At 60.7% G+C, this 54873-nt stretch carries 56 protein-coding genes, 1 tRNA gene and 1 riboswitch (1 of these 58 only partly in view); of the genes, 32 read left to right on the top strand and 25 right to left on the bottom strand.

The features are described 5' to 3' along the window. From ACP7AP_RS15860 to ACP7AP_RS15845, 4 genes are all read right to left on the bottom strand, one after another. A protein-coding gene (locus ACP7AP_RS15860; RefSeq protein WP_426035488.1) for a xanthine dehydrogenase family protein molybdopterin-binding subunit crosses the window boundary here: on the bottom strand, nucleotides 1-278 show its beginning. 1975 nt of this gene lie to the left of the window's left edge; the window shows 278 of its 2253 coding nt (coding positions 1-278); the start codon lies at nucleotides 276-278; the stop codon falls past the left edge of the window. Beyond that, nucleotides 278-757 carry a (2Fe-2S)-binding protein gene (locus tag ACP7AP_RS15855; RefSeq protein WP_426035486.1) on the bottom strand — a complete coding sequence of 160 codons (480 nt, stop codon included), beginning with the start codon at nucleotides 755-757 and terminating at the stop codon, nucleotides 278-280. Before ACP7AP_RS15855 ends, ACP7AP_RS15860 begins: the two co-directional genes overlap by 1 nt. Continuing rightward, a complete protein-coding gene (locus ACP7AP_RS15850; protein ID WP_426035484.1) occupies nucleotides 754-1620 on the bottom strand; it encodes an FAD binding domain-containing protein in 867 nt (288 codons plus the stop codon). The genes ACP7AP_RS15855 and ACP7AP_RS15850 overlap by 4 nt, the downstream gene beginning before the upstream one ends. Nucleotides 1621-2022: 402 nt before the next feature. Continuing rightward, nucleotides 2023-2108: transfer RNA gene (locus ACP7AP_RS15845), tRNA-Leu, on the bottom strand. A 158-nt stretch (nucleotides 2109-2266) separates the two neighbouring features. Here ACP7AP_RS15845 and ACP7AP_RS15840 point away from each other — a divergent pair. From ACP7AP_RS15840 to ACP7AP_RS15830, 3 genes are read left to right on the top strand one after another with little or no spacing between them, the layout of a single operon-like run. Then, nucleotides 2267-2968: a CoA transferase subunit A gene (locus tag ACP7AP_RS15840; RefSeq protein ID WP_426035482.1), complete on the top strand. Its 702-nt coding sequence runs from the start codon at nucleotides 2267-2269 to the stop codon at nucleotides 2966-2968. A gap of 1 nt (nucleotide 2969) precedes the next feature. Beyond that, the gene (locus ACP7AP_RS15835) at nucleotides 2970-3596 is read left to right on the top strand and encodes a 3-oxoacid CoA-transferase subunit B (RefSeq protein ID WP_426035480.1); all 627 of its coding nucleotides are present in this window, start codon (nucleotides 2970-2972) and stop codon (nucleotides 3594-3596) included. Continuing rightward, the gene (locus ACP7AP_RS15830; protein WP_426035478.1) at nucleotides 3589-3873 is read left to right on the top strand and encodes a GNAT family N-acetyltransferase; all 285 of its coding nucleotides are present in this window, start codon (nucleotides 3589-3591) and stop codon (nucleotides 3871-3873) included. Before ACP7AP_RS15835 ends, ACP7AP_RS15830 begins: the two co-directional genes overlap by 8 nt. A 104-nt stretch (nucleotides 3874-3977) precedes the next feature. On the opposite strand, the gene ACP7AP_RS15825 is transcribed toward ACP7AP_RS15830, so the two are convergent. Then, nucleotides 3978-4823 carry a lytic transglycosylase domain-containing protein gene (locus tag ACP7AP_RS15825; protein ID WP_426035476.1) on the bottom strand — a complete coding sequence of 282 codons (846 nt, stop codon included), beginning with the start codon at nucleotides 4821-4823 and terminating at the stop codon, nucleotides 3978-3980. A 381-nt stretch (nucleotides 4824-5204) separates the two neighbouring features. On the opposite strand from ACP7AP_RS15825, the gene ACP7AP_RS15820 reads away from it, so the two are divergent. The 14 genes from ACP7AP_RS15820 to ACP7AP_RS15755 all read left to right on the top strand — a co-directional run bounded on the left by ACP7AP_RS15820 (nucleotide 5205) and on the right by ACP7AP_RS15755 (nucleotide 18111). Then, the gene (locus tag ACP7AP_RS15820) at nucleotides 5205-5408 is read left to right on the top strand and encodes a Flp family type IVb pilin (protein WP_426035474.1); all 204 of its coding nucleotides are present in this window, start codon (nucleotides 5205-5207) and stop codon (nucleotides 5406-5408) included. A gap of 552 nt (nucleotides 5409-5960) precedes the next feature. Continuing rightward, complete coding sequence (locus tag ACP7AP_RS15815) at nucleotides 5961-6167, top strand: Flp family type IVb pilin (protein ID WP_426035472.1); 207 nt, start codon at nucleotides 5961-5963, stop codon at nucleotides 6165-6167. 203 nt (nucleotides 6168-6370) lie between these two features. Next, complete coding sequence (locus tag ACP7AP_RS15810; protein ID WP_426035470.1) at nucleotides 6371-6559, top strand: hypothetical protein; 189 nt, start codon at nucleotides 6371-6373, stop codon at nucleotides 6557-6559. A gap of 57 nt (nucleotides 6560-6616) precedes the next feature. Then, nucleotides 6617-7459, top strand: a complete 843-nt coding sequence (gene cpaB / locus ACP7AP_RS15805; protein ID WP_426035468.1) for a Flp pilus assembly protein CpaB — start codon at nucleotides 6617-6619, stop codon at nucleotides 7457-7459. Nucleotides 7460-7665: 206 nt separating this feature from the next. Further along, nucleotides 7666-9060: a type II and III secretion system protein family protein gene (locus ACP7AP_RS15800; RefSeq protein WP_426035466.1), complete on the top strand. Its 1395-nt coding sequence runs from the start codon at nucleotides 7666-7668 to the stop codon at nucleotides 9058-9060. Nucleotides 9061-9062: 2 nt separating this feature from the next. Further along, a complete protein-coding gene (locus ACP7AP_RS15795) occupies nucleotides 9063-9719 on the top strand; it encodes an OmpA family protein (RefSeq protein ID WP_426035464.1) in 657 nt (218 codons plus the stop codon). 273 nt (nucleotides 9720-9992) lie between these two features. Beyond that, on the top strand, nucleotides 9993-11291 hold the full coding sequence (locus ACP7AP_RS15790) for an AAA family ATPase (protein ID WP_426035462.1): 1299 nt from the start codon (nucleotides 9993-9995) through the stop codon (nucleotides 11289-11291). Nucleotides 11292-11315: 24 nt separating this feature from the next. Then, the gene (locus ACP7AP_RS15785) at nucleotides 11316-12746 is read left to right on the top strand and encodes a CpaF family protein (RefSeq protein WP_426035460.1); all 1431 of its coding nucleotides are present in this window, start codon (nucleotides 11316-11318) and stop codon (nucleotides 12744-12746) included. 7 nt (nucleotides 12747-12753) lie between these two features. Beyond that, the gene (locus tag ACP7AP_RS15780; RefSeq protein ID WP_426035458.1) at nucleotides 12754-13722 is read left to right on the top strand and encodes a type II secretion system F family protein; all 969 of its coding nucleotides are present in this window, start codon (nucleotides 12754-12756) and stop codon (nucleotides 13720-13722) included. A 5-nt stretch (nucleotides 13723-13727) separates the two neighbouring features. Next, entirely contained in the window at nucleotides 13728-14711 is a 984-nt protein-coding gene (locus ACP7AP_RS15775; protein WP_426035456.1) for a type II secretion system F family protein, read from the top strand. A gap of 35 nt (nucleotides 14712-14746) precedes the next feature. After that, on the top strand, nucleotides 14747-15316 hold the full coding sequence (locus tag ACP7AP_RS15770; protein WP_426035454.1) for a tetratricopeptide repeat protein: 570 nt from the start codon (nucleotides 14747-14749) through the stop codon (nucleotides 15314-15316). Nucleotides 15317-15392: 76 nt separating this feature from the next. Continuing rightward, on the top strand, nucleotides 15393-16238 hold the full coding sequence (locus ACP7AP_RS15765; protein ID WP_426035452.1) for a tetratricopeptide repeat protein: 846 nt from the start codon (nucleotides 15393-15395) through the stop codon (nucleotides 16236-16238). Nucleotide 16239: 1 nt separating this feature from the next. Beyond that, entirely contained in the window at nucleotides 16240-16731 is a 492-nt protein-coding gene (locus tag ACP7AP_RS15760) for a prepilin peptidase (RefSeq protein WP_426035450.1), read from the top strand. Nucleotides 16732-16794: 63 nt separating this feature from the next. Then, nucleotides 16795-18111 (top strand): ATPase, encoded by a 1317-nt coding sequence (locus ACP7AP_RS15755; RefSeq protein WP_426035448.1) that lies wholly within the window; start codon nucleotides 16795-16797, stop codon nucleotides 18109-18111. Nucleotides 18112-18338: 227 nt separating this feature from the next. On the opposite strand, the gene ACP7AP_RS15750 is transcribed toward ACP7AP_RS15755, so the two are convergent. Beyond that, a complete protein-coding gene (locus ACP7AP_RS15750) occupies nucleotides 18339-18875 on the bottom strand; it encodes a 5-formyltetrahydrofolate cyclo-ligase (protein ID WP_426035446.1) in 537 nt (178 codons plus the stop codon). Further along, nucleotides 18875-20245: a magnesium transporter gene (gene mgtE / locus ACP7AP_RS15745; protein WP_426035444.1), complete on the bottom strand. Its 1371-nt coding sequence runs from the start codon at nucleotides 20243-20245 to the stop codon at nucleotides 18875-18877. The genes ACP7AP_RS15750 and mgtE overlap by 1 nt, the downstream gene beginning before the upstream one ends. Before the next feature lie 119 nt (nucleotides 20246-20364). Between mgtE and guaD the strand changes: the two genes are divergently transcribed. The 3 genes from guaD (at nucleotide 20365) to ACP7AP_RS15730 (ending at nucleotide 22138) form a co-directional block, all read left to right on the top strand. Then, nucleotides 20365-21639: a guanine deaminase gene (gene guaD / locus ACP7AP_RS15740; RefSeq protein ID WP_426035442.1), complete on the top strand. Its 1275-nt coding sequence runs from the start codon at nucleotides 20365-20367 to the stop codon at nucleotides 21637-21639. Between the two features lie 62 nt (nucleotides 21640-21701). Beyond that, a complete protein-coding gene (locus ACP7AP_RS15735; RefSeq protein ID WP_426035440.1) occupies nucleotides 21702-22001 on the top strand; it encodes a hypothetical protein in 300 nt (99 codons plus the stop codon). Beyond that, nucleotides 21998-22138 carry a hypothetical protein gene (locus ACP7AP_RS15730; RefSeq protein WP_426035438.1) on the top strand — a complete coding sequence of 47 codons (141 nt, stop codon included), beginning with the start codon at nucleotides 21998-22000 and terminating at the stop codon, nucleotides 22136-22138. Before ACP7AP_RS15735 ends, ACP7AP_RS15730 begins: the two co-directional genes overlap by 4 nt. A gap of 169 nt (nucleotides 22139-22307) precedes the next feature. Here the strand turns inward: ACP7AP_RS15730 and ACP7AP_RS15725 are convergent, their stop codons facing one another. Then, the gene (locus ACP7AP_RS15725; protein ID WP_426035436.1) at nucleotides 22308-22622 is read right to left on the bottom strand and encodes a hypothetical protein; all 315 of its coding nucleotides are present in this window, start codon (nucleotides 22620-22622) and stop codon (nucleotides 22308-22310) included. A gap of 157 nt (nucleotides 22623-22779) precedes the next feature. On the opposite strand from ACP7AP_RS15725, the gene ACP7AP_RS15720 reads away from it, so the two are divergent. Beyond that, complete coding sequence (locus tag ACP7AP_RS15720; RefSeq protein ID WP_426035434.1) at nucleotides 22780-23400, top strand: GcrA family cell cycle regulator; 621 nt, start codon at nucleotides 22780-22782, stop codon at nucleotides 23398-23400. 151 nt (nucleotides 23401-23551) lie between these two features. Here the strand turns inward: ACP7AP_RS15720 and ACP7AP_RS15715 are convergent, their stop codons facing one another. Further along, nucleotides 23552-25546, bottom strand: a complete 1995-nt coding sequence (locus ACP7AP_RS15715) for an AsmA family protein (RefSeq protein WP_426035432.1) — start codon at nucleotides 25544-25546, stop codon at nucleotides 23552-23554. Nucleotides 25547-25698: 152 nt separating this feature from the next. On the opposite strand from ACP7AP_RS15715, the gene ppk2 reads away from it, so the two are divergent. The 3 genes from ppk2 to rimO all read left to right on the top strand — a co-directional run bounded on the left by ppk2 (nucleotide 25699) and on the right by rimO (nucleotide 29583). Continuing rightward, nucleotides 25699-26631: a polyphosphate kinase 2 gene (ppk2, locus tag ACP7AP_RS15710; RefSeq protein ID WP_426035430.1), complete on the top strand. Its 933-nt coding sequence runs from the start codon at nucleotides 25699-25701 to the stop codon at nucleotides 26629-26631. Between the two features lie 268 nt (nucleotides 26632-26899). Beyond that, nucleotides 26900-27901 carry a sensor histidine kinase gene (locus ACP7AP_RS15705; RefSeq protein ID WP_426035428.1) on the top strand — a complete coding sequence of 334 codons (1002 nt, stop codon included), beginning with the start codon at nucleotides 26900-26902 and terminating at the stop codon, nucleotides 27899-27901. A 275-nt stretch (nucleotides 27902-28176) separates the two neighbouring features. After that, nucleotides 28177-29583, top strand: a complete 1407-nt coding sequence (gene rimO / locus ACP7AP_RS15700) for a 30S ribosomal protein S12 methylthiotransferase RimO (RefSeq protein WP_426035522.1) — start codon at nucleotides 28177-28179, stop codon at nucleotides 29581-29583. Between the two features lie 391 nt (nucleotides 29584-29974). Here the strand turns inward: rimO and ACP7AP_RS15695 are convergent, their stop codons facing one another. The 11 genes from ACP7AP_RS15695 to ACP7AP_RS15645 all read right to left on the bottom strand — a co-directional run bounded on the left by ACP7AP_RS15695 (nucleotide 29975) and on the right by ACP7AP_RS15645 (nucleotide 42205). Beyond that, nucleotides 29975-30403, bottom strand: coding sequence for a hypothetical protein (locus ACP7AP_RS15695; protein WP_426035426.1), 429 nt, complete (start codon nucleotides 30401-30403; stop codon nucleotides 29975-29977). A 124-nt stretch (nucleotides 30404-30527) separates the two neighbouring features. Continuing rightward, nucleotides 30528-31169, bottom strand: a complete 642-nt coding sequence (locus ACP7AP_RS15690) for a response regulator (protein ID WP_426035424.1) — start codon at nucleotides 31167-31169, stop codon at nucleotides 30528-30530. Next, nucleotides 31166-32551: a sensor histidine kinase gene (locus tag ACP7AP_RS15685; RefSeq protein ID WP_426035422.1), complete on the bottom strand. Its 1386-nt coding sequence runs from the start codon at nucleotides 32549-32551 to the stop codon at nucleotides 31166-31168. Before ACP7AP_RS15685 ends, ACP7AP_RS15690 begins: the two co-directional genes overlap by 4 nt. Nucleotides 32552-32610: 59 nt before the next feature. Continuing rightward, nucleotides 32611-32931, bottom strand: a complete 321-nt coding sequence (locus ACP7AP_RS15680) for a DUF3775 domain-containing protein (RefSeq protein WP_426035420.1) — start codon at nucleotides 32929-32931, stop codon at nucleotides 32611-32613. Nucleotides 32932-33025: 94 nt separating this feature from the next. Then, nucleotides 33026-33340, bottom strand: coding sequence for an AzlD domain-containing protein (locus tag ACP7AP_RS15675; RefSeq protein ID WP_426035418.1), 315 nt, complete (start codon nucleotides 33338-33340; stop codon nucleotides 33026-33028). Then, nucleotides 33330-34040, bottom strand: a complete 711-nt coding sequence (locus tag ACP7AP_RS15670) for an AzlC family ABC transporter permease (RefSeq protein ID WP_426035416.1) — start codon at nucleotides 34038-34040, stop codon at nucleotides 33330-33332. Before ACP7AP_RS15670 ends, ACP7AP_RS15675 begins: the two co-directional genes overlap by 11 nt. A gap of 444 nt (nucleotides 34041-34484) precedes the next feature. Next, entirely contained in the window at nucleotides 34485-37322 is a 2838-nt protein-coding gene (gcvP, locus tag ACP7AP_RS15665) for an aminomethyl-transferring glycine dehydrogenase (RefSeq protein WP_426035414.1), read from the bottom strand. Between the two features lie 85 nt (nucleotides 37323-37407). Then, on the bottom strand, nucleotides 37408-37767 hold the full coding sequence (gene gcvH, locus ACP7AP_RS15660; RefSeq protein ID WP_054007582.1) for a glycine cleavage system protein GcvH: 360 nt from the start codon (nucleotides 37765-37767) through the stop codon (nucleotides 37408-37410). A gap of 9 nt (nucleotides 37768-37776) precedes the next feature. Further along, the gene (gene gcvT / locus ACP7AP_RS15655) at nucleotides 37777-38913 is read right to left on the bottom strand and encodes a glycine cleavage system aminomethyltransferase GcvT (RefSeq protein ID WP_426035520.1); all 1137 of its coding nucleotides are present in this window, start codon (nucleotides 38911-38913) and stop codon (nucleotides 37777-37779) included. Nucleotides 38914-39064: 151 nt separating this feature from the next. Beyond that, nucleotides 39065-39157: riboswitch (glycine riboswitch) on the bottom strand. Nucleotides 39158-39229: 72 nt separating this feature from the next. Next, a complete protein-coding gene (locus ACP7AP_RS15650) occupies nucleotides 39230-40579 on the bottom strand; it encodes an MATE family efflux transporter (protein ID WP_426035411.1) in 1350 nt (449 codons plus the stop codon). Between the two features lie 264 nt (nucleotides 40580-40843). Next, the gene (locus ACP7AP_RS15645) at nucleotides 40844-42205 is read right to left on the bottom strand and encodes a dicarboxylate/amino acid:cation symporter (protein WP_426035409.1); all 1362 of its coding nucleotides are present in this window, start codon (nucleotides 42203-42205) and stop codon (nucleotides 40844-40846) included. A 200-nt stretch (nucleotides 42206-42405) separates the two neighbouring features. Between ACP7AP_RS15645 and ACP7AP_RS15640 the strand changes: the two genes are divergently transcribed. Together ACP7AP_RS15640 and ACP7AP_RS15635 are read left to right on the top strand one after the other, a co-directional pair. After that, nucleotides 42406-44052 (top strand): ATP-binding protein, encoded by a 1647-nt coding sequence (locus tag ACP7AP_RS15640; RefSeq protein ID WP_426035407.1) that lies wholly within the window; start codon nucleotides 42406-42408, stop codon nucleotides 44050-44052. Beyond that, on the top strand, nucleotides 44049-45392 hold the full coding sequence (locus ACP7AP_RS15635) for a sigma-54-dependent transcriptional regulator (protein WP_426035405.1): 1344 nt from the start codon (nucleotides 44049-44051) through the stop codon (nucleotides 45390-45392). Before ACP7AP_RS15640 ends, ACP7AP_RS15635 begins: the two co-directional genes overlap by 4 nt. A gap of 174 nt (nucleotides 45393-45566) precedes the next feature. Here ACP7AP_RS15635 and ACP7AP_RS15630 read toward each other — a convergent pair whose 3' ends face one another. From ACP7AP_RS15630 to ACP7AP_RS15610, 5 genes are read right to left on the bottom strand one after another with little or no spacing between them, the layout of a single operon-like run. Further along, nucleotides 45567-46862 (bottom strand): NAD(P)/FAD-dependent oxidoreductase, encoded by a 1296-nt coding sequence (locus tag ACP7AP_RS15630; protein WP_426035403.1) that lies wholly within the window; start codon nucleotides 46860-46862, stop codon nucleotides 45567-45569. Then, nucleotides 46862-47806 carry a branched-chain amino acid ABC transporter permease gene (locus ACP7AP_RS15625; RefSeq protein WP_426035401.1) on the bottom strand — a complete coding sequence of 315 codons (945 nt, stop codon included), beginning with the start codon at nucleotides 47804-47806 and terminating at the stop codon, nucleotides 46862-46864. Before ACP7AP_RS15625 ends, ACP7AP_RS15630 begins: the two co-directional genes overlap by 1 nt. Then, entirely contained in the window at nucleotides 47803-48711 is a 909-nt protein-coding gene (locus ACP7AP_RS15620; RefSeq protein WP_426035399.1) for a branched-chain amino acid ABC transporter permease, read from the bottom strand. The genes ACP7AP_RS15625 and ACP7AP_RS15620 overlap by 4 nt, the downstream gene beginning before the upstream one ends. Further along, nucleotides 48708-49445, bottom strand: coding sequence for an ABC transporter ATP-binding protein (locus ACP7AP_RS15615; protein ID WP_426035397.1), 738 nt, complete (start codon nucleotides 49443-49445; stop codon nucleotides 48708-48710). The genes ACP7AP_RS15620 and ACP7AP_RS15615 overlap by 4 nt, the downstream gene beginning before the upstream one ends. Beyond that, complete coding sequence (locus ACP7AP_RS15610; RefSeq protein ID WP_426035395.1) at nucleotides 49442-50206, bottom strand: ABC transporter ATP-binding protein; 765 nt, start codon at nucleotides 50204-50206, stop codon at nucleotides 49442-49444. Before ACP7AP_RS15610 ends, ACP7AP_RS15615 begins: the two co-directional genes overlap by 4 nt. A 91-nt stretch (nucleotides 50207-50297) precedes the next feature. Here ACP7AP_RS15610 and ACP7AP_RS15605 point away from each other — a divergent pair, with 91 nt between their 5' ends. The 6 genes from ACP7AP_RS15605 to ACP7AP_RS15580 all read left to right on the top strand — a co-directional run bounded on the left by ACP7AP_RS15605 (nucleotide 50298) and on the right by ACP7AP_RS15580 (nucleotide 54625). Continuing rightward, nucleotides 50298-51005, top strand: a complete 708-nt coding sequence (locus ACP7AP_RS15605) for a GntR family transcriptional regulator (protein ID WP_426035393.1) — start codon at nucleotides 50298-50300, stop codon at nucleotides 51003-51005. Next, nucleotides 51002-51469 carry a DUF3830 family protein gene (locus tag ACP7AP_RS15600; protein ID WP_426035391.1) on the top strand — a complete coding sequence of 156 codons (468 nt, stop codon included), beginning with the start codon at nucleotides 51002-51004 and terminating at the stop codon, nucleotides 51467-51469. The genes ACP7AP_RS15605 and ACP7AP_RS15600 overlap by 4 nt, the downstream gene beginning before the upstream one ends. Further along, nucleotides 51469-51810, top strand: coding sequence for a TIGR04076 family protein (locus ACP7AP_RS15595; protein ID WP_426035389.1), 342 nt, complete (start codon nucleotides 51469-51471; stop codon nucleotides 51808-51810). Before ACP7AP_RS15600 ends, ACP7AP_RS15595 begins: the two co-directional genes overlap by 1 nt. Beyond that, the gene (locus ACP7AP_RS15590; RefSeq protein WP_426035387.1) at nucleotides 51807-52859 is read left to right on the top strand and encodes an aldo/keto reductase; all 1053 of its coding nucleotides are present in this window, start codon (nucleotides 51807-51809) and stop codon (nucleotides 52857-52859) included. Before ACP7AP_RS15595 ends, ACP7AP_RS15590 begins: the two co-directional genes overlap by 4 nt. 72 nt (nucleotides 52860-52931) lie before the next feature. Further along, on the top strand, nucleotides 52932-54173 hold the full coding sequence (locus tag ACP7AP_RS15585; RefSeq protein WP_426035385.1) for an ABC transporter substrate-binding protein: 1242 nt from the start codon (nucleotides 52932-52934) through the stop codon (nucleotides 54171-54173). A 59-nt stretch (nucleotides 54174-54232) separates the two neighbouring features. Further along, the gene (locus ACP7AP_RS15580) at nucleotides 54233-54625 is read left to right on the top strand and encodes a hypothetical protein (RefSeq protein WP_426035383.1); all 393 of its coding nucleotides are present in this window, start codon (nucleotides 54233-54235) and stop codon (nucleotides 54623-54625) included. Nucleotides 54626-54873 lie beyond the last annotated feature (248 nt).

Raw genomic sequence — 54873 nt, 5'->3', positions numbered from 1 at the left:
TTTTCCTGCAGGTTCCAATCTTCTCCGGTCAGCCCGGTGGGAAAATCGGCGCGCGTGATCACCGCCTTCACACCCTCCAGCGCCAGCGCTTTCGAGGCATCAATGCGGATGATCCGGGCATGCGCATGCGGGGATCGCACCACGGCGGCATGCAGCATGCCGGGGGCGGAAATGTCAGCCCCATAGCGCGCGCGCCCAGTCACTTTGTCCAAGCCATCGGGGCGATTGGGGCGGGTGCCAACCAGACGATAGGCGGTTTTCAAATCATCCTTCGGCATCAGTTTACCCCCCGCATTTCAGCGCCCGCATCCATCACGGCGCGGATGATTTTATCATAGCCGGTGCAGCGGCACAGATTGCCCGCCAACCAATAGCGCACTTCGACCTCAGTCGGATCGGGGTTCTGCGCCAACAAAGCGTTGGCAGCAACCAAAATCCCCGGCGTGCAAAACCCGCATTGCAACGCAGCATGTTCGATGAACTTGCGCTGCAACGGATGCAGATCGGGGCCGTTCGACAGACCCTCCACCGTGGCCACCGTTTTGCCTTCAGCTTCCGCCCCGAGCACCAGACAGGAACACACCAGAACCCCATCCAGTTGCACCGAACAGGCGCCGCAATCGCCGGTGCCGCAGCCCTCTTTCGTGCCCGTCAGGCCCAACTGATCGCGCAGGCAATCCAGCAATGTGTCGCGCGGATCGGCCAGAAATTCGACCGCATCGCCGTTCACGGTGGTGGTAACATGGATTTTGCTCATGCTGAGGCTCCTTCTGCGCGGGCGTAGGCAATGCGCGCGGCGCGTTGCACCAGCACGCCGACGATGTCTTTGCGGAAGGTGGCGGTGCCGCGTTTGTCGGAAATCGGGGTGCTGGCGGCAATCGAAGCGGCAGAAAGGGCGGCCAAAGCCGCGTCGTCCAGCGAGCTGCCGATGATTGCCTGTGCTGCCGCTGGCACCAGCAGGATCTTCGGCGCCACCGCCCCCAAGGCAATCCGCGCCTCGGTGATCCGCGTGCCATCGCGGCGCAGATTCACCGCCACGCCGACCACGGCAATATCCATCTCGGTGCGTGGGATGAAGCGCAGATAGGCGTCGCCGCCCTGCGCCCCGCGCGCAGGCAGCGTGATCGCGGTGATCACCTCGCCCGGTTGCAGGGTGGTGCGGCTGGGGCCTGCGGGAATATCCTCGACCGCCACCTCGCGGCTGCCCTGCGGCCCGATGACCGACACCATAGCGCCCGCAGCCATCATCCCCGGCACACTATCAGCAGCGGGCGAGCCGTTGCAAAGATTGCCCGCGAGCGTGGCGCGGCCCTGCACTTGCGTCGAGCCGACCAGTTGCATCCCCTCCACCACGCCCGGCCAGTCAGCGCAGACCCCAGCGTGTCGCCCCAGTTCCGCCCCCGACACCGCGATGCCGATCCGCCAGCCACCTTCGGCGGTGCGGGTTATGTCCTTAACGCCGGGAATATGTTTGAGATCAATCAGATCATCCGGCGTGACGATTGCCGCGCGCAACTGGACCAGAACATCCGTCCCGCCCGCAAGAAACCGTGTCCGCCCCGTCGTGCCTGCCGCAATCGCGACCGCCTGTTCAAAGCTCTTTGGCGTGTGAAATCGCATCCTGCCTCTCCTAAACTGATGGTCATCGTCCAGACAGAATCTAAGCAGATCCGACTACTGCCCGAGTATGGCGGGTATTCTGCGGGAAGTCAGCCTCATCGGCAACAGTCCGAACCCCGGTGCTCAACCGCAATATCGCTTTATTCAAGTTGGCAACTCAGGTTCGGACCCTGTCCCCGGGCGCGGTGTAGCTGGCCGTGAAGGTCACCGCCATGTCGGGCGGGGCCTGCTTGATCAGCTATACCACGCCACGGGACTTGATCGCGACAACGAACAAACTGTCCCCTCACGTTTCATATTCCTGCGAGTCTTCAAGTATGTGAAACCTGCTTCACTGGAAGCCATCTGGTCGCCTGTCCAAATCCAACACATGGCATGAAAACCACAACCACTTTTCTTTATTGGTGCCCGCGGCCGGAGTTGAACCGGCACGGCCGTTCGGCCTAGAGATTTTAAGTCTCCTGTGTCTACCATTTCACCACGCGGGCAGATTTGCGGGTTTGGCAATCTGCCGCACCATAGCCATCTGCGCGGCGGGGTAAAGCCGCTGAACGCTGCTTTCGCCATAACAAACTGCTGCGCTGCAGCGATTGACTTCACTTGAAACCCTGCCTTTTATACGCGCGAGAGTTTGCGGAGGACCCCGATGAAGAAAATCTACCCCAACGCGGCGGTGGCGCTGGATGGCTTGCTGTTTGACGGCATGTTGATCGCGAGCGGCGGTTTCGGCCTCTGCGGTATTCCAGAACTGCTGATCGCGGCGATCCGCGATGCGGGCACCAAAGGCTTGACCATCGCGTCAAACAACGCGGGTGTCGACGGTTTCGGGCTTGGCCAGCTTTTGGAAACCCGGCAGGTCAAGAAAATGATCTCGTCTTACGTCGGCGAGAATGCCGAATTCATGCGGCAATATCTTTCGGGCGAACTCGAATTGGAATTCAACCCGCAAGGCACGCTTGCCGAACGCCTGCGCGCAGGTGGTGCGGGTATCCCCGGCTTTTACACCGCCACCGGCGTTGGCACCGTGATCGCCGATGGCAAAGAACATCACGACTTCAACGGCAAGACCTATATCTTGGAAACCGGCATCATCGCCGACCTATCCATCGTCAAGGCGTGGAAGGCTGACCCCTCGGGCAATCTTGTGTTCCGCAAAACCGCGCGCAACTTCAACCCACCAGCGGCGACATCGGGCAAGATTTGCGTGGTCGAGGTCGAAGAAATCGTGCCGTTGGGCGCGCTGGACCCCGACACAATCCACCTGCCGGGCATCTATGTGCACCGCATTGTGCAAGGCCAGCACGAAAAACGCATCGAGAATCGCACGACTCGCAAGAAGGAAGCTTAAGATGTGGGATCGCAACCAAATGGCCGAACGCGCAGGGCGCGAGTTGCAAGACGGCTGGTATGTCAATCTTGGCATCGGCATCCCTACTCTGGTGGCCAACTATATCCCTGAAGGTGTTAACGTCACCTTACAGTCGGAAAATGGCATGTTGGGCATGGGCCCGTTCCCTTACGAGGGCGAGGAAGACCCCGATCTGATTAACGCCGGCAAGCAGACCATTACTGAGTTGCCGCAGACCGCCTATTTCGATAGCGCCCAAAGTTTCGCGATGATCCGGGGCGGCAAGATTGCCATGGCGATTTTGGGCGCAATGGAGGTCGCCGAAAACGGCGATCTGGCGAATTGGATGATCCCCGGCAAGCTGGTCAAAGGCATGGGCGGGGCGATGGATCTGGTCGCGGGCGTTGGCCGCGTTGTGGTTGTGATGGATCACACCTCAAAACATGGCGAATCCAAAGTGTTGAAAGCCTGCACTTTGCCTTTGACCGGCAAGGCCGTGGTCGATCGCATCATCTCGAACCTTGGCGTGCTAGATGTGGTCCCCGGCGGCCTCAAGATCGTCGAAGTCGCCGATGGCGTCACCGAGGCCGAGTTGCGCGCCGCAACCGAGGGCACCATCGTTGACTGAAGTTATCCGCGAGCACGGCGCGCATAAGGGCCGCTACTACATCCGTCAGAACGGCGAAGAAGCCGAGATGACCTATTCGATCACCACGCCGACGCTGGTGATCGCCGACCACACCGCGGTGCCGGAAAGCTTTCGCGGCACTGGCGCGGGGGTGGCGATGCTGACGCAGTTCGTGGCGGATGCACGGGCCGAGGGTTTCAAGATCATGCCGCTCTGCCCGTTTGTGAATGCAACGCGGAAAAAGCATCCCGAATGGGCGGATGTGTTCACGGTTTGAGTGGTCCCGACTCGGGACCATTTTGAATCTGTGCGAAATCAAGGACTTAATCTGAGGCGTTCAGGAAATCTTAACGTTTTCGCTGCGTTTCCTGAGTTTGGCGATCAGTTCGTCGCCGAAATCACCTTGAACACACAAGGATCGGTGACCAATTCCGGCGGGCTCAGGCACAACCCCTGCGCCACCTGCCACGCTGCCAAAACCTTGGGTACATAATCGCGGGTCTCGGCATAGGGCGGCACACCGGAATTGGCATCAATCGCGCCCTCGCCCGCATTATAAGCCGCGATCACCATCAAAGGATCATGATCGAACCGCTTCATCAGCCAGTCCAGATAGGCCACACCGCCCTTGATATTTTGCACCGGATTGGTGGAATCGCTGACACCAAACCGCGCCGCTGTCGCCGGAATCAACTGCATCAAGCCCTGCGCCCCCGCCGAGCTGATCGCATTGGGTTTGCCGGCGCTTTCAATCCCGATCACCGCCAACACCAAAGCGGGCGAGACATCGGTGCCAATCGTCGCTTTCAAAATCTCGGTGCCATAGTTTGAGGCGATCTCTTGCATATGCTGCATCCGGGGTGCTGCCACCCGCGCCCCGCCCGGACCTTGGCTGAGCGTCGCCAGCGCCAAGGGGAACCGCCCCGAGACCTGATCGCGCTGCACCGGCACCGCATCCCAGAACCAGCCATATTGCGCCGAGGCCGGGGTTGGCAGGGCGGGGGTCTGTGGCGCAGCGGGACCCTCGGGCACTTCGGGCGCGCGGGCCTCAACCTCGGGCAAAGCCGCCAACAGCCGGGCCTGCTCGACCGGATCAATCTGCACGGTGATGCGCTTACCGGGCAGGTTGTCGCTGACCTTGATGCGCTTGAAGCCGTCACCACTCGCGGAATTCATGATGATTTCCGCCGCTGCCGGTATCGGCAGCAGAACAATCAACCCTGCCATAACTGCGCCTTTTGCCCGTCGCATCACGTTGGATGCCGCCTGCCTTGTTTTCATTGCCTGAACTGTTGCAGAATCACTCCGCGATTTCCACGTTTGCCTGTGTCAATCATGGCAATTTTGCCCAAATCGGCGCGAAAGCAACGGTTGCACGGCACAGGGTTAAGCGGTAGTTAAAATATAAATCCATATAAATCAATGCACTGTAAGATTTTCATGCCTAAATTGCGCCGCTTCAAAAACGCCTCACCCTGACCAAACTGCCGCCACGTTCACAGGGCCATATAGGGTCATACCGAACGGCAAGCGGCGAAACAGAGATCGCAGCTGACAGAGCCGGAGCGGTTAGAAACCTGAGCATCCCCAGAAAGGGACCACATTATGATGACCTTGAAACTCCGCAAACTGTTCAAATCCTTCCGCGCTGACGAATCCGGCGCTGTGACCGTTGACTGGGTCGTGCTGACCGCTGCCATCGTTGGTCTCGGCATGGTCGTGATGAAAACCGTTGGTGGTGGCATCGAAGGTCTGGGCAACTCGATTGTGTCCGACCTGCAGGGCCGCGCTTCGGGCTACGAAAACCAGTAATCGATTAATCCGATCACCTGATAAGGGTGAAGGCCGCATCCGGGACGGGATGCGGCCTTTTCCATATGCGACAGCTGCCCTGGGTGTTTCTGCACAAATTCTCGATCAAAAACATGGTTGTTCCCGATCAGACGGATGCCCCCTAAGCCACCTGAAAGTCGAGGCTGAGCACCGCCAGTTAGACTGTATTCAGAACCTCAAAGTTACTCATCGGGCGACCAAGATCATACATCGCGAAATTCGATCACACTGATCGCATCCGCCTAAGGGCCGCGTCTGATCCAGATGCGGCCGTTTGCATAAGCCAGAGGCATCGGGATCAATCGCGCCACAGCGTTGCTTCTAAATCAGAAACGCCACGTTTCCACAGATTCGCAATGCAATCGGGTGAACGCAGCAATCACCCAGAAAAGACCAAACCCCCGCCGCAATCGCGCCACGATCAGACGGCTATATCAACCCAAGCCGAAGCGGTGAACGCACTGGAACAGAGGCCAGGACGTGACGATCCAAAGCGGTGACATGAGCAACTCCTAGATAGGGAAATCCAAAATGATGACTTTGAAACTCCGCAAACTGTTCAAATCCTTCCGCGCTGACGAATCCGGCGCTGTGACCGTTGACTGGGTCGTGCTGACCGCTGCCATCGTTGGCCTCGGCATGGTCGTGATGAAAACCGTTGGTGGTGGCATCGAAGGTCTGGGCAACTCGATTGTGTCCGACCTGCAGGGCCGCGCTTCGGGCTACGAAAACCAGTAATCGGTTTCTTCGATCACCTGAAAAGGGTGAGGGCCGCATCCGGGACGGGATGCGGCCTTTTCCATGTGCGAAATCCGGGCCAAAATCCGACAACAGACCACATTGCCGCCACGGGCCCATCCCGATTCCGGCCACAATCCCGCGCTATAGCGGTGATCGTGGGTGTTCTGAGTAGCCGGAGTAAAAGCCGCGAAGGAGGTAAGATGCAACGTTGGTTGAAGAAATTCATCCGAAAAACCGACGGCGCGGTCACTGTGGAATGGGTGACCTTGTCTGCGGCGGTGATCGGGCTCGGGATGCTGGTGCTATGGCCAGTGGCCTTCAGCACGGAAAGCTCGACGCGGGGCGTGGCGGATTACATCGAAAGCATAGACGTGGGTTACGACAGATGAGTTGGGGTGTTCCGCAAGGCTTGCAACGCGGCGGAAACAAGTGGGAAAGGGATTAACATGCGAATGATCTTTGGATTGGTGCTGGTGGTCGGCATGATGCTGGCAGGTGCCGCCGTGTTCATGGCAAAGAATTTCATCGGCCAACAGCAATCGGCGGTGACGCGCGAAAAGCAGTTGATGGCCGATACCGGCGGTCTGACCATGGTGTTCGTGGTCAACAAAGCGAAGAACTACGGCGATCCGCTGACCAAAGAAGATGTGCAACGCATCTACTGGCCGAAAAACGCTTTGCCGGAAGGCGCGTTTGAGGATGGCGAGGTGCTGTTTCCGAAAGACGCTAAGGACCCGCGCTATGTGGTGCGGCAGATGGAAAAGTTTGAACCGATCCTGGCCGTCAAAGTCACCGCTCCGGGCGAGCAGGCGGGCCTGAACGGCGCGATTGAAAAGGGCATGCGGGCGTTTGCGATCAAGGTTGATGCCGCAGACTTCCTGCAACCCGGCGACCGGGTGGATATCTACTGGACAGGCTCGTCGGATGCTTCGGGCTCGGAAATCACCCAGCGCATCGAAAACGCGGTCAAGATCATCGCGGTGGATCGCAACGCTAAGGAAACCGTGGCGGCAGGCGAAATTCAAAGCCGCACCATGACCGTGGCGGCCACGCCGGAACAAGTGGGCCGTCTGGCGCAAGCGCAGGCCACCGGGCGTCTGGTGATGTCGCTGGTCGGCAATGACAGCAGCGCTGCCACCGATCCGACCGAGATCAAAGTGACGACGAAAGACATCAACGGCGACACGACAGCCGCCCCTGAAGCCGCAGTCGTGGCACCTCAAGCCTGCTTTATCACGGTGCGTCAGGGCGGTGTTCCGACCCAAGTGCCAATCGCCTGCACCAACTAAGTTGGAAAAACTGAACTTGCCGCCACTTCCTATAGTGGCGGCAAGTTTCATCTTCCGCATTTGGTAGCCTGCTGTTGCAAGTTATCCACATAAGGAACCGCCTTTAACCATTTGATTCTTGCAAAAAAACGACACTTACGTCATCTTGCGAATTGGATTGGGCACAACAAGACCCGACCAGAGGCGTGATCGAAAGGGCAGGTCACATGAATATGCGCAAATTCCTGACCGCCGGTTGCTTGGGGCTTGCCCTTGCATCTACGGCGCTCAGCCCGCTGTCTGCACAGACGCTGCGGGTGATGGAGGGGTCGGCTTCGGCCCCGCTGAACGTGCCGATGAACCGCGCCGTGGTTGTGGAAAGCGACGTCTCCTTCTCCGAGCTGTCGATCGCCAACCCCGGTATCGCCGATATCTCGACGCTGTCGGACAAGTCGATCTACGTTCTGGGCAAGACCCCCGGCCGCACCACGCTGACCCTGCTGGGGCCGGATGGCAAGTTGATCTCGAACGTTGATGTCCATGTCACACCGGACATTGCCGAATTCAAAGAACGCCTGCAACAAATCCTGCCCGGCGAGAAAATCGAAGTGCGTACCGCAAATGACGGCATCGTCATGTCCGGCACCGTATCTTCTACCGCCAAGCTGGATCGCGCCCTGGATCTCGCCGAACGCTATGCGCCAAAACGGGTGTCGAACCTGATGGGCGTCGGCGGCACCCAGCAAGTCATGCTGAAAGTGCGCTTTGCCGAGATGCAGCGTTCGGTGTCGAAAAACCTGTCCTCGTCGCTGGCGGTGTCAGGTGGCAAGAAATTCGGCGTTTCGGGTGAAACAGGCACTTGGCTGAACGGTGACAACGGTATCGACAACGGCACCATCACCGCGCGCGACAATGCCAACTCTGCGGTGGCCTTTGGCTTCTCGGCAGGTTCGCTGGAATTCGCGGTGCTGCTGGAGGCCCTTGAATCCAAAGGCGTCGTGCGCACCCTGGCCGAGCCGAACCTGACCGCTTTGTCGGGACAAGAGGCGAAATTCCTTGCCGGTGGCGAATATCCGATTCCGGTGACCGACAATGATGGCATCAAAATCGAATACAAACCGTTCGGGGTCGAGCTTAACTTCACCCCCACTGTGGTCGATGGCGATATCATCAATCTGGTGATCAACGCGGCGGTGTCTTCGATTGACACCACCACCGCAGTCACCGCCTCGGGCTTTTCGGTCAACGCCTTCAAGCGCCGCGAAACCTCCACCACGGTAGAGATGCGCGACGGCGAAAGCTTTGCCATCGCGGGCCTGTTGCAAGATGATTTCCGCGATCTGAACGGTCAGGTGCCGTGGCTGGGCGACATTCCGATCCTCGGCGCTTTGTTCCGCTCGGCAGAATATCAACGCGCGCAGTCGGAACTGGTGATCATTGTGACGCCGCATCTGGTCACGCCCACCCGTGGCGAAGCCTTGGCGCTGCCGACCGACCGGGTTAAGCTGCCGTCCGAGAAGGATTTGTTCCTGTTCGGCAATGTGGCAGGCAAACAAAAAGGCGCGGCTGGCGATGTTGCCCGACAAGATTTCAGCGGCTCTTACGGTTATGTGATGGAGTGATCATGAACATGCGCTCCCTCCCCCTGATTGCCGCAGCCTTTCTCAGCCTCGCAGCATGCGATCCGACCAGTTTCACCTCCGAGGCCGGTGCCGAAGTGGATGAAGGCGGTTTCGGCAACTCGACGATGAACAACACCTTGGTGATGTCGGGCGAACGCGACTACACCATCGCGCTGGCAGAACGCTTTGCCCGCGAAGTGCCCAGCACGATCACCTTCGCCTTCAACAGCTCAGAACTGACCCCGGAAGCCCGCGCCACGCTGGCGCAGCAGGCCGATTGGATTCGCCAATTCCCCGAGGTGCGCTTCCGCGTCTATGGCCACACCGATCTGGTCGGCTCTGACGCTTACAACAAAGCCTTGGGGCTGCGTCGTGCCAAAGCCGCCGTGCGCTATCTCTCCAGCCTTGGTATTGGAGGCTCGCGCCTTGAGGCCGTGGCTTCGTTCGGCAAAACCCGCCCGGTCATCCAGACCGCCGGCCCAGAACAGCGCAACCGCCGCACGGTGACCGAGGTATCTGGCTTTGTGAAGGGTAACCCAATGGTACTTAATGGCAAATATGCCGCGATCATCTGGCGCAGCTATATCGAGGGGGCAATCCCTCCGCATCCCAACAATGAGATCATCACGACGCAAGTTGCCCCCAGCGGGGCGAATTGACGGGCCAGTGTCGCGCACGCAAGTAAAATGGCCCCTGCGCGCAATCGCAGGGGCTTTTGTTTCTGAATTCGTTTCCGAAATAGCCGCTTAGATCGCGAAATACCCCAGATTGACGCTGTTTTAGCCCCAATCTCGCCACCATCCTCCAGCATCTTGCACCCAATGGGAACAATGCCGCGCCGAAGGCTTGGTATGCTCCCCCGATTGGCCCCAATCGCGCCTTAATTTTGGCCGGGGTCCGTGGTGGGATGTCTTGAGAAGGACGATGAAACGATGACGAGCGTGGCCAACTTACAACCCGATCCCGCACCCATTCTGGCGTGTACGATTTCGCGCGATGTGCAGAACTTTGATCTGCTGATCGACGATATGGAAAACGAACTTGGCGAGGCTTGGGGCGATCTTGGCTTTGACGATGCGCTGATTTTCCTTGGTCAGCCCGAATCTGCCACGCTGGAATTTGTTGCCATCGCCGTCGATGCCGAAGATGAGGTCGATCTGTCGCGGATCACCGAGATCATCCGCACCGCCAAGGCAAAGTCGATCAAAGTGATCCTGATCGCCGATCAGGTTGGCCCCGCGGCGCTGCATCAACTGCTGCGCTTGGGTGCCGAAGATTTTGTGCCCTACCCTTTGCCCGATGGCGCGCTGCACGAAGCCATTGAGCGCATCCGCAAAGTCAAACCTGCTGAAGCTGCTGCTCCTGGGCCAACCCCCGCCCCTACGCCCGCGCCAATCATCTCGGATGAACCCCATGCCGAAAAGGCCCCGGCGTTCAAAGCCAAAGGCGACCGTGATGCGGTGGTGCTTCCGGTGCATGGGCTGGCTGGCGGTTGCGGCGCGTCAACCTTCGCCGCCAATCTGGCTTGGGAGCTGGCAACTTTGTCGAAAACCGACGCCCCGCGCGTCTGCCTGATCGACCTTGATTTCCAATATGGTTCCGCCGCCACCTATCTCGACCTGCCGCGTAAAGAGGCGGTGTTCGATCTTTTGACCGACACCGGCCATGCCGATTCAGATACCATGTTGGCCGCCATGCTGACCTTCAACGACAAGCTGCATGTGCTGACAGCCCCATCCGACATGCTGCCGCTGGATATTGTCTCACCCGAGGATATCGGTCGCATCATCGACATGGCGCGGGCGAATTTCGACTTTGTCGTCATCGACATGCCGCGCACCATCGTCGCCTGGACCGAAACCGTGCTCAGCCGCGCTCATGTCTACTTCGCGCTGATGGAGTTGGACCTGCGCTCGGCCCAGAACGTGCTGCGTCTGGTGCGGGCGCTGAAGGCCGAAGGTCTGCCGCATGAAAAGCTGCGCTATGTGTTGAACCGCGCGCCGAAATTCACCGATCTTTCGGCGAAAAGCCGGGTGAAGCGGATGGCCGAAAGCCTTGATATCACGATCGAAGTGCAGCTTCCCGATGGCGGCGCGCAGATCACCCAAGCCAATGACCATGGCCTGCCACTGTCTGAAAATGCGGGCAAAAACCCGTTGCGCAAAGAAATCCAAAAGCTGGCGAAATCGCTGTTTGATCTGAACAAAGCCGTGGAAACCGGCAGGGGCTAAGGCCTAGACTATTGGGGGTTAACGATGTTCTCACGTTTCAAAAAACCGGAGGCCGGGCCAAGCGCCAGCCCAGCCGCCGCACGTCCGGCGGCTCCGGCCCCCGCGCCAAAGCCCGGCATCAGCCGCCCCACGGTTGCCCCCGCCCGCCCGCCTGCGGAAGCGGTCGCAGCGGATAAGGAAAAGAAGCGCAAAGACCGTCTGGGCGAGTTGAAGCAGGAACTGCACAAGCGCTTGCTTGATAACCTCAACCTCGCGGCCATCGAACAAGCCTCGGAAGCCAATCTCAAAGCCGAAATCGCCGCTATCTCCGCCGAGGCTTTGGAAGAGATGCAGGTGGCGTTGTCGAAAGAAGACCGCACCACGCTGAACCAGGAACTTTACGACGAGGTGATGGGCCTCGGCCCGCTGGAACCGTTGCTGAAAGACGAGTCCGTTAACGATATTCTGGTCAACGGCCCGAACCGCATCTTTGTTGAACGTAACGGCAAGCTGACCCTGACCGACATCACCTTCAAAGATGAGCGTCACCTTTTGCGCATCATCGACAAGATCGTCTCTGCCGTGGGTCGCCGGGTTGACGAATCCAACCCCTATTGCGACGCCCGTTTGGCCGATGGCAGCCGTTTCAACTGCATGGTGCCGCCAGTTGCGGTTGACGGATCGCTTGTTTCGATCAGGAAATTCAAGAAAGAGAAACTGGGCATCCCCGATCTGGTGCGCTTCGGGGCCTTCACCGAGGAAATGGGGCTTTACCTGCAAGCCGCCGTGTCGTGTCGGTTGAACATCATCGTCTCGGGCGGCACCGGTTCGGGCAAAACCACCACCCTTAACGCTTTGTCCAGCTTTATCGACAACACCGAACGCGTGCTGACGATTGAGGACACCGCCGAACTTCAACTGCAACAGGTGCATGTTGGCCGGATGGAAAGCCGACCCGCCAACGTCGAAGGCAAGGGCGCTGTCACCCAACGCGATTGCTTGCGCAACGCGCTTCGGATGCGTCCTGACCGGATCATCGTCGGCGAAACCCGTGGTGAGGAAGTCATCGACATGCTGCAGGCGATGAACACTGGCCACGATGGCTCGATGACCACCATCCACGCCAACTCGGCCCGCGATGGCATCAGCCGTCTGGAGAATATGGTGGCAATGGCCGGGATTGAAATGCCGCTAAAGGCCGTGCGCAGCCAGATCGCATCGGCTGTGAACCTGATCGTGCAAGCAAGCCGCCTGCAAGACGGCTCGCGCCGCATGGTCTCGATCACCGAAATCACCGGCATGGAAGGCGAAGTGATCTCGATGCAGGAAGTCTTCCGCTACGAACGCTTAGGGGTTGAACCCAACGGTAAGATCATCGGTCGCTTCAACGCAACCGGCGTGCGCAGCCACTATTCTGACCGCTTCAAGCAATGGGGCTACGATCTGCCTGCCTCGATCTACGAACCGATCAACTGAGGGTATCATGACCATTTCAGCCGCCCCGCTTATCTATGTTTTGATCTTCGTTGCCGTCGTGGTGATGGTGAACGGCCTTTATCTGGTGGTGTTCGGCAAGTCGATCAGCCTGAACAACCGGATGAGCCGCCGTCTTGCCCTGCTGGAGAAAAACAACAACCGCGAACAGGTGCTAGAACAGCTGCGCAAGGAAACCGAGCAGCACGTCAACTCGCGCGGCATCCCGCTCTATTCGATCCTCGCCAAAAAGGCGCAGAAGGCCAACATCGCTTTCAGCCCGCAGCAATTGGTGATGATCATGATCGGCATGGTTGGCGTGGCCTTCACCGGTCTGACATTTGGCACACAGGTCGCTTTGCCGATCCGCGTGGTGGTCGCCGTCGGCATGGGCGTAGGCGGCGTGTATTTCTGGGTCAACGGCAAAGCCAAAAAGCGCACCTCATTGATGGATGAACAACTGCCCGATGCAGTGGAACTTATGGTGCGGTCTTTGCGCGTCGGCCACCCGTTTGCCTCCGCCATTGGCATCGTCGCAAAGGAAGTCCCCGATCCGTTGGGCACCGAATTCGGCATGATCTCGGACGAAGCCGCCTACGGTCGCAACGTCGCCGACAGCCTGAAAGCCTTTGCCGAGCGGATGGACAGTCAGGATTTGCGCTTTCTCGCCGTCGCCGTCACCATCCAGCAAACCTCGGGCGGCAACCTCGCCGAAATCCTCGAAGGTCTATCGAAAGTCATCCGCGCCCGCTTCAAACTGTTCCGCCGCGTCAAGGCGATCACCGGTGAGGCGAAATGGTCGGGCATGTTCCTGTCGATGTTCCCAATCGGCGCGATCGTGATGATCAACATCATCAAACCGGACTACTACGATGATGTCGCGAAATCGGCGGTGTTCATTCCGGCCTGCCTTGCCGTCGCGGTGTTCCTTGTCATCAACATCATCTTCATGCGTATCATGGTCAACATTAAGGTCTAAGCGTCATGGATTTCCTAAACAATATCAACACGCAACTGACTGACAACTTCGGTCCTCTGGGGCCGTTGCTGGCGCTTGGCCTGCTGGGTCTGACGCTGATCGTCGCCGTGCTGCCGATGCTTTTGCAAAAAAAGCCCGAGCCGTTCGATAAACTGAAGGCCCTGCGCAAAGACATCGAAAACGCCAGTGCCGGCAAGAAAAGTGCCAACCTGCGCCACAGCGAAAAAGCCGACAGGCTAGAGAAATTCGCCTCGTTCCTGGAACCGCAAGACGAGCAGACCATGACCGCCTCGCGCCTCAAAATGGTGCGCGCGGGCTACAAACAGAAAAACGCCGTCCGCACCTTTCACTTCGCGCAACTCGCCTTGGGCGTCGGTCTGCTGGGTTTGGGGATGCTCTATACCTTCACCGGCAATGACGGGGCCGAGGTGTCCACCCAAGTCATGATCATCTCTACCCTGTTGCCGGGCGGTTTGGGCTATTACTTCCCGATGTATTGGGTCAACAGCCGGGTGCAAAAGCGCCAATCCGAAATCGTCTCGGGCTTCCCCGATGCACTCGATTTGATGCTGGTCTGTGTCGAGGCGGGCCAGTCGCTGGATCAATCCATTAACCGCATCGCCAAAGAAAGCCGCAACTCTTGCCCTGCCTTGGCAGAAGAATTTGAAACCGTGGCACAAGAGGTCAAGGCCGGCAAAGAGCGCGTCAAGGTGCTGAAAGACATGTCCGAACGCGTCGGCATCGCCGATATCTCCTCGTTCTGCACCACCCTCGTACAATCGGCGACCTTCGGCACCTCGATGTCAGACGCCCTGCGGGTGTATTCTGCCGAGATGCGCGACAAACGCATCATGCGGGCGGAAGAATTGGCCAACAAATTGCCGACAAAACTCACCCTCGGCACTATGCTGTTCACGCTGCCCCCGCTATTGATTATCTTGATCGGACCATCGGTTTACGGGATCTCGAAAACCCTCGGTGGCGGCTGAACCACGGGCGCTAGGCCCAAGCATATGGGGCCAGAGTGACGCGCGCGGTGATTGCCTTCCTGATCTGCATCCCTTTGGCCGCCTGTCAGCACACGGGCGGCCTGTCCGCATCCGGCAAACCCCGCAACGTGCCTTACGGTGTCGATGGCCGCGAACAGGGCGTTGATGGCCTGCTGGTCGGCCACCGCCTGATGGAAGCGGGCGAGTATGAACTGGCGATGAAAGCCTATCTGCGTGCCGCAGCCGAGCAGGGGATGAACGCCGATGTGCTCTCGGCCATCGGTTCTGCCGATCTGAAAATGGGCCGCTTGGGCCAAGCCGAACAAGTGCTGCGCCGCGCCATTGAAGCCGATGAGCGCAACGTCCCCGCCCTGAACAACCTCGGCTGCGTGCTGATGGAGCAAGGCAAATCCGGCGAAGCCCGCCGGGTGTTTCAGCAAGCTTTTGCCTTGGACAGTGGCCAATCGGACTCCATTCGCGAAAATCTAAAGCTCGCGATAGCGCGCAGCGAAGCCTCTGTATATGATCCGGTTCAGGACGAAAAACCCGTGATGAAACTGGTGCGACGCGGCCAAGGCTCTTACGTCTTGCTGTCGCAACTTTGAAGACCCAGAACTTGAAGACCCAGAATTTGAAGCCCGCATCGTTGAAGACCGAGCAGTAGACCAAAAAGGACGCAAAATGCGCCAACCTGTGTTGCTTACGCTGTGCCTGATTGGCGCCACTGCTTTGGCGGGCTGCCAAGGCACCCGAGACGCCGCCTCGAAACGCGCGCTGAAATCGGTGAATGTGGTCGATGAGAGCAACCTCAGCGACATCATGCTGACGGTGGGCGACCCGGATGAGGCCGTCGCCTATTTTCAGAAAACCAGCGCCGAAAACCCCGACCGCATTGATCTTAAACGCGGTTTGGCCAAATCGCTGATCCGCGCCAACAAACCCGCGCAGGCGATTTCCGTCTACACCGCGATTGTTGCCTCTCCCGAAGGCACCAATGATGATCGTGTCGGTCTGGCTGACGCGCAAATGCGCACCTCGGACTGGGCCGCCACCGCCGCCACCCTGAACACCATCCCGCCGACTTTTGAGACCTTTGAGCGCTATCGGCTTGAAGCCATGGTCGCCGACAGCCAGAAAAACTGGAAGAAAGCCGACAGCTTTTACGACATCGCCGCGGGCCTCACCAACAAACCCTCGGGCGTCTACAACAACTGGGGCTTCTCTAAGCTGACGCGCGGCGACAATGCCGGGGCCGAGAAGCTGTTCCTCGAAGCCCTTACCTACGATCCCAGCCTGTTCACCGCCAAGAACAACCTGATCCTCGCCCGCGCCGGTCAGCGCAAATATGACATGCCGGTGATCGAGATGACCCAGACCGAGCGCGCCCAGCTTTACTACACCCTCGGCCTCGCTGCGGTGAAGCAAGGCGACACCTCGGTAGGTCGCGAACTTTTGCAACAAGCCGTAGACACCTCCCCAACCTATTTCGAGGCCGCCGAGCGCAGTCTCAAAGCGCTGAGCACCTGATATGATCTCTCCCTACACCGCCCTGATCTTCCTGCCGTTCTGCTTCGCCGTAGTCATTTGGGTGTCGTGGAGCGATATGAAATTCATGAAAATCCCCAACAAAGCCGGATTGGCGCTGCTGATCCTCTGGCTGGTGCTGGGCCTGATCCTGGTGCCGTTAAAACTCTGGCTCTGGGGCTGGGCCTTGGCCGCTTGTGTGCTGGTCGCGGGCTTTATCCTGAACGCAGGCGGAGCAGTGGGTGCAGGTGATGCGAAATTCGCAGCCGCCATGGCCCCGATCTTCATCCATGCCGACATCCGCTTCGTGCTGGGCCTCTACGCCGCCTGCCTGCTCGGGGCCTTTGCCGCCCACCGCCTTGCCCGTCTGATCCCACCGTTTCGCGCCGCGACGCAAGATTGGCAAAGCTGGACCCATAAAGACTTCCCGATGGGTCTGGCGCTGTCAGGAACACTGATCTTCTATCTTTTGGCCGCACTCTTGCCGCTTTTCTAGGTCAATCCTTGGCATTGAACCAATGGGTGCAACAATCGCCCAACCGATGCAAAGGTGCCGCCGATGAACATGCAAGTGCCGATGGGCGTGCAAGCCCCGCCGCAACCAAAGTCCTTGGCCGAAACCGGCCTAAGTTCGGTGATGATGCGCGACATCCTGTTGAAAACCATGTTTCGGATGAACCTCGACATGGTATCAGACCTCTCCCGCGCGATCTGCCTTCCCGTCGTCCTGACCCAAGAACTGGTCGACGCCGCCCGGCAGCAACGCCTTTTGGAAGCCAAAGGCACCCTGAACGCCACCTCGACCAGCAATGAGATGGGCTACCAGCTGACCGACGCCGGCAAAGCCCGCGCTTTGGATGCGCTGTCGCAATCCGAATATTACGGCGCACTCCCCCTGCCGCTCGCGGCCTATTCCGCCCAGATGAAGCGCCAATCGGTGCGCGACATTAAACTCACCCGCCCCGAGTTGATGAAGGGCATGGGCCATCTGATCCTGCCGCCCGATCTGATCTCCAACCTCGGCCCCGCCGTGACCTCAGGCCGCTCGATCCTGATGTATGGCCCGCCCGGAAACGGTAAATCCTCGATCTCCAACGGCATCCGCGCCGCTTTGGGCGACAAGATCTACATCCCGCGGGCGATCGAATATTCCGGTCAGGTGATCACCGTTTTCGATCCAATCGTGCACTCCTCCGCCGAGGAATCTATTGACGATCCCAACGCCCTGCGCCGCACCGGCAACCGCTATGACAACCGCTACGTCTATTGCGAACGCCCCTCGGTGATCACCGGGGGTGAGTTGACCCTCGACATGCTCGATCTGAAATACAACCCGACCGCCCGCACCTATCAAGCCCCCTTGCAGCTGAAAGCCTCGGGCGGCATTTTCATCGTCGACGACCTTGGTCGCCAAGCCGAACCGCCGCAAAAACTGGTCAACCGCTGGATCGTGCCACTGGAAGAATCCCGAGATATCTTGGCGTTACAGTCAGGCGAGAAATTCACCGTCCCGTTTGACACTCTGGTGATCTTCTCGACCAACTTCCACCCGAATGAGATTTTTGACGGCGCGGCCCTGCGCCGGATCTTCTTCAAGATCAAGATTGACGGCCCCAACCAAGAAATGTTCCTGAAAATCTTCGCCATGGTCGCCAAGAAAAAGAAAGTCCCGCTGGATGAGGCGACGCTGATCTACATGCTGAAAAGCAAATACCCGACCATCGCCAACAACTTCGCGAACTACCAGCCAACCTTCCTGATCGACCAGATGATCGCGGTCTGCGACTTCGAAGGCATCGCCTACCAGATGAGCCCCGAGCTGATGGACCGCGCCTGGGACAACATGTTCGTGCGCCAAGAGACGATTGCGAAATAACCGATCAGACAGATCGAATCCTCAAATCAACTGCCCTGATCGCCATCCGCGATCAGGGCTTCGCTGATTCAAAAACCCGATCAATTTGATTAAAATTTGCTTTCACATTGGCAAAAATACTCCACGGGGGGGGGGGGGGGGGGGGGGGGGGGGGCCCCCCCCCCCCCCCCCCCCCCCCCCCCCCCCCCCCCCCCCCCCCCCCCCCCCCCCCCCCGCCCCAAGCGCAGCTAAAACCGCCGCACACCCACTTCCGTCACCATCAGATCCAAGCGCTGATCGAATTCATCAATCGGCACCTGATCCAATTCCTGTGCCGCAAAGCCAAACCCCACCGCCAAAGTCGGCCGCTTCAAACGCAATCCCTGCAAGGTCCGGTCATAAAATCCACCGCCGTAGCCCAGTCGGAACCCGCGCGCGTCAAACCCGACCAAAGGCACGATAAGCACCTCTGGCTCAATCCAAGCGCCTTCACTCGGGATGAACGCCCCAAACGCGCCCATTTCCATCGCGCAGCCGGGCGACCATTCGCGAAACCGCAACGCCTCACCTTGCGCCACAATCACCGGCACGCAGACCGGCCCCTGATGCGCCAACATCGCAGCCATCGGGTCCGCCTCGGTCCGCATCGCCATATATCCCGCCAAAGCCCGCCCGCGATGTTCCGCCAGCATATCGGCCAATAACTCCGCCGCCTGCCCCTGCCCCGCTGCAAACGCCAATTTCCGCGCCGCAAACGCCGCCTTCCGAGCCGCCACCTTATCCATCACAGCAGCACCATCGTCGCCAGCCCCAGAAACGCCAGATAGCCCAGCACATCGGTCAACGTCGTCACGAACGTTCCCGAAGCCAGCGCCGGGTCCAGATCCAAGCGGTGCAGGCCAAGCGGCACCAACACCCCGCCCATCGCCGCCACCAGTTGATTGGTGATCATCGCCGCCCCCAACACCAGCCCCAGCTTCCAATCGCCAAAGATCAAAGTCCCCGCCAGCCCCAGCAGGCAGGCTAAAGCCAAGCCGTTCAAAAGTCCGCCGACCAATTCCCGCAAAACCACCCGCTTGGCGTTGGCCGAGGTCAGCGAGCGCGTCGCCAGCGCCCGCACCGCCACCGCCAAAGATTGCGTCCCGGCGATCCCACCGGTCGAGGCCACAATCGGCATCAACGCAGCCAACGTCACCAAACTGGCAATCGTGCTCTCGAACCGCGAGATCACAAACGCCGAAATCGACGCGGTAAACAGGTTCACCACCAGCCACGGCAACCGCTGTTTCGCCGTGGCCCAAACCCCATCCGACAGGCTCGAATCGTCGCCCACCCCGGCCAGACGCAGCATGTCCTGCTCGTGTTCCTCGTCCAGCACGTTCATCGCATCATCAATGGTGATCACCCCCACCAAGCGCCCGGTGGCATCGACCACTGGGGTGGAAATCAGGTGATACTGGTTGAACATATAGGCCACATCGGCCTCGGATTCCGTCGCCGGAACCGTGCGGAAACTATCCTCCAGAATATCCTTCAACCGCACCTCGCGCCTGCTAGACAACAATCGCCCCAAAGTCACATAGCCCGTTGGTTTCATGCGGGGATCTGTCAAAATAACATGGTAGAACTGATCCGGCAGATGCGGCGTCTCACGCAGATAATCAATCGCCTCGCCCACCGTCCAATGCTCAGGCGCCACCACCACTTCGCGCTGCATCAGGCGGCCTGCGGATTCCTCAGGGAAGCCCATCGCCTGCTGCACCGCAACCCGGTCGGCATCCTCCAAAGCATCAAGGATCAAGCCCTGCTGCGGCAGATCGAGGTCTTCCAGAATATCGACCACATCATCGGTATCGAGCTCGCGCATCGCCTCGGCCACCACCGAAGCGGGAAGCGATTCGATCACCTCCTCGCGAATCGATTCGTCGATCTCGGACAGAATCTCGCCGTCAATCTCACCCGACCACAAAGCCAGCAGGGCACGGCGGTCCGCCCCACCGATCTGCTCCAGCAAGTCGGCGATGTCGGCGGCGTGCAACGGCTCCAGCAATTCGGTGACGCGGGCAGCATCCTTTGCCTCAACCGCATCAAGGATCGCTTCCACCCGGTCGGCGTGGACCTCATCTTCGTCCATCAGTGCCAGATCTTCCGCCATGACGCACTCCTTTGCCGCTTGCTTACAGAAAGCTGTTTCAATGAAACAGAGGGCATGCAGAAATTTACCTAAACGCCATAAGCCTATACCATAACCGGGTTTGGCAAGCGGAGTATGCAATGACCGACATTCTTCTGGGGCAAGTGTTGTCTTTCGCAGGTGATCCTTTCGCCCTCGGTCCGGATGCCGCGCGGCACGAGACCCACGGCGCGGTCGCCATCGAAAACGGCAAAATTGCAGCCCTCGGCCCCGCCGACCACATCCGCGCGACCTATCCACAGGCCAAGATCACCGATTACGGCCAATGCCTGATCTCGGCAGGCTTCATCGACGCGCATGTGCATTATCCGCAAACCGCAATCGTCGCCTCTTGGGGCAAACGCCTGATCGACTGGCTGAACAGCTACACCTTCCCCGAGGAAATGCGCTTTGCCGACCGCGCCTATGCCGATGAGGTCGCGGGCCGCTACCTTGATCTGGCGCTGGCGCACGGCACCACCTCGATGTGCACCTACGCCACCATCCACCCCGAAAGCGTCGATGCTTTCTTCACCGCCGCCCAAGCGCGCGGTCTGCGCGCTTTCGCTGGCAAAACCTGCATGGACCGCAATGCGCCTGAAGGTCTGCGCGACACCGTGCAATCAGCCTATGACGACAGCAAACGCCTGCTGCAAAAGTGGCATGGGGTCAATCGTCTGTCCTACGTCATAACCCCGCGCTTCTCGCCCACCTCCACCCCCGAACAACTGGCCGCCATGGGCCAGCTTTGGCGCGAATACCCCAGCTGCCTGATGCAAACCCACCTGTCTGAGCAAGTGGATGAGATTGCCTGGGTGAAAGAGCTGTTCCCACAGTCCCGCGACTACCTCGACACCTATGAGACCCAAGGTCTGTTGCGGAGCGGTGCCGTCTACGGCCACGCCATCCACCTGACGCAACGCGAGAAAGACCGCCTGATCGAAGCCGGAGCCTCGCTTGTCCACTGCCCGACCTCGAACACCTTCATTGGTTCCGGCCTGTTCGACATGAGCCTTGCGAAGCACCTGCGCGTCGGCCTCGCCACCGACACCGGTGGCGGCTCAAGTTTCTCCATGCTGCGCACCATGGCCGCCGCCTATGAGGTCGCGCAGCTGCGCGGTGAGGCGCTGCACCCAAGTCAGTTGTGGTGGCTTGCCACCGTAGGCTCGGCCCGCGCCCTGCATGCCGAACACCAGATCGGCAATATCGCGCCGGGCATGGAGGCTGACCTGACCATCCTAAACCTGCAATCCACCCCCGCCATCGCACAAGCCACCCGCCGCGCCGCCGACATCTGGCAAGTGATCTTCCCCACCATCATGCTGGGCGATGACCGCGCCATCCGCGCGACATGGATCGGCGGCAAACCGCGCTGACCGCCGGCCCCGGCTCGCAGCATGGCGATAACCGCGCTAGCGTGGTGCAAAAGGAGATCCCCATGCTGAAACCAATCCCCGCCCTGATCGCCACGTTTTGCCTCACCGCCTGCGTCACCACCGACCCAAGCCTGCCCCAGCGCGACATTGCCCGCCAGTTTACCTTAGCCGATGGCTCGCAGCTGGTGGTGATGACCGATGGCCGCCAAGCCCAGTTGCGCTACCCCGCCCGCTACCCGCTGACCGATGCCGAAACCGCCTCCTACGTCGAGGACGCTACCAACTGCGCCCCCGGCCGCCTGCTGAGCAGCAGTTCTGATGGCTATGACACAACGCGCAGCTACGCGCTGAATTGCGGATGACACCTTATACCCATGCCGCCTCGGGGGCCATCGAGGCCCCGCTCGGCGGCGTTACCACCGCAGCGGTGGGTCGGTCGCTTTACGCCCACGCGTGCCCCGCGTTGCAACTTTGGGATGCCTCCGGCGGGAGTATTTAGAAAAGAGCAATTTCACATTGGTTCAAATATCCCCGCCGGAGGCTTCCACATCACGCCCAGTGCTCCGCCACAGAACCGCCGCCCGCCCGAGCCGCCCCGGCGAAGTCCGGGGTGGCGAGACAAAAGCCTTGCGGCGAAAGCCGCTCATTCAGCTTGCCGCGCGACCAGCCTAGTCGTCGCCCAATTCCCAGCCGTCCGGGTAGAACTCGAACGGCAGCACGATTTCCGTGGCTAACCGCTCCCATTGCCACACGGTTTCCGCATCAATCGCAATCGGCCCGATCCGGGCTTGCAGCACGTCGCCGGCATGGCTGGTCTTGAAGCCCTTCGCCCGCAGCGCCTTTTCCACCGCCGCCCATTTGGTATCGACCTCTTCGGCGACGAATTCATAGACAACCACCGACAGCTTCGGCAGCTTCACGCCGCGGCCCACCGTGGCAAAGCTTTCAAACGTATCGGCCCGCTGTTCCTGAAAGTTATGCATCCCTGCCCCCTGTGCCCGCGCGCCCCGATAAACCGAATCACGCAGCGCTTGATATTGCCGCGTCCGCCTTGTATCCGCTGCATTCAAGATTAGAATAGGGTCTGCTGTCACGCAGGGCCCCTCGGGCCCGCAAAAGCCCCCTGAACCGGAGTTCGCCATGTCCTGGACCGACGAGCGCGTCGAGACGCTCAAGAAAATGTGGGCCGAGGGCCAGTCTGCCAGCCAGATCGCCAAAGAGCTGGGCGGCGTCACCCGCAATGCGGTGATCGGCAAGGTCCACCGCCTTGGCCTGTCCAACCGCGTCGGCGGCGGCGCTGTCGAAGCCGATGAGCCCGAGGTCGCAGCCCCCACCCCGCTGCGCCCTGGACCCAGCCCCAAACCCGTGATCGTCGAAGCCCCGGTGCGCGCGGCCTCCCCCGAGCGCGTGGTGCCAGAGCCGCGCCCAGCAGCCCCGGTTGCCGCCTCGGCCAGCGTCACCACTTTGCCAATCCCGCTGCGCAAGGCGATCATCCCGGCGGGTCAACCTTTGCCGCCGCAGCCCTCTGCCAATGAAATCTCCCCCGAGGCCCTGGCTTCGGTGCGCGAGGTTGAGAAGCGCGCCAAGCGGCTGTCGCTGATGGAGTTGACCGAGCGCACCTGCAAATGGCCGATCGGCGACCCTGCCACCGAAGATTTCTGGTTCTGCGGTCTGCCCTCGGTGCCTGGCAAACCCTATTGCGAAGCCCATGTCAGCGTCGCTTTCCAACCAATGAGCGCGCGCCGCGACCGTCGCCGTTAAGGCAGGCTGATTTGGCCTAAGTCCGAAAACCCGAAAGGCGCGAGCATCCCTCGCGCCTTTTGCATGGCTTGCGCCGCTGATCGGCATTGTAGGGTGGGTTTCCAACCCACCGCACCCCTGCGCCGTGTGCTTCAGCGCCACATCTCTGCCTTCAATTCCCGCCGCCGAGCAGCTTCTGCAACGCCTTCTGCGCCTCAGCATCCACCGCCTCATTCATCCGCCGCTTCGCCGCATCCTCCAAGCTTTCGCCGTCCTGCTGCACCACGCCCAACTCAGATTCGAGCTTTGCCCGCGCCTCGGCCTCCAACTCCGCCCGCTTGGATTCTGCCTGCGCCTCTAACGCGGCCTTCTGCTCGGCCAGCTTCTCATCGGCAATCGCCTGCAAATCGAGCGAGAACTTCGGGTTCGCCCAAGAGCCTTTGATTAGGAGCGGAGCCGTCAGCCCACCCGCGCCGGTGTCATCCGCCAAAGCCGTGGCCTTGATCCGATACTCCAAATTCCGCGCGCCAAGCCCGATATCCCCCACACCCCGCGCGGTGATATAGGGCGATTTCAGCACCAGATCCTCATTGTGCAGCACCCCATCCACCATGGTGAAACTGCCGCCCAAACTGTCAAAAATCGTCTTCTGGCCCTCGCCGACATAAGACGTATCCAGTGTCCGCAGCATCCCGGCAATGTCCAAGCCCAAAATCTCGCCATTGCTCAGGGCCAGCGATCCCGACCCCGACAGCGAGCGCATGATCGCATCCACCGACGCGCCCGAGCCGAGGAACTTCACCCGCATATCCCCGGTGCCCACCAGCCGCTGATAGCCACCGAAATCCGCCAGCAACGGCTGCAACGCCATGCCCGCAAAGGAGAGATCGCCGCCCACCGACAGCCCCTTGCGGCCATTGACCACAAACTGCCCCGAGATCACCCCCTCATAGGCCGAGACCTTGCGCAACTCGGTCACCAATCGCGAGCGCTCATTGGTCAGCACAATCTGCGATGGCCCGAACTTCACCATCCCCAGATCGACACTGTCCGCCGTCAGCGCCACCACCGCATCCAAGCCCGACAGCGCGCTTACATCAATCTTATCCGTGGGCCAGCCCGCCGCCTGCACGCCGCCGCTTTCGCCACCACCCTGCCCGCCCGACACCCCGGCCAGATCCAAAGCCCCCGCCGTGACCTTGGCCGACAGCTTGGCGCGCTCTCCCGCCGTGGTCAGATCCGCGTCCACCGCCAGCGTATTGCCATCCAACACCACCGACCCACTGCGCAAATGCAGCGATCCCGCCGTCGTAAGCGTCACCGCCCCCGCCACGCGCACGTCCGAAGCTCCCAAGCCTTCAGGCAGCTTTGGTGCCGCCATCCCCGCCAAAGCTGAGATCGCCGCCAGATCGCCCAGATCGGCGCTCAAAGTGCCTTTTGCCTCTGGCCCCAGCCCGGCACTGCCTTTGAAGCCAACCTCAGCCGCCCCCGCCACCAGCTTCAGATCGCTGTCCACCAGCTTGCCATCGAGAAAATCCTGAAACGCGCCAACCTCGCCCGTCAGCCGAAACGACTGCCCGTTCATCACCGCCGCCATGTCAACCGTCGCAGCCCCGGTATAATCGGGGATCGCCGCCGTGGCCTCAATCCCGCTCATCTCATAGCGCACCCCCGCTGCATGATCGGCAAACACCAAAGCGCCACCCGACACCGAGGCCTTGTCCAAAGTGAACGGCTGCCCCACCCCCGGCGTCGCCGGTGACACCGTGCCGCCCGCAGCGCCGCCGCCAAACACCCAATTCTCCGCCCCGGTCTTGGACCGCTCCAACACGATCTTCGGATTGATCGCCTCGACCCCGGTGATCTTCACATCTCCCGCGATCAGCGCCGCCAGATCCAGCGAGATCGACAGCCCCTCGGCCTGCACCATCGGCCCCTCATCCGACCACTCCGCGTTGGAAATCGAAATCGGCCCGGTCGTCACCCCCAGCTGCGGCCAGATTGTGGGCCGCACCGCGCCCGAGATCACCAGTTCCCGCCCGGTCAGCGCATTGAACTTCGCCACCGCAATGCCCGCGACCTTCTCTGCCGGGATCAGAAACACAGACCCAACCAGCACAATCGCCAGCAAAACCAGCGCGATAACCGAACGAATGATCCAACGCATAATACCCTCACAGTGACCCACACCCCGAGTCTACCCGCAACCCCCCCGCAAACAAGCCATTCACCGCCGATTGGCAACACTTCGCCCGATATGCCTGCGTCACCGCCCTGTTACATTGCCCTGATTTATCGCCACCGAAACAGGAGGCCAGCATGCCAGACACATCGTCGCCCAACACCCCCAGCCCGCAAGCGCTCGACTGGCTGGAAGCAGAACTCGCCGATGCTTTTGATGAGGAATACGAGCTGGAACTGGAAGACGCCCAGCTTTCCCTCGAAATCTCCAAGATTTACAAAGACAAGCACCCAGACGGCATCGACCGTCACATCTATTTCCAATCGCTGATCCGCCTGCAATCCGAGTTGATCAAGCTGCAAGACTGGGTGTCCTACCACAAGAAAAAGGTCGTCGTGCTGTTTGAGGGCCGCGATTCGGCGGGCAAAGGCGGCGTGATCAAACGCATCAGCCAGCGCCTGAACCCGCGCGTCGTCCGCGTCGTGGCCCTGCCCGCGCCGTCTGACCGCGAAAAAACCCAGTGGTATTTCCAACGCTATGTGCCGCACCTGCCCGCAGGCGGCGAAATCGTGCTGTTCGACCGCTCTTGGTATAACCGCGCCGGAGTCGAGCGCGTGATGGGTTTTGCCGACGACGATCAGGTCGAGCAATTCTTCAACGACGTGCCGGAATTTGAACGGATGCTGGTGCGTTCCGGCATTACCGTGATCAAATACTGGTTCTCGATCACCGATGAAGAACAGCAAATGCGCTTCCTGATGCGGATTCACGACCCGATGAAGCAGTGGAAACTCTCGCCGATGGACCTGCAATCCCGCGTGCGCTGGGAGCAATATACCAAGGCCAAAGAAGAAATGATGGCCCGCACCAATATCGCCGAAGCCCCGTGGTATATTGTTGAGGGCAACGACAAAAAACGCGCGCGGTTAAACTGCATCGACCACCTGCTGCAGCAATTCCCCTACGAACCAGTGCCGCATGAAGACGTGACGCTGCCAAACCGGGTTTTTAATCCACAGTATGAGCGCGCAGTCCTGCCGCCGGAGTTGTATGTGCCGGGAAAATACTGATATTCCCGCCCGCTCCTCGCCGCCCCGGCCTTGAGCCGGGGCCTCATGGTATAAGCAGAGGCCCCGGCTCAAGGCCGGGGCGGCGTGGCGTATTTTGTAAGCCGCTGACGGGGCAGAACGCCGTTTAGAAAGCGGCGTTCAGTCAATGGCAAAGTCCAACACAGTCAAGTCGCACGCGATTGGGATGGAATTCGGCGCTTGACGGCATCGGACAATCATCATCTATGATTTCGCGATAAGTGTTGTACGCCCAAGTTGTAGAGGTCCTGTGGACAGCAAATCCAACCCACTGGAAAGATGGAGCGAAAACGCGCTGCGCAAAGCAGTTGACGCGGCGGGCATTGCTTTGTGGTCATGGAATGTCGATACGGACAAACTCGACCTCGACGAGCGCGGCATCGAATTGTGGGATGTTCGTCCAAAGGATGAGGTAACTTTCGCCCAGCTTTCCGCCAAAATTCATCCTGCAGACCGTGATCGCGTGCAGGCTGCCTTTCTGGCGACGCGGTCTATCGTCGGGCCGTATGAAATAGATTTCCGAACACTCATCGGACAAAAGGTTCGCTGGATTTCCGCGCGGGGTCGCGGCAGCGATGAAGACATCTTAAGGCGCGTGATGATGGGTGTGTTCCTCGACGTCACCGCCCGCAAACAGGCGGAAGAAAGCAACGAACTGCTTGCCGGTGAAATGAGCCATCGGGTGAAGAACCTTCTGACCATTGCATCGGTGCTGGCTAAAATCACCTCCCGGTCCGCCTCTGGCGTCGAGGATATGACAAGTCAGTTGATGAACAGACTTACGGCCTTGGGTCGCGCACACGATCTGGTCCGTCCTTTGCCGGGGCATCAAGGCACAGCGGCGCTTCTTGGCGATATTTTTGCGGTTTTGCTGGCACCATATGATAACCAAGGCGCGTTCGCCGGGCGCATCCGCATTTCGGTTCCAAGGATGGGCGTTGGTGAAAATGCAGCAACCGCCTTGGCGCTTATCGTGCACGAACTTGCAACAAACTCGTTGAAATACGGATCACTTTCGTCGGAAGAAGGTGTGCTGGACATATCAGGCACGCAGGTCGAAGATAAAGTACGCTTCGTTTGGACCGAACAGGGCGGTCCAGATGCCTCTAACCCGTTAGACCGCAAAGGCTATGGCCGCAGCTTGGTGCGCAACGCCGTCGAAGGGTCGCTGGGGGGAACAATCGAATATGATTGGTCGAAAGCCGGTATATCGGTGACCTTGGATATAAAAACCGCTCTGTTAGAGACTTAGGCCCCAATACTGCAAACAGGCTGCTGAAGGTGCAAGCGGTGCTGCTGCGGTGATTGATCTGATGCCGAAATCGTTCTCGCTGCGGCTGGGACAATGTGCAGCGCGGCTTTGTACCGCCCATGCTGCGGTGCCACCTCAAACAACCACCTCGCCCACAAACCTTAAATTCCTTACCCACCCCGCAGCCTAACCGCTTGATTTGCCACAAACCGCCCCGCTGTCCACGCATGGGCACCCCCTACCGCGACGCCGCGTTTCAATATATACCCTTCCCAATGTCGCAAAATCCGCCCATGCCCAACCTCGGGCTCCGCCCAGACCTCGCACCGAAACCCAGTTTCAGCGAACCCATCCGACCCGGCCAGCCCACCATCGGCATGGTCTCGCTCGGCTGCCCAAAAGCCCTCGTGGACTCAGAACGCATCCTCACCCGGCTGCGCGCCGAAGGCTACGCGATCAGCCCCGATTACAAAGGGGCCGATGCGGTGATCGTCAACACCTGCGGCTTCCTCGACAGCGCCAAAGCTGAATCCCTGGAGGCTATTGGTGAGGCCCTCGCCGAGAACGGTCGCGTCATCGTCACCGGCTGTCTGGGGGCGGAACCCGAATATATCACCGGCGCACATCCGAAAGTTCTCGCCGTGACAGGCCCGCATCAATACGAGGCGGTGCTCGATGCCGTCCACAAAGCCGTTCCCGCCAAACCCGACCCATTCATTGATCTGCTGCCCGCCACCGCCGTCAGCCTGACCCCGCGCCACTACAGCTATCTGAAGATTTCCGAGGGCTGTAACCACAAATGCAAGTTCTGCATCATCCCCGACATGCGCGGACAGCTCGCATCCCGCCCCGCCCATGCCGTGCTGCGTGAGGCGGAAAAGCTGATTGAGGCCGGCGTGCGCGAACTGCTGGTGATTTCTCAGGATACATCCGCCTACGGGGTGGACCGCAAGCATGACCTTAGCCCGTGGAAGGGCGGCGAAGTCCGCGCCCATATCACTGACCTTGCCCGCGCCATGGGCCATCTCGGCGGCGAGACCAAACCGTGGGTCCGCCTGCACTACGTCTACCCCTACCCACATGTCCGCCAACTGATCCCGCTGATGGCCGAGGGGCTGATCCTGCCCTATCTCGATATCCCGTTCCAGCATGCCGATCCGGGCGTTTTGCGGCGGATGGCCCGCCCCGCTGCCGCCGCCAAAACCCTTGACGAGATCGCTGCATGGCGCAGCGTCTGCCCGGATATTACCCTGCGCTCGACCTTCATCGTCGGTTATCCGGGCGAAACCGAGGCCGAATTCCAGACCTTGCTGGATTGGATGGATGAAGCGCAACTCGACCGCGTCGGCTGCTTCCAATATGAGAACGTCGCGGGCGCGCGCAGCAATGACCTGCCCGACCATGTGCCGGATGAGGTGAAACAACAGCGTTGGGACCGCTTCATGGAGAAGGCTCAAGCAATATCAGAGGCCAAACTGGAGGCCAAAGTCGGCCATACCCTGCAAGTTATCGTTGATGAGGTTGATGACGAAGGCGCCACCTGCCGCACCATGGCTGATGCGCCGGAAATCGACGGCAACCTGTTCATCGACGAAGGGTTCGAGGGCCTGAACCCCGGCGATATGGTCACGGTGACGGTGGAAGAAGCCGGCGAGTATGATCTTTGGGGTAAGCGCGTCTAAGCCTGCCCCAAGCGCCACGCCGCCACGGACCTGATCCGGGGCCACATGGTCGCGCAGCAGAAGCCGCCGGATCACGTCCGGGGTGGCGAAGCATGTGGGTTTGATAAACAAGTGATCGCGCTTTTGCCCGTCATCGAAAAAGGTCCTGTCCAAACTCGCATCGCAATTTTCGGCCCAATCCAATCCTGACATGCGCAAAAGTCACTCCCAGCGGGGAATGACTTGTGTTTTTCTGCAATATTTACCGCGATTTCCACAACATGTTGTGGTCCTTAAGGCATTGCGTGTTTGGTATTGATCTTAAAGCGCCCTCGCCATGCAGCCCGCATGCAGCGCAAACCAATCTCAAATCGTGTTGCGACGCGGGCTTTGCGTAACACGCGCCAAGCGATCAACCGTGGTTGACGGCATCATCCTTGCCACGTCCGCGACGGGCGAATTCCTGCCCTTGTGCGGGCAGCGTCAGCGCTGCATGGCCAGCGCCATCATCCTTGCCCTTGCCGCCGCGCATGTGGCCCGCCGGATCATCCGCGCCACGACCACGACGGGCAAACTCCTGCCCGAACGCAGGCACCGTCAGCGAGGTGTGGCCCGCACCGTCATCCTTGCCCCTGCCGTGGCGCGTGTGGCCCGCTGCATCATCGGCACCCCGGCCCCGGCGTGACAAAAGCTGCGCGTCGTCGCTGGGCGTGCCGGGCAGAGCCATAGAAACCTGCGGCAGAACAGTGTCTTGCACCATCGCAATGGCTGCGCTGGCACCCGTCAGCGACAGCGCAACTGCGCCTGCCGCGATGATTTTGGTGAGATTGGAATGAGACATGATAGGCTCCATAGGATGAGGTTGTTTGTTCGTAGCCTCAATCTACGGCAGCTTGCGCCCTTGCATCAGGGACCATCGCCCAGCGATTTTCGCGGGTAAAACCAGCCTATGGTCTGATAAACCCTCAGTCTTTCAGATGCATCCGCGCCAGCATCGCGGCCTCGACCCGGTTGCGCACATGCAGCTTTTGCAGGATCGAGGTCATGTAATGTTTGACGGTTTTTTCCTGAATATCCAGCTTGCGGCCGACCTCTTTGTTGGACAGCCCGGTTGCCACCAGCCGCAAAATATCCTCCTCGCGCCGCGACAGATCGGCCAAGGGATTGGGCTCGCCCACCGGCTTGCCGCGCACCGCCACCAACAGCCGCCCCGCCAGTCCGGGCGAGACATAAGACCGCCCCGCCGCGAGGTCACGCACCAGTTCGACCAACTCGCTGGCCCCGACCCCTTTCAGAATATAGCCCGCCGCCCCCGCCTTCAGCGCCGTCATCAGATCGCCCTCATCTTCCGAGGCGGTCAACATCGCGACCAAGGGCGGCTTTTCCATCTGCATGATCAGAGCCAAAGCCCCCAAACCGCCGCCCTTCGGCATCGAGACATCCAGCAACACCAGATCGGGTTTCAACGACAGGCAAAGCCGCGCCGCCGCCTCGCCATCCTGCGCTTGGCCGACCACATCAATCCCGCCCGCATCCGCCAGCGTGCGCGCCACGCCGTCGCGGTAGATCGGGTGGTCATCGGCCAAAACCAGACGGATAACGCTCATAGGGCTTCCTTCAAATCCAAGGTCATCCGCAACTGCGCGCCCGGCCCATCGCTGCGATTGGCAAAGCTGATATGGCCGCCCAGACTTTCCACCCGATCCGCCAATCCGGCAAGGCCAAGTCCGGCATCCTCGCGCAGAAAATTAACGGGCAGTTGCGCGAACCCAGTACCCCGATCCAGCACTTGCACCTCTAACAGATCGCCGCGCAAGCTGACCCGCACCTCTTGGCCCTGCCCCTCGGCATGGTGCCAGGCGTTGTTCAGCCCTTCCTGCACAAACCGATAGCAGCAGATTTTCACCGCAGCGGGCAGGCCACTGACTGCTTGACAGTGCAAAGCCACCGCCGTTCCGGTGCGGGCGGCATGCGCCTCGGTGACGCCACGCAGAATATCCTCCAGCGATTTCTGCTCGATATCCGGCAGCGATAAACCTCTGGCGATGCTGCGGATTTCCAGAATTGAATCCTTCACCGCCCGTTGCACCGAGGCCAAATCCTCTGCCGCCCTGCCTGAGACTTGGCCCGAAACCTGCCCTTGCAACGCATCCAGCCGCAGCGCCGCAAAGCCCATCAGTTGTGCCGGGCCGTCGTGCAAATCCGCGCCGATCCGCCGCAGAGCCTGATCATTGACCGAGGCAAACCGCGCCGCCGCGCCCTGCACCCGTAGGCGCAGCGCCAAATTGCGCGCCGCCATATCCTTCAACGCGCTCAGTTGGCGATCAATGGTGCGAGAGCCGCGCAAAACCACCGCAAACATCGCCACCGCGATCAGCGCCATCGCGCCTGCCACCGTCAGCCAGCCCATCGCCCGCGCCCGGATCAGGTCTTGCTTCAGCTGGGTGGCCACTTCGTAAAACTCCGCCACCGCAATGACCTTGCCGGATTTGATCTCACGAATCGGGCTGTAAATCTCCAGCAGCGGGATACCCAAAGCGTGCTCGGCCTCGTCTTCCTCGTCCTTGGTGTCGTTGAAATCGGCGCGCACCTCGCCGCTCCAAGCCTTCTTCAAATTCTCGGTCGGCGGAAACCGCTTGCCGACGGTTTCCAGATTAGAGGCATCCACCACCAGCCCGCCGGGCCGCCAGATCTTGAAGCTGACCACCCGTTTGCCCAGCGCGGTATCGGCAAGCAATTCGCCGATTTTCAGCCGCGATGCCTCGGTCATATCGGTACGCCGCGCCAGATCCTGCGTCAGCGGCGCGATAAAGCTTTCCATATACAGCGCCGTCGCGTTGGCGGTGTTGCGCACCACCACCTCCTCGATGCGGTTTGAGACGACAGATCCGCCCACACCCGCCGAGACCAACATCACCACGCCACCCGCCAGCGCGAATTGCTGCACCAGCGACAGCTTTGACCATGCCGAAAGATCTAACGGTCGCATCTGAACCCCAGAGTTGTGCGGCCATCAACCGCGCGCACGGGTTTGGCCGCCGCCATCGCTTACAGCAAATCCTCTTCTTCGCCGGTCACATCAATGCCCATCGCCTCTAACCCGGCCTCAAGATTCTCGGCCAGATCGGTCATGCCCAGCAGATATCCATCGGTCGGGGCCGAGGCCTCCACTTCCGCCACCACCACCGCTTGACCAAATTCATCCGCCGTATAGGTGCCACGCCCGACCCAAGCCAGCGCCGTCAGATGCGCCTTTTCATCGACGTTCAACCCAGCCAGCAAGCCGCGCAACTCGGCCGCTGCCGAGGCAGTGGTTTCGCGCGACAGGTAAATAATTTCCACCACTTTCGCGGCTGCAATTTCCAACATCATCATCTCCAGTTCGCCCGCATTTTAGCACAAAGCCTGCGCCCGACTATGATCTAAAGCAGGGTGAGTAGCCATCACCCTAAAGCGCGTCGCGCTAAAGCAGCCAGACCGCCAGCCCATAACCCACCGAGCCCGCCAAGGTTGCCAGCACGACCGAGCGCATTGCCGCATAAACCGCCAGCACCGCGCCGGTGCCGATGATCAAAGGCAGTGGCAAACCGCCCTTCAGCATCGGCAGCACCGAGGCCACAAACAAGGTCGCAATCGCCGCCGGTCCGGTTGAGGCCAAAAACCGCGCCAGCATCCCATCGGGCTTGATGCCTGACAAATCGGCCTTGGTCGGGAAAAACCGGAACGCCCAAGTGCAAGCGCCCACGATCAATGCCAAAGTCAAAATCTCAAACCGCATCCTTGCGCCTTACCAGTAACCCAGCCAGCGCGCCCGCGACCATGCCCGCCAAAATCCCCGCCGTGCCCGACCATGCCAGCGTCACCGCCACCGTCGCCAGCATCGCCACCGCAATCACCGGAAGCTGCAGGCGTGAGAGGATCGACAACAGCAGCGCCAAGAACAGCGCAGGCAGCATGAAGCCCAACGCCGCGTCGATCACCGGATAGGTCTGCAAGGCAGCCCCACCCGCATAGGCCCCCAAAGCGGTGCCCGAGAGCCATGATCCATAGGCCGCAAGCCCCAGACCAAACATGAACGCCTCGGAAAACACCACTTTTCCCCGCGCCAAGACCCCTAGCGCCGCGCCAAACACCTCATCGGTCAGCCCAAAGGCCCAAGTCCAAGCGTGCTTGGTGCGCGCGCCCGGCCCCACCCGCTTGATCAGCGCCGGACCATACAGCACATGCCGGATGTTCATCGCCACCAGCGTGAACGCCGACACCAAAACCGGAGCCCCGCCAGTGATCAGTGCAAGCGCCAAAAACTGCGCAGCCCCGGCATAGATGATCAGCGACAGCCCGAACGCCTCCAACCCACTCAGCCCCGCCCGCGTGGCCGCAACGCCAAAGGAAAACGCGATGGGGAAATAGCCCAAAGCAATCGGCAGGGCGGTGACAAGCCCTGCGGTGAAGCTGGATTTTGGCGCGTGAAGGCTCATGGCGCTTTGCTAAGCGGTTCGGCGGATTTGGTCAACGCGCCGCTTTTTGATGCATTGTGGGGGGCGGGGGGCCAAAAACATAGCTTTCTGTCCTTGCTCGATTTGGCCCGCGCCAAATCGGGCCGCGCCTGCCTGTCCCCGGCAGGCGCGAGTCCGCGCCAGCCAAGTCAGGCGCGGCCCGATTATCTAAGGAATGGCTTGCTGCCTAACGCCCCTTGCTCAACGGCTTTCAGCCTTATGCGCAACAAACCGAAAAACGCTCTCCCAGAGCGTTTTCTTTCAGTTCGGGTCTTGGCACCAAAACCGCGGCTCTGAACCCAACAGGCATGTATAAGAAAATAGCCCCACCTTAGTCCTAGCGGGGCCATTTCTTAACAAAATCTTAAATCGACAACCCTAAGCCGCTGATAACAAACACTTCCAAAAGGTCCCAAGTTGGGACCCTCACTCCGCAGCTTCCATATAGCTTTCCAAAGGCGGGCAGATACAGATCAGATTCCGGTCGCCATAGACGTTATCAACGCGCCCGATCGGCGGCCAATATTTATCCACCCGGAACGCGCCGGGCGGGAAGCAGCCTTGGTCGCGCGGGTATTTCCGGGTCCAATCTGCGACCAGATCCTCAACAGTATGCGGCGCGTGCCGCAGCGGGCTGTCCTCGCTGGAAATCTCACCGTCTTCGACCGCCTTGATCTCGGCCCGGATCGCCAGAAGCGCCGTGATGAAACGGTCAATTTCGGCCTTGGTTTCCGATTCCGTAGGCTCCACCATCAGGGTGCCTGTCACCGGCCAAGACATGGTGGGGGCATGGAAGCCGTTATCAATCAGCCGCTTCGCAATATCATCGACCGTCACGCCGACCTCGGCAAAGGGCCGGGTATCGAGGATACATTCATGCGCCACCCGCCCCTTGTTGCCCATGAACAGGATCGGATACGCCCCTTTCAGCCGTGCCACGATATAATTGGCGTTCAGGATCGCCACCCGCGTCGCCTGCGTCAGCCCCTCACCGCCCATCATCAGACAATAGGCCCAAGAGATCAGCAGGATCGAGGCGCTGCCATAAGGGGCCGCAGACACCGCACCGTCGCCGCCCGTCTCGGAATGTCCCGGCAGATACGGCGCGAGATGCGATTTCACCCCAATCGGCCCCATCCCCGGCCCGCCACCGCCATGCGGGATCGCGAAGGTTTTGTGCAGGTTCAGGTGGCTGACATCCGAGCCGATCTCGCCGGGTTTCACTAGGCCCACCAGCGCGTTCATATTCGCACCGTCAAGGTAGACCTGCCCGCCGAACTCATGGGTGATCCGGCAGATATCGCGCACGGTTTCCTCAAACACCCCATGGGTCGAGGGATAGGTGATCATGCAGGCCGCAAGATTGCCACCCGCAGCCATGGCCTTAGCGCGGAAATCTTCGACATCCACGTCTCCGTTTGGCATGGCTTTGACCACCACCACCTCCATTCCCGCCATCTGAGCGCTGGCCGGGTTGGTGCCATGTGCTGATACCGGGATCAGGCAGATGTTGCGGTGGCTTTCCTTGCGCGCGCGGTGGTAGGCGGCGATGGTCAGCAGGCCCGCATATTCGCCCTGCGCGCCGGAATTGGGCTGCATCGAGAAGGCATCATAGCCGGTGATTTCACACAGTTTGTGCGACAGATCCTCAATCGCCTCGCGATACCCCAGCGCCTGATCGGCGGGGATGAAGGGGTGCAACGAGCCAAACTCCGGCCAAGTGATCGGCATCATCTCGGCGGCGGCGTTCAGCTTCATCGTGCAAGACCCGAGTGGGATCATCGCGCGGTCTAAGGCCAGATCGCGGTCGGACAGGCGGCGCATGTAGCGCATCATTTCCGACTCCGCGCGGTTCATGTGGAACACCGGATGGGTCAGATACTGGGTCTGCCGCAGCATCGCTTCGTCAAAGCCCAATTCTGCCTTTGCGGGGGGCGAGTTTTGAATACCAAACGCACGAAGAACCCGGCGAAGAACATCTTCGTTGCTGGTTTCATCCAAGCTGATACCGACATGATCGCGGCCCACTTTGCGGAAATTCAGCCCTTCCAGCCGCGCCGCCGCTAGAATCCCAGCTTGGCCGACGCCGACATCCACAGTAATCGTATCGAAAAACTGCTTCTGCGGCAGTTCCGCCCCCGCATCGCGCAGGGCTTTTGCCAGGCGGACCGTCAGCGAATGGACCCGCTCGGAAATAGCGCGCAGACCTAGTGGGCCATGAAACACCGCATACATTGAGGCCATCACCGCCAGCAAAGCCTGCGCGGTGCAGACGTTGGAGGTCGCCTTTTCGCGGCGGATATGCTGTTCGCGGGTTTGCAGGGAAAGGCGGTAGGCTTTGTTGCCGTGGCTGTCGATGGAGACGCCTACGATCCGCCCCGGCATCTGGCGTTTATGCTCGTCTTTGCAGGCGAAAAAAGCGGCATGTGGGCCACCGTAGCCCAACGGCACGCCAAAGCGCTGGCTGGAGCCGACCGCGATATCCGCGCCCATCGCGCCGGGTTCTTTCAACATGCAAAGCGCGAGCAGATCGGTCGCCACCACAGCAATCGCTTTGGCAGCGTGCAGGGCGTCAATCCATGGGGTCAGATCGCGGACATGGCCCCAAGTGCCGGGATACTGGAAAATCGCGCCGAACACCTGAGTGGGTTGCAGGGTTTCAGGATCGCCGACGATGATTTCGATGCCCAAAGCCTGCGCGCGGGTTTGGATGACGCCGATGGTTTGGGGGTGGCAATTCTCATCCACGAAAAACTTTTTCGCTTTTGATTTGGCGACGCGCTCGGCCATGGTCATCGCTTCCGCCGCCGCTGTGGCTTCATCCAACAGGCTGGCGTTGGCAAACGGCAGCCCGGTCAGATCGGCGACCATGGTTTGATAATTGAGCAAAGCCTCAAGCCGCCCCTGCGCAATTTCGGGCTGATAGGGGGTGTAGGCGGTATACCACGCTGGATTCTCAAGGATATTGCGCTGAATTGCGGGCGGCGTCACTGTGCCGTAATAGCCCTGCCCGATCAGGCTGGTCATCACCTTGTTGCGCCCCGCCACCGCGCGCATCCGCGCCAGCAGGTCATGTTCCGACAGCGGTGCCCATCCCAAAGGGATGCTTTGGCGGATTGAGGCAGGGACAGTTTCATCCATCAGCGCGTCAAGACTGGTGACGCCCACCGCCTTCAGCATCGCCTCCATCTCGGACGGAGATGGCCCGATATGGCGGCGGTTGGCGAAATCGTAGGGATCATAGTCAACGGGGGTAAAGGTCATTTGGCTGCCCTCAGGATGCAATAACCAGCCCCCGTGCATTCGGAGGCCGGAATTTTCGCAGAAAATTCGTAGACTTGACGGGCGCTTAGCCGATCAAATCGTTGTATTCGTCTTCGTCCATCAAGGCATCGAGCACCGACAGATCGTCTATCCTGATCTTGAAAAACCAAGCGGCCCCGGTTGGGTCTTCGTTCACCAGCGACGGGTTATCGACCAGTTTGGTGTTGACCTCGGTGATCTCGCCATCAAGCGGGGCCAGAATATCGGAGGCGGCTTTGACGCTTTCAATCACGCAGACCTCGTCACCCTCGGCGACCACGGTTTCCACTTCGGGAAGCTCGATAAACACCACATCGCCCAGCGCGGTTGCGGCATGTTCGGTGATGCCAACCACCACCACATCGCCCTCGACGCGCAGCCATTCGTGATCTTTTGTGTATTTCATCGGGTGTCCTCAGCGTTTGTAGGTGGTTGGATGGAAAGGCATGGTCGCGACGCTGACAGGCAAGCGCTTGCCGCGCACCTCGCCTTCCAGCGCCGTGCCGGGGTTGGCAAACGCGGCTGCGACATAGCCCATCGCAATCGGCGCGTTGACGCTTGGTCCAAAGCCGCCCGAGGTGACTTGGCCCAAGGGCGTGGCATCGGGCGCGAACAGATCGGTATGCTCGCGCATCGGCGCGCGGCCTTCGGGGCGCAGGCCGACGCGTTTGCGCTCGGGGCCTTCCGCCAGTTCTTGCAGGATACGCGCCTCGCCGGGGAAGCCGCCTGCGCGGGTGCCACCTGTGCGACGGGCTTTCTGGATCGCCCATGTCAGCCCCGCCTCAACCGGGCTGGTGCTGGTGTCGATGTCATGGCCGTAGAGGCAGAGGCCCGCTTCCAGCCGCAGGCTATCGCGCGCACCAAGGCCGACGGGCATGACTTCGGGTTGACCCAGCAGCGCATCGGCGAAGGGGCGCAGTTGCGCTTCGGGGACCGAGATTTCAAAGCCGTCTTCGCCGGTGTAGCCCGAGCGCGAGATCCAGAGATCAGCGCCCTGCCACGGCAACGCGGCTACATCCATGAAGCGCATTTCAGCGACACCGGGGATCAGGCGGGCCAAAGCCGCCTCGGCCTGCGGGCCTTGCAGCGCCAGAAGGCCGCGATCTGTGACCGGGATCACCTCGGCGTCGTCCGACAAATGCGCCTGCATATGGGCGATATCGGCGGCCTTGCAGGCGGCGTTGACCACGACGAAAATATGATCGCCGCGATTGGCGAACATCAGGTCATCAAGGATGCCGCCGGTCTCATTGGTGAAAAGGCCGTAGCGCTGGCGGCCCTGCGCCACACTCAGCACATCCACCGGCATCAGCGATTCAAACGCCAAGGCCAAGGCCTGATAGCTGGTTTTCGGGCGCAAGATCACTTGCCCCATGTGGCTGACATCAAACAGGCCAGCCGCAGCACGGGTGTGCAGATGTTCCTTCATCACGCCTGCGGGATATTGCACCGGCATCTCGTAGCCCGCAAACGGCACCATCTTGCCGCCCAAAGCGACATGCAGATCATGCAGACCCAATCTGAGCAATTCTTCGGCCAAAGCCGCCCCCATAACTGCCGGATACGCATACCGACACCGATCAGGCGGGCCAATCCCCACCCCACGATGCCCCCTCTGTCTTTACCCATCACCGCTCGTTCGGCTTAGGCGCCTGAGATCGTTATCCCTTCGGCGGGCGCTGCTGCACCACTCTCCAGAGTCTGTTATCAGAACGGTCCTTGAGCCTGAGAGTTTACCGGGGCGGTTGCTCCTTCGGCACCAGAAGTTTCCTGCTGGATTCTCCCGATCCTGATACCTTTAGCTAGCCCAGAGGCTGTGGGGCTTGCAAGTGAAAAGAATACGACGGTATGCGACTGTTTTACGACACTCAGATGCGGGCAGGCGTGGCAATGATCATCCGGTAAGCCAGCCAGACACCGAGGATGCCGAAGATCACCCCGCCAAGGGCCTGCCCGATCAGCACGCCTTGCGCGCCCCAATAGTGTGAGAACCACCACGCCAAGGGCACAGTGCCGATGGTGTGGCGACCCCAGTTGATCAGGGTCGACATCAGCGGGCGACCAAGGTTGTTGCAGGCGGCATTGGCCATGAAAATCGCGCCGTTGAAGAAAAACAGCAGGCACAGCGGACCGCAGAACAGATAGACCAGATCGCGGGTCAGTCCCTGCGCATAAAACAGATCGGCGATGGGCGCGCGCAGGGCGAACAGGATCGCCGTGACGATGACAACGACGATGGCGGTAAACTTCAGCCCATCAAGGAAAGTTTGCAGCACCCGGTCCATCCGCCCTGCCCCGTAGTTTTGCCCGATGATCGGCCCAATCGCACCCGACAAAGCAAAAATCACCCCCAAAGCCACCGGAGTCAGCCGCCCGGCAATCGCCATCCCGGCCACCGCCGCCTCGCCATAGCCCGAGACCATCCGTGTCACCATCGCCTGCCCCAAGGGTGTGGCGACTTGGGTTAAAATCGCAGGCCCGGCTATGGCATAGACCGGGGTGAGATCGGCTTTCAGCCCCTCTATCGACGGCCGATCAAAGCCGCCGTGATGCCGGATCACCGGGATCAGCGACACGCCCGCAATCACTATCCGCGATACGACTGAGGCAATCGCAGCCCCGGTCAGATCCAGATGCAGTCCAAAGATCAGGATCGGGTCCAGCACCGCATTGGCCGCGGCCCCCCACAAAGTTGCCGCCATCGCGCGCCGCGCGTCGCCATGGCTGCGCAGGATCGCGCCGCCGATCATCCCCACCATCAGGAAAGGTTGCGCAGGAATAACGATGCGCAGGAAATGCACCGTCAGCGCGTGGGTGCGCCCCGTAGCGCCGATCAGCGTGACAATCCCCGGCAGAAACGCCCAGACCACGGCGGCGAAGATAATGCCAAAGCCGATACCCAGAATCATGCCGTTCGTGGCCTTCTCGCGTGCCATCACCAGATTGCGCTGCCCCACCGCCCGCGCCACCAAGGCCGAAACAGCAATGGACAACCCGATGCCGAAGGATGTCGTGAAAAACAGGATCGCCCCGGCATAGCCAACCGCCGCCGTGATATCCTGTTGATTCAGCATCGAGATGAACACCATGTTGATCAGGTCAACCGAGAAAATCGCCATCAGCCCGACCGAATTGGTCAGCGACATCACCGCGATATGGCGAAAGAGATTGCCCTCGACAAATTTCGCCTGCTGACCCGTCGCTGCTTGCTCTGCCATTTACACCCTGCGGAAAGTTTCCCCTCCGCCACCTTTTGCTTCAGATTGCCCGGAAATTTGCCCAGATCGGACCGAGGCGCAGCTTTGCATCTGGAATCGCAAAGGTTCAAGACAGAACGCCGCAACCTGCCCTGCATCGCCGCAGAGTCCCTGCGCGCGAACCAACAGCCAGATTGCGGCGGCACAGGCAACCCGTGGAAATGCGCGACGCGGGCAGCCGATCTGGCCCCCGCGTCTTGCATGGTCAACTGTCAGGCGATGGCCTTAGTCAGCGCTTGTCTCGCCGATTTGCAAACCCGCCGGGGCGTGCAAATCTTGCACTGGCATGAACGAAGACGGCAAGTCTTCCCCCCGTAGTGCTGCGTTAAGCTTGCCGCGATCCAGCGCATTCTCCCAGCGGCTGACCACCACCGTCGCCACCGCATTGCCGATGAAGTTGGTGATCGAGCGGCATTCCGACATGAAGCGATCCACCCCAAGGATGATCGCCATGCCCGCGACCGGAACCGTCGGCACCACCGACAGGGTTGCGGCCAGCGTGATAAAGCCAGCACCCGTCACCCCAGCAGCCCCTTTCGACGACAGCATTGCCACTGCCAGCAGGGTGATCTGATCGCCTAAGGACAGGTCGATATTGGTGGCCTGAGCGATGAACAACGCGGCCAAAGTCATATAGATGTTGGTGCCGTCGAGGTTGAACGAATAGCCCGTCGGCACCACCAACCCCACCACCGGGCGGGCACAACCTGCACGCTCCATCTTCTCCATCAGCGCAGGCAGTGCCGATTCAGACGACGAAGTGCCCAAAACCAGCAGAATTTCGGTTTTCAGATAGGAGATCAGCCGGAAGATCGAGAAGCCGTTCAACGCGCAAACCGTGCCCAGCACCACGATGATGAACAAAGCCGAGGTCAGATAGAACGTGCCGACCAAAGCCGCCAAGTTAACCAATGATCCGATGCCATATTTGCCGATGGTGAAGGCAAACGCCCCGAACGCTCCGATCGGGGCCGCCTTCATCAGGATATCGACGATGCGGAACACCACGCGGCTGATCGTTTCAAACAGATCGACCACCGGGCGGGCTTTCTCGCCGATCAGGATCACACCGACACCGAACAGGATGGCGACAAACAGCACTTGCAGGATGTTGCCATCGACAAAGGCCGAAACCATGGTGTCCGGGATAATGCCCAGCATAAAGCCCGTCACCGTCGTCTCATGCGCTTTTTCGCTATAGCCTTGCACCGCAGAGGCATCCAGCGTGGCCGGATCAATGTTCATCCCCGCACCCGGCTGCACCACATTGGCGACGATCAAGCCCACGACCAGCGCCAGCGTCGAGAACACGAAGAAATAGCCAAACGCCTTGGCCGCAACCGTTCCGACGCCGCGCAGGCTGGTCATGCCAGCAAGCCCGGTGACGATGGTTAGAAAGATCACCGGGGCAATGATCATCTTCACCAGCTTGATAAAGCCATCGCCCAAAGGTTTCAGCGACTCGCCGACTGATGGCCAGAAATGCCCGATCAGCGCGCCCAGAATGATGGCAAAGATGACTTGGAAATAAAGCGTGCGATAGAATGGACGCGGCACTTGCGCCACGGAAGTGGTGTTGATCTGCATTGTGGTCTCCTCCCAACATGCGGATGACTGGTCTGTGACGCTATGATGACAGGCCGCCCCCTTACTGCGTAGAAATGAGGCGACTAACAGCAATGCGTTGATGTCATAGGTTTTTCGTGTTGATCGGCATGAAATTTTGTGCGCTTTTCCACACATAGATTTTGTGATAGTGTGGAAATAGAAACATTAGGTTGCAGGTGATGCTTCGCATGAACCGCGCGCTGACGCGCTTTGTCCTTGCCAGTGCGGCGATTGGCCTGCTGGCGCTGGTGTTCTATTTCGGTCAGGCCAGTGCGGTATCGCGGCTTGGCGAACAGGCCGCAGCAGCAGCGGAATCGCGGGTGCAGGCGCTGGAAAGCGTGCTGGCGACCCAGCGCGCGGTGGCGGCGATCCTGTCGGATGATGGCTTGGTGAAGGATGCCCTGCGGCATGGCTCTACCAGCGCGCAACAGGGGGTTTCGCGCAAACTCGATCAGTTGCGTGCGGAAACCGGCAGCAATGTGATCTACCTGCTCAACACCACGGGCACCGCGATTGCGGCCTCGAACTGGGACGAGCCTTTGTCGTTTGTCGGCACCAGCTATAGTTTCCGGCGCTATTTCACCGAGGCGATGGCGAAGGGCACCGCGCTGGAATTCGCGCTTGGCACGGTGAGCAAGCGCCCCGGCCTGTACCTGTCGCATGTGGTGTCGGATGGCACCGCAGTGACGGGCGTCGTGGTCGTCAAGATGGAGTTTGATGTGCTGGAAGCCAGTTGGGCCCGCAGCCCCGATCAAACCCGAGTCAGCGACAACGCGGGCATGGTGTTGCTGTCTTCCGCCAACAACGAACGGTTCAAGCCGATGCCGCGCTTGCAAGGCAAGTTGAACATGACCCGCCCGGTGCCGGGGATGCCGGATTGGACGCTGACGCTCAGCACCTCAATTGCCCCGGCGCGGCAGGCCGGGATTTTGGCTGCGGGGGCTGCGCTGGGGTTCGAGATCATCCTTGGCGCATTGATCTGGCGGGCGGGGCGGGCCAAGCGGCGGGCGGAAAGCGCCATCGTCGCCGAGCGCCGCTACACCGCCGATCTGCAACGCGCGGTCGAAGATCGCACCCGTGATCTGACCGCAGAGATGGCCGAACGCCGCGCGGCTGAGGCACGGCTGGCCCGGATGCAGGCCGATCTGGTGCAGGCCAACAAGCTGGCGACCTTGGGCCAAGTCACGGCTGGCCTTGCGCATGAGGTCAATCAGCCGCTGGCGACGATCCGGCTGCTCGCCGAAAACGCGCTGGTCTTGCAAAAGACCGCGCCAAATGAGGTCACCGAAAACCTTGGCAAGATCGTGCGGATGTCGGAACGCATCGGCCAGATCACCACTCATCTGCGCGGCTTTGCCCGTAAGGCCACCGGGCAAGTCGGTTCTGTCAGCGTGAAAGACGCCATTGACGCCTCGGTGATGCTGACCGCCTCGCGCCGCAGGGATGAAGGCGCGCGGTTGGTGATCGAAGGGGCGTCGCCTGATCTAATGGTGCGGGCCGAGGCGGTGCGGCTGGAACAGGTGTTGGTCAATCTGATCCAGAACGCGCAAGAGGCTTTGGCGGGACGGCCCGACCCTGAAATCCGCATCACAGTCGCGGCGGATGGCACACATGTCACGATCAGCGTGGTGGACAACGGCCCCGGCCTACGCCCCGATATTGCCGCACAGCTTTTCACCCCCTTTGCCACCAGCAAGCCCGACGGTCTGGGCCTGGGCCTTGTGATCGCGCAGGATATCATCCGCGATCTGGGAAACGAGCTGACCGTTGATCCCCCGCAACCCGGTGAGGGTGCCACCTTCCGCATCAGACTGACCCGCGCATGACCGCGCTTCCGCTGGTGCGCCTTGTCGATGACGACACCGATCTGCTGGAAGCGCAGACCCAAAGCCTGCGCATCGCCGGGTTTCAACCCGAGGCGTTTTCCTCTGCCAGCGCCGCCTTGCACGGCCTTGATGCCGATTATGCTGGCGTGATCCTGTCAGATGTGCGGATGCCCGGCATGGATGGGTTTGAGCTGTTCCGCCGCATCCGCGCGATGGACCCCGAACTGCCGGTGATTTTGCTCACCGGGCATGGTGATGTGGCGATGGCAGTTGCGGCAATCCGCGATGGCGCTTGGGACTTTCTGACCAAACCTGTGGGGCTGGATGCCCTGACCGCAGCGCTGCGCCGCGCCGTGCAAGCCCGCGCTTTGGTGCTGGAAAACCGCCAGCTGCGGGCGTTGCGCGGGGTTCCGGTGGCTGTGGGGCAGTTGTTGGGCGACAGCACGGCGATGGTGCATCTGCGCGACACCGTGGCGCGGCTGGCCGAGGCGGGGGTGGATGCCCTGATCACCGGGCCTTCGGGGACGGGCAAAACCCTGCTCGCCCGCGCCATCCACCGCGAAGGTCCGCGCCATGCCCGCGCTTTCGTGCATGTCGCCTGCGATGCTTTGGATGCTGCACGGTTTGATCTGGATTTCATCGGGGCCGAGGCAGGCCAACCCGGTGCTGCGCGTCATACCCGGCTGGTGGGACGGCTGGAGAAGGCGCATCGCGGCACGTTGTTTCTGGACCGGATTGATCGGCTGACCTTGGCCCAGCAGGCCCGCATCCTGCATGTGATCGAGGCGCGCGAGGTTTGGGCGGCGGGGGCTTCTGCCGCGCGGGCGGTGGATTTGCATGTTCTGGCGGCCTCGCAGGCCGATCTGGGCGCGATGGTGGCAAGGGGCGCGTTTCTGCCGGATCTGTATTATCGGCTGTCGGGGGTGACCCTGCATGTGCCTGCGCTGAAGGATCGACGCGGGGATATTGCGATCTTGTTCCGGCACTTCTTGTTGGCTGCTTGCGGCCGGTTGAACTTGGCCGTGCCACAGATCACGCCTCTGGCGCAGGCTCGGTTGGCCACCCATAGTTGGCCAGGAAATGCGCGGGAATTGATGCAGTTTGCGGAGTCTTTGGCTTTGGGGTTGCCTGCTTTGGGGGAGGTTGCGGGCGAGGAAGTGGTGGGATTGGCGGAGATGATGGCGGGGTATGAGGCGGGGCTGATCCGCGAGGCTTTGTTGATTTGTGGCGGGAATGTCAGCCGGGCGATGGTGCGGCTGCGGCTGCCGAGAAAGACGTTTTATGATAAGGTGAACCGGCTGGGGATCAAGCCTGAGGGGTTTAGGAAACGCGAGGCTTGATGGGGGGAGTTGTGGCACAAGCGGCAGGTCTGCCTGCAATGGCGGCCAGGTTTGTTCCCAGCGGGGAAAGGCTTGTGTTTTTTTTGCAATTTTTTAGCGATTTTCCACAACATGTTGTGGTTTTCAGGGCAGTGCGCGCAGTTTGGCTTCAGACCACCTCTGGCCCGGCAGGGGTCAACGGCCTAGTCCGGCGGGGCTTTCGATGCGGTCGCGCCATTGGCTGATCGGCAGCAGGGCGTTGGGGGCGTGGCGCATCAGGGCGTGTAGCGGGATCGGTGCGGGGGCAGTGGCGGGAATTGCCAGGGACTCGGCAGGGGTGCCTGTCGCCCAAAGGGCAAGTTCTCGCCCCATTGCGGTGGTCATCGCGATGCCGCGGCCGTTGCAGGCGATGCCTGCGATGAGGCCGGGGGCTGGGGTGATCAGGCGGGGCAGGAAGTTGCGCATCACGGCGGCGATGCCGGACCATGCGTATTGCAAGGGTGGCAGTTCGGGCAGATCAAGCATTTGCGCCATGCGGCGGTGGATGGCTTTTGGCACCCGTGCATCAGCGCCAAGGCCAAGGATGTGCATGCCGCCGGTGATCAGGCGGTTGGCGGCGTCGAAGCGGAAGGTAAACAGGTTGCGGCGGCTGTCGGAGACGCATTGGCCGCCGGGGAGCAGGCGTTGGCGGACAGATTGCGGCAAGGGTTCGGTGGCGATCTGGAACACTTTCAGCGGGAAGAAGCTGTGGGCGAGGCCGGGGATCAGGGTATCGGCGTAGGCGTTTGTGACGTTGACGACTTTGTGGGCTTGGATGGTGGCGGTTTCGGTGCGGGCTTGCCAGCCGTTTGGGGTGGCGGTGAGGGCTGTGACGCGGGAGTTTTCATGCAGATGTGCGCCTGCTTTCTCGGCGGCGCTGGCGAGGCCTCGGGCATAGGCGACGGGGTTCAGCACGCCACCGGAATGGTCGATCCAGCCGCCGAGCCAGCCCTGCGCTCCGGTTAGGGTTTGCACGGCGGCGGCGGTCAGAAATTCCACCGGGCGGCCTTCGGCGGACCATTGGCGGACGCGGTCTTTGGCGCGGTTGAGGGCGGTTTCGGAATGCGCGGGTTGTATCCAGCCAGAGCGATGGGCATCGCAGGCGATGGCATGGCGGCTTATCAGATCGAACACCAGATCGGCGCTGGTGGCGGCCATTTGCACCAGTTGGTTGCCATTGGCTTCGCCCAAAGTGGCGCGGATGCCATCGGGATCGACCTTGGCGAAGTTTGGCACCACGAAGCCCGCGTTGCGACCTGTGGCACCGGAGGCGATCTGGTTGGCCTCTAGCAGAACGACTTTCAGGCCCGCTTCGGCGGCGTGCAAGGCGGTGGAGAGGCCCGCGAAACCGCCGCCGATCACCAGAAGATCGGCAGTGATTTCGCCCTTCACTTGGGGGCGCAGAGTAGCGAATGCAGCGGTGGCGTGCCAGAGGGTTGCGGGTTCTTGCATCACGAGCGGCGTTTTCCGAACAGCCCTTGCGGGCCGAAAAAGCCTTGTGGCCGCCACAGCAGGATCAGGCAGAGCATCACGCCGATGGCGACGATTTGCAGCGAGGCGGCGCGGGCTTGCCAATCGCCGGGGACCACAGCAGCGCTGAACGCGCCTGCGCCAACCCAGATTGCCCAGACCACGATGGAGCCCAGGATTGCGCCTCGGTTTGAGCCCGATCCGCCGACCATCAGCATGGCCCAGACTTGGAAGGTCAGGGTGGGCAGATAGCCGTTGGGGGCGATGAAGCCGATGAAATGGGCTTGGACGGCTCCGGCAAGGCCCATGACGGCACCGCCTGCGGCGAAGGCTTGGATGCGGTAGGAACGGGCGGATTTGCCGAGCGAGATTGCGGCGCGTTCATCTTCGCGCAGCGCTTTCAGCACCCTGCCCCATGGGCTGCGGGAGAGGTGTTCCAGCGCGAGGTAGACGGCGATTGTGACGGCGGCGATGACGCCAAGGTTGATGAAGTTGAACAGTGCGGGTTGGTCTTGCAGGGCGGCGAAAGGGCGCGGGATGAAGGCGACGCCGAAGGGGCCTCCGGTGAGAGTTTGAGCGTTGAGCGCCACCAGTTGCACGACGACGGCGACGCCGAAGGTGGTGATGGCGAGGTAGTCGGATTTCAGCCGCAGCGTGGCGAAGCCGGTGAAGGCGGCGGCGGCGGCGGTCACAACGGCGGCGGCGAGCCAGCCTGCGAGGATCGGCCAGTCAAAGCCGCCGATGCGGTCGGCTGTGTCGGGGGTGGTGAGGATGGCCGAGGTGTAGGCTCCGATGGCGACAAAGCCTGCGATGCCGACGTTGAACAGCCCGGTCTGGCCCCATTGCAGGTTGAGGCCCAGTGCTATGAGGCCGAAAATCAAGGCACTTGAGGTGAAGAACGCGCCGTAGCCGAGGAGGTCGATCATCTTTCCGCCCTTCCAAACAAGCCCATCGGGCGGACTAGGAGCACCGCCATCAGGATGGCGAAGGCGATTGCAGCGCGCCATTCCGCGCCGATCAGTTGCACGGCGGCGGCTTCTGACAGGCCGATGATCAAGCCGCCAAGGACGGCTCCGGGCACCGAACCGATACCGCCGAGGATGGCGGCTGCGAACATGGGCAGCAGCAGGTCGAGGCCCATCAGCGGGCGGATTTGCACGAGGATGCCGACCATAACGCCCGCCGCGCAGGCGAGTGCTGCGCCGATGATCCATGTGGCGCGCACGACGCGGGCGGTGTCGATGCCGACAACGCGGGCAAGCGCGGGGTTCTGGCTGTAGGCGCGCATTTCGCGTCCGGTTTGGCTGCGCGACATGAACAGGTGCATTGCGGTGACGAGGATCACGGTGGTCGCCAGCATCACCATTTGGTCGGGGGTGATGCGGATGCCGAGGCCTATGGGGATCGCCATCTGGATGCCGCGTGAAAAGTAGGTCGGGCTGGAGGTGAAGATGAACTCCAAGAGGCTGCGCAGGGCCATGGAGGCTCCGAACGAGGCCATGACGACGATGATCGACTGGCCGCGGTCGCGCAGGCGGGCGAACAGCAACCAGTCGAGCAGTAGGGCGAGGCAGGCGGTGAGGATCATGCCTATCAGGGTGGCGGCGATCAGGGGCCAACCGAAGGATAATGCGCCGATGGGGGCGGAGGTGCCGACTAAGGCTCCGATGGCGGCGACGACGGAAAGGGTGCCGTAAGCGCCCCAGGCCATGAAATCACCGTGGGCGAAGTTCGAAAAGCGCAGGATGGAATAGGTCAGGGTGATGCCGATGGCCCCGAGGCCGATCAGGCTGCCGGAGATTAATCCGTCGACGATGAATTGCAGGTTCATGCGTGCCTCCGCTGGCCAAGGTAAAGCTCTGCCACCACCGGATCATCCCAGAGGGTAGCGGCACGGCCTTCGTGGGCTTCGCGGCCCTCGACCAGCACATAGGCGCGGTCGCCGATGGCGAGGGCGGCGCGGGCGTTTTGTTCGACCAGCACGATGGTCAGACCCGCGCGGCGGATTTCATTGAGGCGGGCGAAGACCATTTCGACAAATTTCGGCGACAGGCCCGCCGAGGGTTCGTCCAGCATCAGCACGCGGGGATGCACGATCAGGGCGCGACCCACTGCCAGCATTTGCCGTTGCCCACCGGAGAGGCTGCCTGCCGCGAGTTTGCGCTGGCGGGCGAGGTCGGGGAACATGGTGTAGGTCTCATCCATGCGGGCTTGAACTTCGTTGCGGGGGAGGACGCCGCCCGCGACGCGGAGGTTTTCTTCGACCGTCATCAGCGGGAAGATGTTTTCGGTTTGCGGCACGAAGGCGAGGCCTTGGCGGACGCGCAGGTGGGCGGCGCCGTAGGTTATGTCTTTGCCATCGAGCAGGACTTCGCCGCCTGTGACGGGGACGAGGCCCGCTATGGCCTTGATGAAGCTGGATTTTCCGGCACCGTTGGGGCCGAGGATGACGACGATTTCACGCTCATCGGCGTGGATGGAAGCGCCTTTGACGATGGAAAGGCCCGGCTCGTAGCCTGCGATCAGGCCCTTTACGTCAAGGATGGGCATGTTGAGGCTACTCATGCCGGGGTTCCTCCGAGATAGGCCTCAATCACGCGGGGGTCGCGGGCGACTACATCGGGGGTGCCTTGGCACAGCATGGAGCCGGAGGCCATGACGAGGATGCGGTGGCAGAGGCGGGTGACCATGTCGATGTTATGCTCGATCAAAACAAAGGTGACGCCCGTGCCGTTGATTTCGCGGATGCGGTCAATCAGGACCTCCAAGAGGGTCGGGTTGACGCCTGCGGCGGGTTCGTCCAGCAAGACCACCTTGGGATCGGCCATCATCACGCGCGCCAGTTCCAGCAGTTTGCGCTGACCGCCGGATAGAATGCGGGCGGGATCATCGGCCAAACGGCGCAGAGCTACGAGGTCCAACAGGCCTAAAGCCTTATCGCGCGCGGCGCGTTCCTCGGCGGCGATGCGGCGGGGAGAGGTGAAATTCGCCCACAGGCGTTCGCCGCTTTGGTTTTGGCGGGCCAGCAGCATGTTGTCGATCAGGGACAGTTCGGGAAACGGGCGCGGGATCTGGAAGGTGCGGCCCATGCCGCCTGCCAAGCGGCTGTGTGCCGGGGATTTGGTCACATCCTGCCCCATCAGTTTGATCTGCCCCGATGTGGCTGCGACCGAGCCTGCCAGCAGATCGAACATCGTGGTTTTGCCCGCACCGTTCGGCCCGATCAGGCCAAGGATTTCCCCAGACGCGACCGCGAACGACATCTGATCGACGGCAGTGACACCGCCGAACCGTTTGGACACATTAAGGGCTTCAAGAACTGCCATGGCTATCCTGATGTTTGATCTGTGATCACACTTGATTTGATCACAGTATGGGCGTCTAATTTGATCAGGCAAGATGATTCGTGAGGTTCAGATGGCGGTTGGTGAAGCAGGTTTGGCGCTGGCTCCGATAGGGCGCGAAAGCGTGCAGGATCGGGTTTATACCGAGCTGCGCCGCGCTTTGATCAGCGGCCTGTTCGCGCCGGGGCAAGTGGTGACGATCCGGCAGCTGTCGGATGCGCTGATGACCTCAACCATGCCGGTGCGCGATGCTTTGGGGCGTTTGATCAGTGAACGCGCGCTGGAGGCTTTGCCGAACCGTTCGATCCGGGTGCCGCCGATGACGCTGGAGCGGATTGACGATTTGCTGCGCACGCGGATTTTGATTGAGGGTGAGGCGATTGCTTTGGCAGCCCCCCAGATGACCGCCGCCAATATCGCCATGCTGCGAGGGCTTATGGCGGAATGGCAGGCGCTGCGGTTGGATGGCGATCCGGCGACGGTGGATCAGGAAGCCGCGCTTAATCAGGCGTTTCATTTTGAGATTTACAATGCCTGCGGCTCTGCAGTGCTGATCCCGATGATCGAAAGCCTGTGGCTGCAATCGGGGCCCTGTACGCGGGCGGCGATTTTCGCGTTTTCCGAGGCGGGAGAGAGTGACTCCGCGCATTTTCATTTGTCGATGATTGAGGCTTTGGCTTTGGGCAATGCGCAGGCCGCGCGTAAAGCGCTGGTCGCCGATATCAGCCGCCCGTTCGCGTTTTTACGAAAGAAACTTTTGTCGAAAGAGATCGCCGCATGAAAATTCGCATCACGCACGCCGCTTCGGGCATGGACATTCTGGCGGTGATCAACCCCGACAAGGCTCCGGTCACCGCGGCTTTCCTGTGGCGGTATCTGGAAAGCCCGCGCGTGGTGCCGGGGATTCATGCAATGTGGACAGGGCCGGAAATTTCCTGTCCGATCCCCTCGGCGCATCTGGGGGTGGAACCTGCTTTGCCGCCCGAAAACGCCACCTTGCATCCGCAACCGGGGGATATTGTGCTGGCCTATGTGCCCGCGCGGATGTGGGGTGGCAATCCTGATGCGATCTTTGACATTGGGCTGTTTTACGGCCCCGGCGCGCGGATGTTGTTTCCGATTGGTTGGTTGGCGGGGTCGGTGGTAGCACAGGTGCGGGCTGAGGATCGCGCGGCTTTGGCAGAGGCTTGCGGCAAGATCAGGCGGTCGGGCGCTTGTGAGATCACGTTTGAAAGGGCGCTTTGATGGATGAGTTTGAGCTTTACGATCTGCGGGTGGAATTGGTAGCCCCTGAAGGTGCCAAGATCTATTGCGGCAAGGTCGGCGATTGGTTTGAGTTGCTTGGTGAGCAGTTGCACATGCCGCCGGGGCAGAGTTTTTCAATCTATTCCCTGTCGTCGATCCTGCCGTTGTTGCCTGCAAAACAGCGGGTGACGCATCCGCATGACTGGATGACTTCAGACGCCGAAGTGGCCTGCCCCGATCCGCATTGCCCGTCGCGGCTGCGCATCACGCGGCTGGGCAAGCGGCGGTTTTCGCACGCGGATACCACCGCCGTTCCGTTGCCAAAGGAGTCCGCAGAATGAGTGTTCCTAAGCTGGAATTGCGCCCCGGTTATACGACGTCTCGGGTGATCCGCGGCGGTTGGCAGTTGGCGGGCGGGCATGGCCCGGTGGATGCCACGCAGCAGGTTGAGGATATGATCGCCTTTGCCGATGCCGGGATCACCAGTTTCGACTGCGCGGATATTTACACGGGCGTGGAGGAGTTGATTGGGGCTTTCCGCACGGCTTACGGCAATGCGCGCGGGGCAGAGGCTTTGGCGCGGATCAAGGTGCATACCAAGCTGGTGCCGGACCTGGAGGCTTTGGCGGTGGTGGACCGCGCCACCATCCGGCGCAGCGTGGACACCTCGCTGGCGCGGTTGCGGATGGAACGGCTTGATCTGGTGCAGTTCCATTGGTGGGATTACGATGTGCCGCGCTATCTGGAAGCGGTTGGTTGGCTGAATGAGATGCGGCTGGAGGGTAAGGTTGACCAGATCGGCGGCACGAATTTTGATACTGCGCGGACGCTGGAGATCATTGAGGCCGGGGTGCCATTGTTGTCGATGCAGGTGCAGTATTCGCTGCTGGACACGCGGGCGGAGCGATTGTTGGCCAAGGCGGCCAGCGCAAATGGCATGTGGATTTTCTGCTACGGCACGGTGGCGGGCGGGTTTCTGGGGGATCGTTGGCTGGGGGTGGCAGAGCCGGAGCATCCGTTGGAGAACCGATCTTTGACGAAATATAAGCTGATCATCGACGATTTCGGCGGCTGGGATTTGTTTCAGACCTTGCTGCGCTGCCTGCGGCAGATCGCGGATCGGCAGGGCACCGATATTGCGACCATCGCGAGTGCGGCGATGCTGGACCGTGCGGCGGTGGCGGCGGTGATCGTGGGGGCGCGCAATCGCAGCCATCTGGCGCAGAATTTGAAGGTGGCGGGGTTGGCTTTGACTGCGCAGGACCGGGCGGAAATCGCGGCGGTGTTGGCGCAGGGGCATGTGCCGGAAGGCGACACCTATACTCTGGAGCGTGACCGTCATGGGCGGCACGGTCAGATCATCAAATACAATCTGAATAAGGCGTCCTGAACGGACACCAGCGCGCGGATCAGCCTGAACCTGCGCGGATAATATAGGGCTATTTCAACAGATGAGGACGACATGAGAAAGTTACTTCTAGCCAGCGTTGCGGCCCTGATGCCGATGGGCGCGCAGGCTTGCGATATCACCGTAGGTCTGGTGCTTGAGTTGACGGGTGAAGCCGGGGCTTACGGTCAAGCCGGAGCGAAATCGGTCGAGATGGCGTTTCGCGATCTGAACGACGCGGGCGGTGTGGCAGGATGCATGCTGAAAACCGACACGCGCGATAGCCAGACGCAGGCGAACCTCGCGGTGGATGCGGCAACGCAACTGGTGCAGGTAGCACATGTGCCTGCAATCATTGGCGGTATCATCAGCCCGATGTCGATCCCGATCCTGACTTCGGTGACGGGGCCTGCGAAGGTGCTGCAAGTATCCCCTGCCTCGTCTTCGCCGACCCTGACCGAGCTGGGCAAGGATGGCAAAACCAATGGCGTGTTCTTCCGCACCATCACCTCGGACGCGTTGCAGGGTGTGGCTGCGGCGAAGTTCGCGATGGATCAGGGCATGAAGAAAATCGTGATCATCCATCAGAACAACGACTTCGGAGTCAATCTGGTGAAGGAATTTACCGGGCCATACACCGCTTTGGGTGGCACGGTGGTTTCGGTAACACCCTATAACGCCAAGCAATCCAGCTATGCTTCGGAAGTCACGGCGGCTTTGGCGGGGGAACCGGATGCGCTTTATCTGATTTCCGACCCGGTGGATGGGGCAACCATCGCGCGGACGTGGATTTCGCAAGGTGGCGTGCAGAAATTCCTGCTCAATGACGGCATGAACTCGGATGATTTCATCGCCGCTGTTGGCAAGGAATATCTGGGCGGGGCTTATGGCACCTCGTCGGGCAGTGTGGCTTCGGCCTCGACCGAGTATTTCAACGCCAACTATAACGCGTTTTCGGGGTTGGACCCAGCCGCTCCTGCGGCGGACCGTTCCTATGATGCGGGTGCTTTGGTAGGTTTGGCGATTGCCATCGCAGGCGGGCCGGATGCGGCGAAACTGCCAGAGGCTTTGCGCAAGGCGGTCAATCCGACGGGCGAGGTGATTTACGCAGGCAAGGAAGAATTCACCAAGGCGCTGGCGCTGATCAAAGACGGCAAGGCGATCCGTTATGAAGGCGTGATTGGCCCGGTGAATTTCGACCAATACGGCGATATTTCGGGGCCGTTCCGGCTGTGGCAGATCGTCGATGGCAAAGTCACCACGATTGGCGAGATGACCACGGCGGATGTCGATAAGGTCAAGGCCGAAGTGAAGTAAGCGAAACGCTGGCTTTGGGCGCGGCGGTGGTGTCGCGCCCAAAGTAGCCTGCCGGTTCGATGGCGAAACCCGCCCTACTGGCCGCCCGCTGGCTTTACCGGTATGACGGTGCTGCCCTTACCGAAAAGTCCTGCATGCCCTTGCTGTCCCGATTGATCCGTCTGCTTGTCGCCATTGCCGTTGTGGCGATGCTTGGCACGGCAGCGGAGGTACGTTCGGGCAGCGGCTGTTTGAAGATCTCAAGCGTTGAGATGTGCATGGACCCCGCGCTGCGTGCGACTGGCGAGACCGCTGGCGATCCGCTTGGCAAGAAATGCTTCGATGCGATTTTGTTGGCCGATATGTCGGTTGATCGGGACGGTGCAGCTGTTGCGGTCTCGGTCAGGTTCACCGTGGAAAAGCCGAAGTCGTCGCCTGTCGCACCTTGGAAACCGCCGCGAGTCTCTGCCTAAAAGCTGTGCTGGTCCTTCGGGGCCGAACCGTTTCAGAACCGCCCCGGAAATACCGGATGCGCGGCATTAGGAGATATGACATGAGCAATGATACCCAAACCAGCGGCGATGTCCGCTATGTGATCCCCGTGTTGATTTTCATCCAGAAGTGAGCCGGGTTTTTCACCGAGAAGTGAGCCACCTCTGATTATGGATTTCGGTTCATGCCGGGGTCAAGCTGTGTGTTGTCTCCTTCTTTTTCTTTGCAG

Origin of the sequence: Cypionkella sp. TWP1-2-1b2 (assembly GCF_049896245.1) — a bacterium.
GTDB lineage: Bacteria > Pseudomonadota > Alphaproteobacteria > Rhodobacterales > Rhodobacteraceae > Cypionkella.
This window is presented reverse-complemented; position numbering and strand designations above follow the sequence as displayed.

What these genes read in the sequence shown, in the direction of transcription:
- ACP7AP_RS15855 (WP_426035486.1), bottom strand. Translation starts at nt 757, where the DNA reads ATGAGCAAAATCCATGTTACCACCACCGTGAACGGCGATGCGGTCGAA.
- ACP7AP_RS15850 (WP_426035484.1), bottom strand. Translation starts at nt 1,620, where the DNA reads ATGCGATTTCACACGCCAAAGAGCTTTGAACAGGCGGTCGCGATTGCG.
- ACP7AP_RS15840 (WP_426035482.1), top strand. Translation starts at nt 2,267, where the DNA reads ATGAAGAAAATCTACCCCAACGCGGCGGTGGCGCTGGATGGCTTGCTG.
- ACP7AP_RS15835 (WP_426035480.1), top strand. Translation starts at nt 2,970, where the DNA reads ATGTGGGATCGCAACCAAATGGCCGAACGCGCAGGGCGCGAGTTGCAA.
- ACP7AP_RS15825 (WP_426035476.1), bottom strand. Translation starts at nt 4,823, where the DNA reads ATGGCAGGGTTGATTGTTCTGCTGCCGATACCGGCAGCGGCGGAAATC.
- ACP7AP_RS15820 (WP_426035474.1), top strand. Translation starts at nt 5,205, where the DNA reads ATGACCTTGAAACTCCGCAAACTGTTCAAATCCTTCCGCGCTGACGAA.
- ACP7AP_RS15815 (WP_426035472.1), top strand. Translation starts at nt 5,961, where the DNA reads ATGATGACTTTGAAACTCCGCAAACTGTTCAAATCCTTCCGCGCTGAC.
- ACP7AP_RS15810 (WP_426035470.1), top strand. Translation starts at nt 6,371, where the DNA reads ATGCAACGTTGGTTGAAGAAATTCATCCGAAAAACCGACGGCGCGGTC.
- cpaB (WP_426035468.1), top strand. Translation starts at nt 6,617, where the DNA reads ATGCGAATGATCTTTGGATTGGTGCTGGTGGTCGGCATGATGCTGGCA.
- ACP7AP_RS15800 (WP_426035466.1), top strand. Translation starts at nt 7,666, where the DNA reads ATGAATATGCGCAAATTCCTGACCGCCGGTTGCTTGGGGCTTGCCCTT.
- ACP7AP_RS15795 (WP_426035464.1), top strand. Translation starts at nt 9,063, where the DNA reads ATGAACATGCGCTCCCTCCCCCTGATTGCCGCAGCCTTTCTCAGCCTC.
- ACP7AP_RS15790 (WP_426035462.1), top strand. Translation starts at nt 9,993, where the DNA reads ATGACGAGCGTGGCCAACTTACAACCCGATCCCGCACCCATTCTGGCG.
- ACP7AP_RS15785 (WP_426035460.1), top strand. Translation starts at nt 11,316, where the DNA reads ATGTTCTCACGTTTCAAAAAACCGGAGGCCGGGCCAAGCGCCAGCCCA.
- ACP7AP_RS15780 (WP_426035458.1), top strand. Translation starts at nt 12,754, where the DNA reads ATGACCATTTCAGCCGCCCCGCTTATCTATGTTTTGATCTTCGTTGCC.
- ACP7AP_RS15775 (WP_426035456.1), top strand. Translation starts at nt 13,728, where the DNA reads ATGGATTTCCTAAACAATATCAACACGCAACTGACTGACAACTTCGGT.
- ACP7AP_RS15765 (WP_426035452.1), top strand. Translation starts at nt 15,393, where the DNA reads ATGCGCCAACCTGTGTTGCTTACGCTGTGCCTGATTGGCGCCACTGCT.
- ACP7AP_RS15760 (WP_426035450.1), top strand. Translation starts at nt 16,240, where the DNA reads ATGATCTCTCCCTACACCGCCCTGATCTTCCTGCCGTTCTGCTTCGCC.
- ACP7AP_RS15755 (WP_426035448.1), top strand. Translation starts at nt 16,795, where the DNA reads ATGAACATGCAAGTGCCGATGGGCGTGCAAGCCCCGCCGCAACCAAAG.
- ACP7AP_RS15750 (WP_426035446.1), bottom strand. Translation starts at nt 18,875, where the DNA reads ATGGATAAGGTGGCGGCTCGGAAGGCGGCGTTTGCGGCGCGGAAATTG.
- mgtE (WP_426035444.1), bottom strand. Translation starts at nt 20,245, where the DNA reads ATGGCGGAAGATCTGGCACTGATGGACGAAGATGAGGTCCACGCCGAC.
- guaD (WP_426035442.1), top strand. Translation starts at nt 20,365, where the DNA reads ATGACCGACATTCTTCTGGGGCAAGTGTTGTCTTTCGCAGGTGATCCT.
- ACP7AP_RS15735 (WP_426035440.1), top strand. Translation starts at nt 21,702, where the DNA reads ATGCTGAAACCAATCCCCGCCCTGATCGCCACGTTTTGCCTCACCGCC.
- ACP7AP_RS15730 (WP_426035438.1), top strand. Translation starts at nt 21,998, where the DNA reads ATGACACCTTATACCCATGCCGCCTCGGGGGCCATCGAGGCCCCGCTC.
- ACP7AP_RS15725 (WP_426035436.1), bottom strand. Translation starts at nt 22,622, where the DNA reads ATGCATAACTTTCAGGAACAGCGGGCCGATACGTTTGAAAGCTTTGCC.
- ACP7AP_RS15720 (WP_426035434.1), top strand. Translation starts at nt 22,780, where the DNA reads ATGTCCTGGACCGACGAGCGCGTCGAGACGCTCAAGAAAATGTGGGCC.
- ACP7AP_RS15715 (WP_426035432.1), bottom strand. Translation starts at nt 25,546, where the DNA reads ATGCGTTGGATCATTCGTTCGGTTATCGCGCTGGTTTTGCTGGCGATT.
- ppk2 (WP_426035430.1), top strand. Translation starts at nt 25,699, where the DNA reads ATGCCAGACACATCGTCGCCCAACACCCCCAGCCCGCAAGCGCTCGAC.
- rimO (WP_426035522.1), top strand. Translation starts at nt 28,177, where the DNA reads ATGTCGCAAAATCCGCCCATGCCCAACCTCGGGCTCCGCCCAGACCTC.
- ACP7AP_RS15695 (WP_426035426.1), bottom strand. Translation starts at nt 30,403, where the DNA reads ATGTCTCATTCCAATCTCACCAAAATCATCGCGGCAGGCGCAGTTGCG.
- ACP7AP_RS15690 (WP_426035424.1), bottom strand. Translation starts at nt 31,169, where the DNA reads ATGAGCGTTATCCGTCTGGTTTTGGCCGATGACCACCCGATCTACCGC.
- ACP7AP_RS15685 (WP_426035422.1), bottom strand. Translation starts at nt 32,551, where the DNA reads ATGCGACCGTTAGATCTTTCGGCATGGTCAAAGCTGTCGCTGGTGCAG.
- ACP7AP_RS15680 (WP_426035420.1), bottom strand. Translation starts at nt 32,931, where the DNA reads ATGTTGGAAATTGCAGCCGCGAAAGTGGTGGAAATTATTTACCTGTCG.
- ACP7AP_RS15675 (WP_426035418.1), bottom strand. Translation starts at nt 33,340, where the DNA reads ATGCGGTTTGAGATTTTGACTTTGGCATTGATCGTGGGCGCTTGCACT.
- ACP7AP_RS15670 (WP_426035416.1), bottom strand. Translation starts at nt 34,040, where the DNA reads ATGAGCCTTCACGCGCCAAAATCCAGCTTCACCGCAGGGCTTGTCACC.
- gcvP (WP_426035414.1), bottom strand. Translation starts at nt 37,322, where the DNA reads ATGACCTTTACCCCCGTTGACTATGATCCCTACGATTTCGCCAACCGC.
- gcvH (WP_054007582.1), bottom strand. Translation starts at nt 37,767, where the DNA reads ATGAAATACACAAAAGATCACGAATGGCTGCGCGTCGAGGGCGATGTG.
- gcvT (WP_426035520.1), bottom strand. Translation starts at nt 38,913, where the DNA reads ATGGGGGCGGCTTTGGCCGAAGAATTGCTCAGATTGGGTCTGCATGAT.
- ACP7AP_RS15650 (WP_426035411.1), bottom strand. Translation starts at nt 40,579, where the DNA reads ATGGCAGAGCAAGCAGCGACGGGTCAGCAGGCGAAATTTGTCGAGGGC.
- ACP7AP_RS15645 (WP_426035409.1), bottom strand. Translation starts at nt 42,205, where the DNA reads ATGCAGATCAACACCACTTCCGTGGCGCAAGTGCCGCGTCCATTCTAT.
- ACP7AP_RS15640 (WP_426035407.1), top strand. Translation starts at nt 42,406, where the DNA reads ATGCTTCGCATGAACCGCGCGCTGACGCGCTTTGTCCTTGCCAGTGCG.
- ACP7AP_RS15635 (WP_426035405.1), top strand. Translation starts at nt 44,049, where the DNA reads ATGACCGCGCTTCCGCTGGTGCGCCTTGTCGATGACGACACCGATCTG.
- ACP7AP_RS15630 (WP_426035403.1), bottom strand. Translation starts at nt 46,862, where the DNA reads ATGCAAGAACCCGCAACCCTCTGGCACGCCACCGCTGCATTCGCTACT.
- ACP7AP_RS15625 (WP_426035401.1), bottom strand. Translation starts at nt 47,806, where the DNA reads ATGATCGACCTCCTCGGCTACGGCGCGTTCTTCACCTCAAGTGCCTTG.
- ACP7AP_RS15620 (WP_426035399.1), bottom strand. Translation starts at nt 48,711, where the DNA reads ATGAACCTGCAATTCATCGTCGACGGATTAATCTCCGGCAGCCTGATC.
- ACP7AP_RS15615 (WP_426035397.1), bottom strand. Translation starts at nt 49,445, where the DNA reads ATGAGTAGCCTCAACATGCCCATCCTTGACGTAAAGGGCCTGATCGCA.
- ACP7AP_RS15610 (WP_426035395.1), bottom strand. Translation starts at nt 50,206, where the DNA reads ATGGCAGTTCTTGAAGCCCTTAATGTGTCCAAACGGTTCGGCGGTGTC.
- ACP7AP_RS15605 (WP_426035393.1), top strand. Translation starts at nt 50,298, where the DNA reads ATGGCGGTTGGTGAAGCAGGTTTGGCGCTGGCTCCGATAGGGCGCGAA.
- ACP7AP_RS15600 (WP_426035391.1), top strand. Translation starts at nt 51,002, where the DNA reads ATGAAAATTCGCATCACGCACGCCGCTTCGGGCATGGACATTCTGGCG.
- ACP7AP_RS15595 (WP_426035389.1), top strand. Translation starts at nt 51,469, where the DNA reads ATGGATGAGTTTGAGCTTTACGATCTGCGGGTGGAATTGGTAGCCCCT.
- ACP7AP_RS15590 (WP_426035387.1), top strand. Translation starts at nt 51,807, where the DNA reads ATGAGTGTTCCTAAGCTGGAATTGCGCCCCGGTTATACGACGTCTCGG.
- ACP7AP_RS15585 (WP_426035385.1), top strand. Translation starts at nt 52,932, where the DNA reads ATGAGAAAGTTACTTCTAGCCAGCGTTGCGGCCCTGATGCCGATGGGC.
- ACP7AP_RS15580 (WP_426035383.1), top strand. Translation starts at nt 54,233, where the DNA reads ATGGCGAAACCCGCCCTACTGGCCGCCCGCTGGCTTTACCGGTATGAC.